The 57,671-nt window shown below is 43.4% G+C and carries 56 protein-coding genes and 2 tRNA genes (2 of these 58 only partly in view); 30 read left to right on the top strand and 28 right to left on the bottom strand.

The genetic code is table 11. From position 1 onward, the window contains the following. The 3 genes in view from ON006_RS26475 to ON006_RS26465 are tightly spaced (at most 7 nt apart) and all read right to left on the bottom strand, a layout consistent with a single transcriptional unit that may run on beyond the window. On the bottom strand, positions 1-109 hold the beginning of the coding sequence (locus ON006_RS26475) for a glycosyltransferase family 4 protein (protein ID WP_244821197.1). 1,127 nt of this gene lie to the left of the window's left edge; only the first 109 of its 1,236 coding nucleotides appear in the window; its start codon is at positions 107-109; its stop codon lies off the left edge, out of view. A 7-nt stretch (positions 110-116) separates the two neighbouring features. Beyond that, positions 117-2,012 carry an alginate lyase family protein gene (locus ON006_RS26470; RefSeq protein ID WP_244821196.1) on the bottom strand — a complete coding sequence of 632 codons (1,896 nt, stop codon included), beginning with the start codon at positions 2,010-2,012 and terminating at the stop codon, positions 117-119. Beyond that, a complete protein-coding gene (locus tag ON006_RS26465; protein WP_244821195.1) occupies positions 2,009-4,120 on the bottom strand; it encodes a bi-domain-containing oxidoreductase in 2,112 nt (703 codons plus the stop codon). The genes ON006_RS26470 and ON006_RS26465 overlap by 4 nt, the downstream gene beginning before the upstream one ends. 131 nt (positions 4,121-4,251) lie before the next feature. Here ON006_RS26465 and ON006_RS26460 point away from each other — a divergent pair, with 131 nt between their 5' ends. Further along, on the top strand, positions 4,252-5,409 hold the full coding sequence (locus ON006_RS26460; RefSeq protein ID WP_244821194.1) for a Gfo/Idh/MocA family protein: 1,158 nt from the start codon (positions 4,252-4,254) through the stop codon (positions 5,407-5,409). Between the two features lie 5 nt (positions 5,410-5,414). Here ON006_RS26460 and ON006_RS26455 read toward each other — a convergent pair whose 3' ends face one another. Beyond that, a complete protein-coding gene (locus ON006_RS26455) occupies positions 5,415-5,825 on the bottom strand; it encodes a response regulator (protein ID WP_244821193.1) in 411 nt (136 codons plus the stop codon). Next, entirely contained in the window at positions 5,812-7,419 is a 1,608-nt protein-coding gene (locus tag ON006_RS26450; protein ID WP_244821192.1) for a sensor histidine kinase, read from the bottom strand. Before ON006_RS26450 ends, ON006_RS26455 begins: the two co-directional genes overlap by 14 nt. A 318-nt stretch (positions 7,420-7,737) precedes the next feature. Here ON006_RS26450 and ON006_RS26445 point away from each other — a divergent pair, with 318 nt between their 5' ends. After that, positions 7,738-8,850: an acyltransferase family protein gene (locus ON006_RS26445; protein WP_310590203.1), complete on the top strand. Its 1,113-nt coding sequence runs from the start codon at positions 7,738-7,740 to the stop codon at positions 8,848-8,850. Positions 8,851-8,863: 13 nt separating this feature from the next. Here ON006_RS26445 and ON006_RS26440 read toward each other — a convergent pair whose 3' ends face one another. From ON006_RS26440 to ubiE, 7 genes are all read right to left on the bottom strand, one after another. Continuing rightward, on the bottom strand, positions 8,864-9,298 hold the full coding sequence (locus ON006_RS26440) for a VOC family protein (protein WP_244821190.1): 435 nt from the start codon (positions 9,296-9,298) through the stop codon (positions 8,864-8,866). Positions 9,299-9,343: 45 nt separating this feature from the next. Then, positions 9,344-9,835, bottom strand: coding sequence for an SRPBCC family protein (locus tag ON006_RS26435; RefSeq protein ID WP_244821189.1), 492 nt, complete (start codon positions 9,833-9,835; stop codon positions 9,344-9,346). A 1,077-nt stretch (positions 9,836-10,912) separates the two neighbouring features. Next, positions 10,913-11,896 (bottom strand): ISAon1 family transposase, encoded by a 984-nt coding sequence (locus ON006_RS26430; protein ID WP_445440921.1) that lies wholly within the window; start codon positions 11,894-11,896, stop codon positions 10,913-10,915. Beyond that, positions 11,892-12,242 carry an ISAon1 family transposase N-terminal region protein gene (locus tag ON006_RS26425; RefSeq protein WP_267609907.1) on the bottom strand — a complete coding sequence of 117 codons (351 nt, stop codon included), beginning with the start codon at positions 12,240-12,242 and terminating at the stop codon, positions 11,892-11,894. Before ON006_RS26425 ends, ON006_RS26430 begins: the two co-directional genes overlap by 5 nt. 133 nt (positions 12,243-12,375) lie before the next feature. Then, positions 12,376-12,450 (bottom strand) — tRNA-Val (locus ON006_RS26420). A 109-nt stretch (positions 12,451-12,559) separates the two neighbouring features. Beyond that, complete coding sequence (gene porT, locus ON006_RS26415) at positions 12,560-13,294, bottom strand: type IX secretion/gliding motility protein PorT/SprT (RefSeq protein ID WP_244824237.1); 735 nt, start codon at positions 13,292-13,294, stop codon at positions 12,560-12,562. Beyond that, complete coding sequence (gene ubiE / locus ON006_RS26410; protein ID WP_244824236.1) at positions 13,243-13,965, bottom strand: bifunctional demethylmenaquinone methyltransferase/2-methoxy-6-polyprenyl-1,4-benzoquinol methylase UbiE; 723 nt, start codon at positions 13,963-13,965, stop codon at positions 13,243-13,245. The genes porT and ubiE overlap by 52 nt, the downstream gene beginning before the upstream one ends. Before the next feature lie 159 nt (positions 13,966-14,124). On the opposite strand from ubiE, the gene ON006_RS26405 reads away from it, so the two are divergent. Both ON006_RS26405 and ON006_RS26400 read left to right on the top strand, forming a co-directional pair. Beyond that, positions 14,125-14,916 carry a hypothetical protein gene (locus ON006_RS26405; protein WP_244824235.1) on the top strand — a complete coding sequence of 264 codons (792 nt, stop codon included), beginning with the start codon at positions 14,125-14,127 and terminating at the stop codon, positions 14,914-14,916. Positions 14,917-14,940: 24 nt separating this feature from the next. Then, the gene (locus ON006_RS26400) at positions 14,941-15,522 is read left to right on the top strand and encodes a hypothetical protein (RefSeq protein WP_244824234.1); all 582 of its coding nucleotides are present in this window, start codon (positions 14,941-14,943) and stop codon (positions 15,520-15,522) included. Positions 15,523-15,524: 2 nt separating this feature from the next. On the opposite strand, the gene ON006_RS26395 is transcribed toward ON006_RS26400, so the two are convergent. Continuing rightward, complete coding sequence (locus tag ON006_RS26395; RefSeq protein ID WP_244824233.1) at positions 15,525-16,514, bottom strand: hypothetical protein; 990 nt, start codon at positions 16,512-16,514, stop codon at positions 15,525-15,527. A gap of 384 nt (positions 16,515-16,898) precedes the next feature. Here ON006_RS26395 and ON006_RS26390 point away from each other — a divergent pair, with 384 nt between their 5' ends. Both ON006_RS26390 and ON006_RS26385 read left to right on the top strand, forming a co-directional pair. Continuing rightward, positions 16,899-17,357: a mobile mystery protein A gene (locus ON006_RS26390; protein ID WP_244824232.1), complete on the top strand. Its 459-nt coding sequence runs from the start codon at positions 16,899-16,901 to the stop codon at positions 17,355-17,357. Then, positions 17,348-17,944, top strand: a complete 597-nt coding sequence (locus ON006_RS26385) for a mobile mystery protein B (protein ID WP_244824231.1) — start codon at positions 17,348-17,350, stop codon at positions 17,942-17,944. Before ON006_RS26390 ends, ON006_RS26385 begins: the two co-directional genes overlap by 10 nt. Positions 17,945-18,086: 142 nt before the next feature. Here ON006_RS26385 and ON006_RS26380 read toward each other — a convergent pair whose 3' ends face one another. Continuing rightward, positions 18,087-18,356 carry a hypothetical protein gene (locus ON006_RS26380; protein WP_244824230.1) on the bottom strand — a complete coding sequence of 90 codons (270 nt, stop codon included), beginning with the start codon at positions 18,354-18,356 and terminating at the stop codon, positions 18,087-18,089. Positions 18,357-18,597: 241 nt separating this feature from the next. Between ON006_RS26380 and ON006_RS26375 the strand changes: the two genes are divergently transcribed. The 10 genes from ON006_RS26375 to ON006_RS26330 all read left to right on the top strand — a co-directional run bounded on the left by ON006_RS26375 (position 18,598) and on the right by ON006_RS26330 (position 28,466). Further along, positions 18,598-18,828, top strand: a complete 231-nt coding sequence (locus tag ON006_RS26375) for a helix-turn-helix transcriptional regulator (RefSeq protein ID WP_244824229.1) — start codon at positions 18,598-18,600, stop codon at positions 18,826-18,828. Between the two features lie 207 nt (positions 18,829-19,035). Further along, positions 19,036-20,166 (top strand): Fic family protein, encoded by a 1,131-nt coding sequence (locus tag ON006_RS26370; protein ID WP_244824228.1) that lies wholly within the window; start codon positions 19,036-19,038, stop codon positions 20,164-20,166. 396 nt (positions 20,167-20,562) lie between these two features. Next, positions 20,563-21,846 (top strand): site-specific integrase, encoded by a 1,284-nt coding sequence (locus tag ON006_RS26365; RefSeq protein ID WP_244824227.1) that lies wholly within the window; start codon positions 20,563-20,565, stop codon positions 21,844-21,846. 35 nt (positions 21,847-21,881) lie between these two features. Then, complete coding sequence (locus tag ON006_RS26360) at positions 21,882-22,649, top strand: hypothetical protein (protein ID WP_244824226.1); 768 nt, start codon at positions 21,882-21,884, stop codon at positions 22,647-22,649. Positions 22,650-22,770: 121 nt separating this feature from the next. Continuing rightward, positions 22,771-23,790, top strand: a complete 1,020-nt coding sequence (locus ON006_RS26355) for a hypothetical protein (RefSeq protein WP_244824225.1) — start codon at positions 22,771-22,773, stop codon at positions 23,788-23,790. A 214-nt stretch (positions 23,791-24,004) separates the two neighbouring features. Continuing rightward, entirely contained in the window at positions 24,005-24,289 is a 285-nt protein-coding gene (locus ON006_RS26350) for a helix-turn-helix domain-containing protein (protein WP_244824224.1), read from the top strand. After that, positions 24,286-25,494 carry a primase-helicase family protein gene (locus tag ON006_RS26345; protein WP_244824223.1) on the top strand — a complete coding sequence of 403 codons (1,209 nt, stop codon included), beginning with the start codon at positions 24,286-24,288 and terminating at the stop codon, positions 25,492-25,494. The genes ON006_RS26350 and ON006_RS26345 overlap by 4 nt, the downstream gene beginning before the upstream one ends. Before the next feature lie 220 nt (positions 25,495-25,714). Further along, positions 25,715-26,641 carry a DUF8464 domain-containing protein gene (locus tag ON006_RS26340; protein ID WP_244824222.1) on the top strand — a complete coding sequence of 309 codons (927 nt, stop codon included), beginning with the start codon at positions 25,715-25,717 and terminating at the stop codon, positions 26,639-26,641. Positions 26,642-26,923: 282 nt separating this feature from the next. Then, a complete protein-coding gene (locus ON006_RS26335) occupies positions 26,924-27,475 on the top strand; it encodes a BfmA/BtgA family mobilization protein (protein ID WP_244824221.1) in 552 nt (183 codons plus the stop codon). Positions 27,476-27,500: 25 nt separating this feature from the next. Further along, on the top strand, positions 27,501-28,466 hold the full coding sequence (locus ON006_RS26330) for a DUF5712 family protein (RefSeq protein ID WP_244824220.1): 966 nt from the start codon (positions 27,501-27,503) through the stop codon (positions 28,464-28,466). Between the two features lie 37 nt (positions 28,467-28,503). On the opposite strand, the gene ON006_RS26325 is transcribed toward ON006_RS26330, so the two are convergent. From ON006_RS26325 to ON006_RS26315, 3 genes are all read right to left on the bottom strand, one after another. After that, complete coding sequence (locus ON006_RS26325) at positions 28,504-29,391, bottom strand: NYN domain-containing protein (protein ID WP_244824219.1); 888 nt, start codon at positions 29,389-29,391, stop codon at positions 28,504-28,506. Positions 29,392-29,508: 117 nt separating this feature from the next. Then, a complete protein-coding gene (locus ON006_RS26320; RefSeq protein WP_244824218.1) occupies positions 29,509-29,868 on the bottom strand; it encodes a type II toxin-antitoxin system PemK/MazF family toxin in 360 nt (119 codons plus the stop codon). A 298-nt stretch (positions 29,869-30,166) separates the two neighbouring features. Beyond that, the gene (locus ON006_RS26315) at positions 30,167-31,594 is read right to left on the bottom strand and encodes a HEPN domain-containing protein (protein WP_244824217.1); all 1,428 of its coding nucleotides are present in this window, start codon (positions 31,592-31,594) and stop codon (positions 30,167-30,169) included. A gap of 140 nt (positions 31,595-31,734) precedes the next feature. On the opposite strand from ON006_RS26315, the gene ON006_RS26310 reads away from it, so the two are divergent. Then, positions 31,735-32,145, top strand: a complete 411-nt coding sequence (locus ON006_RS26310; protein WP_244824216.1) for a helix-turn-helix domain-containing protein — start codon at positions 31,735-31,737, stop codon at positions 32,143-32,145. Positions 32,146-32,422: 277 nt separating this feature from the next. Here the strand turns inward: ON006_RS26310 and ON006_RS26305 are convergent, their stop codons facing one another. Beyond that, positions 32,423-33,418: a hypothetical protein gene (locus tag ON006_RS26305; RefSeq protein ID WP_244824215.1), complete on the bottom strand. Its 996-nt coding sequence runs from the start codon at positions 33,416-33,418 to the stop codon at positions 32,423-32,425. A 138-nt stretch (positions 33,419-33,556) separates the two neighbouring features. Between ON006_RS26305 and ON006_RS26300 the strand changes: the two genes are divergently transcribed. Beyond that, entirely contained in the window at positions 33,557-34,702 is a 1,146-nt protein-coding gene (locus tag ON006_RS26300; RefSeq protein ID WP_244824214.1) for a DNA cytosine methyltransferase, read from the top strand. Positions 34,703-34,849: 147 nt separating this feature from the next. Here ON006_RS26300 and ON006_RS32370 read toward each other — a convergent pair whose 3' ends face one another. After that, positions 34,850-35,257: a very short patch repair endonuclease gene (locus tag ON006_RS32370; protein WP_374760243.1), complete on the bottom strand. Its 408-nt coding sequence runs from the start codon at positions 35,255-35,257 to the stop codon at positions 34,850-34,852. A 343-nt stretch (positions 35,258-35,600) separates the two neighbouring features. Here ON006_RS32370 and ON006_RS26295 point away from each other — a divergent pair, with 343 nt between their 5' ends. Genes ON006_RS26295 through ON006_RS26285 form a run of 3 tightly spaced genes read left to right on the top strand, consistent with a single transcriptional unit; the run spans position 35,601 to position 38,755 of the window. Beyond that, complete coding sequence (locus ON006_RS26295) at positions 35,601-36,311, top strand: hypothetical protein (protein ID WP_244824213.1); 711 nt, start codon at positions 35,601-35,603, stop codon at positions 36,309-36,311. Between the two features lie 27 nt (positions 36,312-36,338). After that, positions 36,339-37,748, top strand: coding sequence for an ATP-binding protein (locus tag ON006_RS26290; protein ID WP_244824212.1), 1,410 nt, complete (start codon positions 36,339-36,341; stop codon positions 37,746-37,748). Beyond that, positions 37,745-38,755: an O-methyltransferase gene (locus tag ON006_RS26285; protein WP_244824211.1), complete on the top strand. Its 1,011-nt coding sequence runs from the start codon at positions 37,745-37,747 to the stop codon at positions 38,753-38,755. Before ON006_RS26290 ends, ON006_RS26285 begins: the two co-directional genes overlap by 4 nt. Here the strand turns inward: ON006_RS26285 and ON006_RS26280 are convergent. Next, positions 38,752-39,876 (bottom strand): DNA cytosine methyltransferase, encoded by a 1,125-nt coding sequence (locus ON006_RS26280; protein WP_244824210.1) that lies wholly within the window; start codon positions 39,874-39,876, stop codon positions 38,752-38,754. The two genes, ON006_RS26285 and ON006_RS26280, sit on opposite strands and share 4 nt — an antisense overlap. A gap of 377 nt (positions 39,877-40,253) precedes the next feature. Next, positions 40,254-40,326 (bottom strand) — tRNA-Phe (locus ON006_RS26275). Between the two features lie 245 nt (positions 40,327-40,571). On the opposite strand from ON006_RS26275, the gene ON006_RS26270 reads away from it, so the two are divergent. The 4 genes from ON006_RS26270 (at position 40,572) to ON006_RS26255 (ending at position 43,881) form a co-directional block, all read left to right on the top strand. Beyond that, complete coding sequence (locus ON006_RS26270; protein ID WP_244824209.1) at positions 40,572-41,915, top strand: 4Fe-4S dicluster domain-containing protein; 1,344 nt, start codon at positions 40,572-40,574, stop codon at positions 41,913-41,915. A gap of 31 nt (positions 41,916-41,946) precedes the next feature. Further along, a complete protein-coding gene (locus tag ON006_RS26265) occupies positions 41,947-42,744 on the top strand; it encodes a (Fe-S)-binding protein (RefSeq protein WP_244824208.1) in 798 nt (265 codons plus the stop codon). 107 nt (positions 42,745-42,851) lie between these two features. Beyond that, positions 42,852-43,352, top strand: coding sequence for a hypothetical protein (locus ON006_RS26260; protein WP_244824207.1), 501 nt, complete (start codon positions 42,852-42,854; stop codon positions 43,350-43,352). A gap of 43 nt (positions 43,353-43,395) precedes the next feature. After that, positions 43,396-43,881 (top strand): gliding motility lipoprotein GldH, encoded by a 486-nt coding sequence (locus ON006_RS26255; protein WP_244824241.1) that lies wholly within the window; start codon positions 43,396-43,398, stop codon positions 43,879-43,881. Here the strand turns inward: ON006_RS26255 and ON006_RS26250 are convergent. Next, positions 43,878-45,095, bottom strand: coding sequence for an AI-2E family transporter (locus ON006_RS26250; RefSeq protein ID WP_244824206.1), 1,218 nt, complete (start codon positions 45,093-45,095; stop codon positions 43,878-43,880). The two genes, ON006_RS26255 and ON006_RS26250, sit on opposite strands and share 4 nt — an antisense overlap. On the opposite strand from ON006_RS26250, the gene ON006_RS26245 reads away from it, so the two are divergent. Further along, positions 45,094-45,933: an SdiA-regulated domain-containing protein gene (locus ON006_RS26245; protein WP_244824205.1), complete on the top strand. Its 840-nt coding sequence runs from the start codon at positions 45,094-45,096 to the stop codon at positions 45,931-45,933. The two genes, ON006_RS26250 and ON006_RS26245, sit on opposite strands and share 2 nt — an antisense overlap. A gap of 87 nt (positions 45,934-46,020) precedes the next feature. Beyond that, a complete protein-coding gene (locus tag ON006_RS26240; RefSeq protein ID WP_244824204.1) occupies positions 46,021-46,731 on the top strand; it encodes a response regulator transcription factor in 711 nt (236 codons plus the stop codon). On the opposite strand, the gene ON006_RS26235 is transcribed toward ON006_RS26240, so the two are convergent. Next, positions 46,732-49,221 carry an AsmA family protein gene (locus ON006_RS26235; protein ID WP_244824203.1) on the bottom strand — a complete coding sequence of 830 codons (2,490 nt, stop codon included), beginning with the start codon at positions 49,219-49,221 and terminating at the stop codon, positions 46,732-46,734. It lies immediately after the preceding gene. 173 nt (positions 49,222-49,394) lie between these two features. On the opposite strand from ON006_RS26235, the gene lysS reads away from it, so the two are divergent. Next, entirely contained in the window at positions 49,395-51,110 is a 1,716-nt protein-coding gene (gene lysS / locus ON006_RS26230; RefSeq protein ID WP_244824202.1) for a lysine--tRNA ligase, read from the top strand. A 64-nt stretch (positions 51,111-51,174) separates the two neighbouring features. Here lysS and ON006_RS26225 read toward each other — a convergent pair whose 3' ends face one another. After that, positions 51,175-51,369 (bottom strand): cold-shock protein, encoded by a 195-nt coding sequence (locus tag ON006_RS26225; protein ID WP_026629450.1) that lies wholly within the window; start codon positions 51,367-51,369, stop codon positions 51,175-51,177. A 352-nt stretch (positions 51,370-51,721) separates the two neighbouring features. Here ON006_RS26225 and ON006_RS26220 point away from each other — a divergent pair, with 352 nt between their 5' ends. After that, entirely contained in the window at positions 51,722-51,943 is a 222-nt protein-coding gene (locus ON006_RS26220) for a PspC domain-containing protein (protein WP_244824201.1), read from the top strand. Here ON006_RS26220 and ON006_RS26215 read toward each other — a convergent pair. The 4 genes from ON006_RS26215 to ON006_RS26200 all read right to left on the bottom strand — a co-directional run bounded on the left by ON006_RS26215 (position 51,924) and on the right by ON006_RS26200 (position 57,413). Continuing rightward, on the bottom strand, positions 51,924-52,952 hold the full coding sequence (locus ON006_RS26215; protein ID WP_244824200.1) for a glycosyltransferase family 2 protein: 1,029 nt from the start codon (positions 52,950-52,952) through the stop codon (positions 51,924-51,926). The genes ON006_RS26220 and ON006_RS26215 overlap by 20 nt on opposite strands. A gap of 11 nt (positions 52,953-52,963) precedes the next feature. After that, positions 52,964-53,311 (bottom strand): YbaB/EbfC family nucleoid-associated protein, encoded by a 348-nt coding sequence (locus ON006_RS26210; protein WP_244824199.1) that lies wholly within the window; start codon positions 53,309-53,311, stop codon positions 52,964-52,966. Between the two features lie 53 nt (positions 53,312-53,364). After that, positions 53,365-55,287 (bottom strand): T9SS type B sorting domain-containing protein, encoded by a 1,923-nt coding sequence (locus ON006_RS26205; RefSeq protein WP_244824198.1) that lies wholly within the window; start codon positions 55,285-55,287, stop codon positions 53,365-53,367. Between the two features lie 185 nt (positions 55,288-55,472). Then, positions 55,473-57,413, bottom strand: a complete 1,941-nt coding sequence (locus ON006_RS26200) for a T9SS type B sorting domain-containing protein (protein WP_244824197.1) — start codon at positions 57,411-57,413, stop codon at positions 55,473-55,475. 183 nt (positions 57,414-57,596) lie between these two features. Between ON006_RS26200 and ON006_RS26195 the strand changes: the two genes are divergently transcribed. Continuing rightward, positions 57,597-57,671: the 5' end (the start) of a bifunctional 3,4-dihydroxy-2-butanone-4-phosphate synthase/GTP cyclohydrolase II gene (locus ON006_RS26195; RefSeq protein ID WP_244824196.1), read on the top strand. It continues 1,173 nt past the right edge of the window; 75 of the gene's 1,248 nt are visible here — the first part of the coding sequence; it begins with the start codon at positions 57,597-57,599; its stop codon lies beyond the right edge, outside the window.

The following is a 57,671-nucleotide window of genomic DNA, read 5'->3' as shown; positions in this document are numbered from 1 at the left end:
CAGTCACATGATGCCCCTCGGCAACCCAAATCCGGCTCATCTCATTCCAGCGCGAACCACCGCCGCCATTATCTTCCAGAAAATACTGGTGAATTAGTAGTATGTGCATAGAATCATCAATTGATTGCCCTCAGGATAGTTTTTATGTACTTCCGGGGTGTAGAAAATATCCATTGCCGGCAACCGGCTTTTTGCCCATATACCTCGGCATACCAGCCGTTACTTATCGTTTTGAATATTTCACTACCATTTTCATCCCACGATTTCATCTCGTAGTATGCAGAAAAGTCTTCACAAGGGTGCCAGATTTGGTTCATTGGCAATTGGGCCGGTACATTTTCCAGCCAGTCTTCGATCTGCCAATGAAGGCTCCCGATCTTTTTCATGACCTTTCGTTTATGAATGATCCCTCTCCCTATATGCTCGAAACCTTCAAATTCGGCTTCGATGATCTGAAAACCATGTTCCTCACGAATAACTCCTCTTGCTTTTCTTACCCAGTGAAACCATATAAATCGGGACTGCTTTGACATTTGATCATAATTCCCTGGCATTGCCGTGTTGTGGGCAATGGTACCAGAGAAGTATTCCGCACATTGCCCGTCGGTATAGTAGGAATAGGTACCCGCGTCGCGAAGGATATTTTTACCGTTAACCCAGATATCCAAATGCAGGTTATCGGCTTGAAATGGCCGGTTTTGATAAGCCCCGCAGCGAAGAAATGTAGTGGAGTACTCGTCACGCAACAGGTAATAACCGCCCTTTGGAAAAGCCCATTTTGTTTCCCGAACCAGTACCATTTTGGGTTTTTTCTCAATTCCCAGCCAGGCAGATTCCTCATTCCACGGCCCGTTACCATAGCCCAAACCCATCTCCAAAAGCCTACTTAACGCTGTTAACTGAGGTCGGAAGTCCCGAAAATGGCAAGAAGTCAGAGGAAAAAATAAAGCCCCGTCATTATGCCCATAGTTTGGAAGCCAACCGCTCTTATCATCCTGACAAGCGTGTAGAAATTTCACAGATTTCCGGGCTCGGTCGTATACATTCTCTCCCCAATGTTCACCATTTAACTCAGCAAGTTTAAAAGCCCAGGCGAGTAGCTGAACGACTATGCGGTGGTAATTCATCGAAAATTGCAGGAACGTCCCTTCCTCGTCAATCTGATATTCAATTTCAGTTTCAAACCATTCTTTTCCTTTTTTCCTCCAATGCCTGCTTTCAGGAAAGAAAGGAAAAAGCAAGCCTATTATGTACAGCGCCAATGTTTCAGTCAATGCATGATTGTTACGGACAACTGTTCGTGAGAAGCTGATATTTTCCGCAACGTGCACCATCTGATCATAAATACTCCCAATAATCTGATCGAAAATTTCCTGGGTCAGGTTGTCGGAAACGCGGTAATAATGTAATGCAAAAACCCAATTCAGCACCCTGAGCGAGATTTCCTGACCGCATTTCCAATTTGGCCCGCAGTTAACCGGGTTTTCGTTAATCCAGTCCAGAATCAATGAAAAAACCAGTTGAGACTGATCCTCTTCAAAATGCAGATCATAGCGGATCAGGTCATAGAGAAATGTAAATCTGGACTTCTCCCAAACATATTTAATGTCGCCAGCTTCCTTCAAAAAGTCCGGAATTTCAGTCCAGTGCTGGGCTCGATCGTAGGTAAAACCATTTCTGGGATTAGTATGCCAATCTTTTACCGCAAACCATTCAGAGCTGAAAAACAAAAACCTATTTTGCCTCATCTCATCCATGAGATGTTTCAATGCATTAAGATCGACATCCTTCTCAATGCTCAAATTCCGATCATGAGAGAAAAACCTAACCGGCAGATTTCGCCAGTCAGTCATTGAAATGAAATACCTGGCCGCGCTTTTTGTCGGAAATCGAAGCTGCAAGACACCGGTTAACCGCTGGATCTCGTACCAGATGCGAAAGAGAATGTATCTCAGCCCCATATTTTTAACCAAATGAAACAAGAGCTGGCCATTGTACCGTAGCTTTTTCATTCGACAGATTCCCAGCAAGTGTTTTTCAAACTTTCCATTGCCGCGAACGTCGCCCGGGTAGTGTTGACGATTTCGCCAAATGGAATAAGAGCTGGTCCGCCATTGCAAACCATTTCTCTCAACTGGCGAAATTGCCGCTCGTGACCTTTATCCTGCCGCGATTTGTACCTGGTAAAATGCTTGAAACCGTAGCCCGTCAATGTGATGAAATTGTCCAGAACCAAAGTTTTGCCCAGAGAATGTACTTCCACGCGTTCCTTGGGAAAGGCTGGGTGGCCATTTGAAAAATAGTTGATCGCGCCGGTTGAACCGTTCTGATATCGGAGCAAAATATTAGCGTTATCCTGCATACCATTTCCGCTGCCGCCCATTGTATTCATACACACCGCGGTAACGGAGCTACCCGTAAGAAAAGATATGAGGTCGATGAAATGGCAACCTTCGCCCACAATCCTGCCACCTCCAATCTGAGGATCGTGAACCCAGGACTCGGCCGGAATGTACCCGGCATTAACCGTCACGACCACATTCATCGCTGCATTGCCTAGCAGTTCCTTTATTTTTAATGTATGGGAAGAAAACCGGCGGTTAAAGCCCACGGTCAATGACACATCGTGTTCTCTGGTTTGCCAAGCCTCTATAATCGCCTCCAACTGTTCCGGAAGTAATGCGAGGGGTTTTTCCACAAAAACATGCTTACCCGCGTTCAGGGCCTGAATGACCATCGCCGCATGTTTATCGTGCCGCGTTGCAACGATGACAAGACTGACTTCTTCGTCACTCAGCATTTCTCCAAAATCGGTGGTAATGTACGGTATGCGGTATTTCGTAGCGAGTTCGGCAGCAGAAAACCCATTTTCGCTGGCAATGTATTTAACCGCGAAATCTTTAAGCAACGGCAACATAGTCATCCGGGTGTAGTTGCCAGCCCCAACAATGCCTATGGTGCCATTTACAGCTTTGATGACCTTGTTTTGAAACCGGATTGTGTTTTTATAACCACTGGTTTGCGGGTAATGAAAAAGATATGCTATGCCCTTCGAGTCAACAATTTGATCGTACACCTTCCAGAAATTAACCAGCGGAATAACTTCTGTGATCAGTGGTTTTACATTCAACAACCCACTGGCCAGCATATCCATTACCGCTTCAAAATTCCGGTTTGCAGTCCATCGAACAAAAGGAATCGGGTAATCAAGTCCCTTTTCCTCATAGTTGGGATCATACCGACCTGGCCCATACGAGCAGGAAACCTGCAATGTCAATTCCCTTTTATAAAAGTCCTCCCTACGCAAATTCAGTCCAACCGCGCCGGTCAAAATGACCTTACTTCTCTTCCTTGCGATTTTTGCGGCAAGCGATATCAGATCATGGGAGGCGGACGACGCTGTAATGATAATGCCGTCGGCACCAGCTCCGTCAGTAAGGTCTGCAACAAGCTTTTCAGGATCAGTATGTCTCGGATTAATGGTAATAATGCCCTTTTCTGAGGCTATTTGGAGTTTTTGCTCGTCAGGTTCCAGCCCAATGACCCGACATCCGTTTGCTTTCAGCATTTCCGCAGTTAGCAAACCAGTTAGTCCCAAGCCGATCACGACCACGGTTTCACCCAAAGCCGGGCCCAGGAGGCGGATTCCCTGCAATGCTACTGCGGCGATCACTGTAAATGCGGCTTCCTCATCGGTAACATCGTCGGGGACTTTCGCAACCAGATTGGCTGGCACGCATACCATTTCAGCGTGCAAGCCATTGCTCACAACCCTGTCACCCCTCCTGAAATGTGCTACATCCTCGCCTACTTCCATCACGTCTCCCACATTACAGTAGCCGAGTGGAATGAGTTGATCAAGCCGCTGCAATACAGACCGGGCGGTAGGTAGCAAACCGTCGCACTTAATTTTATTCAGGATGGGCTTTATTTTATCAGACTGGAGGCGGGCTTTTTCCAGTATACTTGCCTTTCCAAAACCGATCAGCATCTTTTCAGTACCTGTGGAGACAAGGCTTTTGCGTGTTTTGATCAACACGTGTCCCTTTTTAACAAGGGGTGCGGGGACTTCCAGCAACACGGTTTTACCCGTTCGCAGGTTTTGCGCAAGCTGTTTCATCAAAATATAGTGTGTTGTGAGTAAAAATCTTCTTCGGCTGAAATTTACAAGATTATCTCCAATGACAAAGTTTTAATATTTTTGACGATTACTATTTATTCGGAATAAATGCAAAAACCCATCAGATAAGAATGAAAAAACAGCTTAATGTAGGTATCGTTGGTTACAAGTTTATGGGGCGCGCGCACAGCAACGCCTGGAAAAAAGCACCTTTATTTTTCGACACCCCCGCTATTCCCGTTTTGAAAGTTGCTTGCGGACGGCATCAGGAATCTCTCACTGAATTCGCTCAGAACTGGGGCTGGGAAGAAACGGAAACAGACTGGAAAAAACTAATATCCCGTCCCGACATTGACATTATCGACATTGCTTTGCCACAACATCTGCATTATGAAGTAGCGCTGGCTGCGGCGCGTGCCGGCAAACATATTTTTTGCGAAAAACCACTTGCTATGAACAGCAAACAGGCAGAAGAAATGCTGAAAGTATGTGAGGAAAACAAAATCAAGCACTACCTGAACCATAATTACCGCCGCACCCCGGCCGTAGCTTTCGCCAAAAAAATGATCGACGAAGGAAAGATCGGTCGCATTTTTCATTGGCGGTGTGCCTATCAGCAGGATTGGATCGTGGACCCGACATTCCCCTTGACCTGGCAATTGAAAAAAGAAACAGCCCAGGCTGGCCCTCAGTGGGACCTTAATTCACATGCTGTGGATCTGGCCCATTTTCTGATCGGTGATATTACTACCGTTTCTTCACTTACCACAAACTTTATTAAGGAACGTCCGATTGCAGACGAGGCCGCCTCGGGAAGCCTTTCGGCTGTGTCGCTGGGTAGTGAGATGGGTGAAGTTACCGTGGAAGATGCGGCATTAATGCTGGTCAATTTTAAAAACGGCGCGATTGGCTCATTCGAAGCGACACGGTTCGCAAGCGGGCGGAAAAACCGTCTGACATTTGAAATCTATGGCAGCAAAGGAAGCCTCGTTTTCGATCTGGAAAGGATGAATGAGCTGCAATACTTTTCGAGAGACGATCATGACGGCGAACAAGGCTTTCGCACCATTCTCGCTACAGAGGCCGCACATCCTTATGCAAGTCACTGGTGGCCAGCAGGTCACATTATCGGCTACGAGCATGCATTTGTACACGCAGTCGTGGATTTTGTCAAAGCAATTGAAGAAGATACCGCCATTAAACCGGATTTTGCCGACGGCTTAAAAATCATTCAGGTGCTGGAAGCAGGGCTACTTGCCGCGGAAACAAAACGGCAAGTCAGCTTGTAACCTGCTCAATTACAAGACAACACCTTATTAACTATATCTTGTAGTTCCGACGCGTAGATTGGTTTCTGAATGTAATCCGTAATATGGCCTGTGGACATCGCCCGTTCATAATCCTCGGTCTCCGTAGAGGAACTCACCATAAAAATGGAAATACATTTAGATAGTGAAGGTTTGAGTTTGGCATATTCCTCGATAAACTGCCAGCCGTCCAAAATAGGCATGTTAATATCCAGCAATATGAGTTGCGGCAACTTTTCTTGCTGGCTATTACATGCTACCAAATAGTCAATGGCATCCTGGCCGTTTTCGAAAAATAGCGTTTCCTGCGTCACCTGAGCCTTTTCAATCATCTTTTTGAGAAGAAAAGTAAAGACCTGATCGTCGTCTATCACGCAAAGTCGTTCAAGCGTATTCATCAAATGTTATTTTAAAAGTCGTTCCCTGGTTTACTTTGCTAAAAATCTGAATTTTGCCCCCTTGTGTCTCGATTTGATTCTTGATCAAAAAAAGGCCAACGCCGTGCGCATCCTTATGTTTATGGAAAGTTTTATATAATCCAAATACCTTTTCGGCATGTAAATCCAGATTGATCCCTTTGCCCTTATCTATATATTTAAGTTCCTTGACCCCCGAGCCATTGAGGTAAAATTTCAATGTAATATGAGCCGGATCTCCGTCCTTTCTATACTTTATGCCATTGGAAATCAGATTCATCAGAATGCTTTCGAGGTACACCTGCGGGAACATGACCGTTTTCAGATCATATTTTATGTCAATGGTCGTATTGCTTTCTTTGATGCTTTCATCCATCACCGAAAGCACTTTTCTGGTAACCATTTCAATGTCCAGCTCCTCACTTTCAAGCCTGTTTTCCCTGATCTTAATAATCTGAGAAAGGTCATCCAATGTGTTGTTCAAATGACCTGAAACGGTCTTAATCCTTTTGAAAACTTCCAGGTTACCCTCAGTCAGTGCGGGTTCATCAACGAAACTGGTCAGCAGGGAAATGTTACTGGAATGGTTGCGAAGGTTGTGGGAAAGAATATGGGTGAAATTTTTTAGCTGGTTGTTCTGCTGTACCATTTGATTAATGGACCGGATCAAGTTCAGTTCGGATGTTTTGTACCGGCTGATATCCATAATGATACCACGGATTTTGAACACCTCATTTTGTTTGTCAAATATGGGATTCCCGGAGAAGCGCACCCATTTGATATTGCTGTGGGTAGTCATCAGAAATTCATGGTCCCACGACTCTTTCGTCTCTGGCGCGTTAAGCAAAGCAAGTTTAATGATCATTTGGTCATGTTCATTGAAAAACTCAAAAAGGTCCTGCTCATCGATGACCTCTTCACTTTCTGTTTCGAAGATATCGGTGGCCGTCTTCGTCCAGTTAAACTCCCTGGTCGAGAGGTCGTATTCCCATCCTGCCAGCTTACCCACCTCGCCCGCTGCTGTGAGGAGATATTCACTGGCGGCCAATTTTTCTTCTACAATGTTCCGTTCGTCGATCTCCTTCTGCAAATCTTTAACCGACCTGACCAGCAATATGCTTGGGAATATTTTGTACAGATAATAGACTGTCGTGATGGAAACCACGCCGGTGACAAACCGGACGAGGGCACTCAGGCGATACACCGGTATCCAGAATATCAGTGCGTCAATAAAATGCGTGGTTCCACAAAGAAGGATAAATGCAACGAACAACCAAATCGTATGCGGAAACGGAATATCGCGTCGCTGAGTCACCACTTTGATCAGAAACACCGGAATCAGGAAATAGGCGCTCCAAATCAGCAGGTCAGACAGAATGTAAAGCCACCCGTGAAAATCAGTCCATTCGCCACAATACCACCTTGCCGGCCAGTTTTTTGTGCTAAATATCCCTTCAAAAAATCCGGTAATCTGCTGTGAAAGGTCTGCTTTTTGGTACTGGTTTAATGTTATTCCACTTCTGCACATGCGGATGCTATCCGCGCTGGTTACACATAAGGAAATTTCCGGATCCATATTTTTTCATCATATTCAAGGGGAACGGTCACTCATCAGTTTTTTCTGGCCCGACTGTATTCGTCAAAGTCAAAAACCAATCCAATATACATAATTGGATGATGAAGCTTTCAGCCCGTTACAAATAATGATGAGGTAACATTTGAAAATGTGAAGTAATACTATAAGAGAGGCCAATAGATAGAATTAATGCGTTTTACAGAATATAAAAATAGTTGGCAATGTGAGAGTATATTTGAAAATGTTATGTCCCATTGAATGTCATGATCGACAATCAGCTTTTAATCTACTTTTGCCGGTTGAACGACAAAAAAATTTATCGATATAGAAACTCACAGAAGAAACAATTTTGATTTTCTCAGGTTGCTATTTGCAGGCTGTGTTATCATTACACACTCATATCCACTGGCAGGTTCTAAGGAATGCGATTGGTTGTGTCAGTTCACCAATGGACAATATATATTTTCATGGATTGCCGTGAGAGGATTTTTTGTAATCAGCGGTTATCTCATTTTTCAAAGTCTGGAAAGATCAAGAGACCTTGCTGATTTTTATTGGAAAAGGATTTTAAGACTCTTCCCAGCCCTTGCTGTGGTACTTATTCTGACAGTGGTTCTCGGGCCTTTTGTTTACGAGAATGATACAGCGTATTTGCTGAATAAAAGCGTCAGGACATATATTCCCAACAATCTGCGCCTTTACAGAATTCAATACGACATTCCTGGCATATTTGATCGAAATCCACACAAGTCCGCCATCAATGGTTCGCTATGGACAATTCCATTCGAATTCACGATGTATATAGCCGTGTCTCTGCTGTTTTTTATCAAGAGCAAACGTATTCCTGTCATTGTGGTTTTGTTGTTGACTTACTTGTTTCTTGCCAAGCTGGACGTTCTCAATTTTACTGAGATTCAGAAATGGAATTACTTCATACTCGATTGGTATCTGATTGAGCTTGGCGTTTATTTTGCTGCGGGCTCGCTTCTTGCAGCTACTCGAATGGCAGATATCTCACAACGCCATTTACTTATCATATTGATTATTTCGCTGGGCTTGTTTGTATTTTCCACCGGGCAACCCATTTTCTCCTTTGCCAGCGTTACATTACTTCCTATTATCGTGCTGAGCATGGGTCTACTGCCGGTTTATGGCATTAGCAATGTTACAGAGCACATTGGCGACCTGTCTTATGGCATTTACATATACGGATTTCCGGTACAGCAAACTCTGGTGTACTATTTTGGAATGGATCATGTAAGCCTCATTTTTACGAGTCTTATCATTTCTGCAATTCTCGCTTATCTTTCGTGGCGTCTCATCGAAGCACCAGCATTAAAATTAAAAAACCTAAAACCGATCCCCATTCTTATTCAGAAAACGCGGGGTATTGTTAGAGTTAACCTAAAAGGCTTCTATCAAAAACGGTAATCTTCTGGTAAATTTACCCGTTATCATTTGGGTCAAATTCCACGATCCATTCAATACCATATTTGTCCCTAAACATGCCTGCGTACGTACCCCACGGACTGTCGCCAATGGGTCCCTCTACCTCCCCACCTGCTGATAATCCGTTAAATATTTTGTCCGCTTCTTCACGGCTTTCAGTACTAATTGATATTTTAGATCTGTTTTCGTTTTCGTTTACCCGTCCCATAAATTCCGGAACATCATTCGCTATTAATACATTTTGTTTGCCAATAGGCAAAGCAATGTGCATGAGTTTATCTGCTTCATGAGCTGGTATCGGAAATTCATCGCTCGCTAAATCTTTGAAACGAACGATCTTCGTAAACTCACCGCCGAAAATTGATTTGTAAAAAGTGAATGCTTCCTCAGCATTGCCATTGAAGTTGATCCAGGGATTGATTGCTCTCATAATTTCTATTTCTTAAAAGTGATTACAGGTTTTATTTTATGTTTTCTACGATAAGGAGGATAACAGATCTTCCAGATTTTTTAGGGTCATGGTGAAGCCTATTTTGAAGCCCTCCAGCAATTTCTCCAATCGCTCAAACGATTCATTAAAAATGGTAATGCTCACTTTGGTTATGCCATTTTGTTCGCTGAAATTGTAATCCCATTCAGAACCGGGCAGTTCGCGATTTTCGTCTTTATCTGCAAACGCGTTGTACATCTTAAAATTGGTTTTCGGGGTAATGGATGTAAATTCCTGCACCGACCAACGCTCCTGCCCGTCGGGGCTTATCATTGCGTAAAATCGCCGCCCGCCCACTTTGAAATCCATATACTTAGTTTTGGCGCGCATAGGTGCAGGTGCCCCCCATTGGTCCAGTAGCTCTGCTTTGGTAAAAGCATCCCATACCAAAGATTGTCCGGCATTAAACTCCCTGGTTATAAATACCGTTTTCGCTGCTTTGTCAACCTTAAAATCAAATAGCAAATCGTTGTTCATTTTTTCTATTATTTAATTGATATGACCTGGAATATATCTTGCTTCATTCTCGATTATTAATCGCGCAACCCTCAGGTTGCAAATTTATATGCAACTTTTGAGTTGCGCAAACATATCTGCATTTTTTTGTTGAGGTATAATGACGGGATGTTAAGTGGGAGTTGAGGGATTCTAACGGCGCGGCGGACCGTCCCGACACTCTGCTTGTAAGCGGACGCCGCGCGGGCAGATGCGTTCTATTGAGGCTTAAAACAAAAAAAACATCGATTTCTCGATGCTTTTTCTTTCGTGGGAGTTGAGGGATTCGAACGGCAGCGGCCGACCGTCCCCGACACTCTGCTTGTAAGCGGACGCCGCGCGGGCAGATGCGTTCTATTGAGGCTTAAAACAAAAAAAGCACCGATTTCTCGATGCTTTTTTTCTTGTGGGAGTTGAGGGATTCGAACGGCAGCGGCCGACCGTTCCCGACACTCTGCTTGTAAGCGGACGCCGCGCGGGCAGATGCGTTCTATTGAGGCTTAAAACAAAAAAAACATCGATTTCTCGATGCTTTTTCTTTCGTGGGAGTTGAGGGATTCGAACGGCAGCGGCCGACCGTCCCCGATCCTCTGCTTGTAAGCGGACGCCGCGCGGGCAGATGCGTTCTATTGAGGCTTAAAACAAAAAAAGCACTGATTTCTCAGTGCTTTTTCCTCTGTGGGAGTTGAGGGATTCGAACGGCAGCGGCCGACCGTCCCCGACACTCTGCTTGTAAGCGGACGCCGCGCGGGCAGATGCGTTCTATTGAGGCTTAAAACAAAAAAAAGCACCGATTTCTCGATGCTTTTTTCCTTGTGGGAGTTGAGGGATTCGAACGGCAGCGGCCGACCGTCCCCGACACTCTGCTTGTAAGCGGACGCCGCGCGGACAGACGCGTTCTATTGAGGCTTAAAACAAAAAAAGCACTGATTTCTCAGTGCTTTTTCCTCTGTGGGAGTTGAGGGATTCGAACGGCAGCGGCCGACCGTCCCCGACACTCTGCTTGTAAGCGGACGCCGCGCGGGCAGACGCGGGATCAAGCTGAATTCTTGGGGAATATTAAGCATAGAGTTTGGTAAGCCTGAATAGGAAAAATGGAATATCTCTCACTCCTCTGGATGACGACCTAAAAGCCTTGATCTTCGCATTGAAGGACTCAGCCGAAGCATTCGTGCTTCTGTTATTGAAGAAGTTCAGAATGTCCAGATAGTGGGTTTGAATAGATTTGGCAACGGTTTTGAAAGAATCAAGGCCGCAATCTTCCACTTGATTGTACCAGAGCGCAAGCTTTTTGAAGGCATGTTCTTTTGATTTACAAGTCCTAAAAATTGTCCCTAATCCTGTCGCCAGCTTGTAGGCTTGGTTTATGAGCGGATAACGCTCAAAGAGCAATCTGGAACGCTGGATTTGCGAAGCAGTCCATTTGTCGCAGTGCTTAAATAACAAATAACGGCTTCTGACCAATAGCTGCTTGATTGTATCACCGTTTGCAAGAATTTCAGGTTCGTATGGCACACCTGCCTGCTTTGCAGCTTCAATAGCCTGATTCTCTTGATCCAGAGCTTGCCAACGATGTTTGATCCTGATTTCCTGGACAGCATCATAAGCAAGTTTTTGAACGTGAAACCGGTCTATAACCTTTGCTGCTTTGGAGAAACACCGACTGACTATCATTCCCATATTGGCAGCCATATCCAGTGTTACTTCCCGCACTTTGCTGCGAATACGCTTGGGAATTTTTCGCAAAACCTCAATCACTGATGCTGCTTGCGTACCCTTTATCATTGCCAGCAAAGAGCCTTTTCTACCTTTTGCAGCCTTATTAGTTACAATCGTGTAAAGTTCGCCATTGGATAGTGAAGTTTCGTCAATACTTAAATATGGACCGGTGTTTTCTGGATACAAAAGCCATTCAGCAGCATGCTCGCGCTGACCCCAGTCTTTGTAATCACTGATGTGGTCCTTGTATTGCTGTTGAAGCTGTTTGCCGTCGAGATGAAAGTATTTGCCTAGCTGTGAACAACTGACGGGATTATTATCAATACATTGTTTTTAAAAAATCAGCGAACTCCTTGGTCATCCGAGTTCCCTGTTGCACTACATTCCAATCCCTGCTAACAATGTCGCCGGTGTCCTTGACTTCCCACCGGCGGCGCTTGATACAGAGTGTGACACGTTGGTTACGAATCGGAAAATCCTGAATGTATATCTCGGGTAAAAAGCCTTTGGACTCTAATTTTTGATCCTTGTATTCGGCAGGAGGAAGATTCTTTTCTTCCAGATAGATATTCAGGCCAGTGAGGCCTTCAACTATTTTGGAAAGCTCGAAATAATCGAGGATGCCCTCGGGCAACAGGAAACGGACTAGGGCTTGGTAAGACTCTTGCAATGCTCTTTAAATTGATTCATCGCAAAACAAACAATTATTTTCCTTCCCCCCAACTTTTCGGACTGATCCCAGACGCGTTCTATTGAGGCTTAAAACAAAAAAAGCACTGAGAAATCAGTGCTTTTTTCTTTCGTGGGAGTTGAGGGATTCGAACCCCCGACCCTCTGCTTGTAAGGCAGATGCTCTGAACCAACTGAGCTAAACTCCCTTTTCCCCGTCGTTTGGGAGTGCAAATATGTAGGACTAAATTTACGTCTGCAAATATTTTAAGAAAAAAATTTAAAAAAATTTACAACGCCCTGAGAATCAGTATTCACTTATTCGAAATTTAAATACAGCGTTACCGTATGTGTTGACATTCGGCTGATCCCCCTTCCCAAAGAATTTTTAGTCGGCTGAAATACGTTCGCTATGCCGTGTGAAAAGCGCAATTCCGGCGAAAATTTGAAGTACTCAAAGAACTGCTCGTAGCCAACTCCATAGTCGATGGACAAATCATTGGACTTGGTATCCAGCCTTCCCGTACCACCGCCGCGGCTTCGCTTGACATTGGTTTCTATTCCCAAAGTCATCCCCGCAATCATGTACATTCTGGAATTAACCCGTCTTAACGATTTGTATTTTAACAGGATAGGCACTTCGATCCACGTCGATTCGCGCCTTTCCGTTTTCTCCGTCCCGTTCGGATAGCTGAACTTGACATTGCGGTCGTACAATGAAACAGAAGGGGTAGTGCGAATGTCGAAATGTTCGGTTAAATAAGCATTGACAACAAATCCCATGCGGAATGCAGCGTTGGTCGGTGATTGAATGACAAAAGCCGAATCCTTGGCGACAAACTCGTTGCTATGCTTGATATTGAACCTTGTAAACGGAACGGCAAACAGAATTCCGTAATGAATAGGTTTGTCGTCATAATATTCGAGATGCCGCCGCCTGTATCCAATGCCTTGCGACTTTACTTCCTGAACCGTCATAAACAGCGCAAGAATGCCAAATATTATTTTTGACCGATGTAAATTGAACAAATCCCGAAGGTAAGTGGTATGCATTTGGTATTTATGAAACCTGCTTTTTTAAAAATTTCCAGAAAAGCCTCTCCATCCGGAAATGCCTGAACCGACTCTGGCAGATAAGTATAAGCTGCACTATCCTTTGAGACGGTGTTTCCTATTAATGGTAATATGTATTTGAAATAAAAATTATAAAATTGCTTAAACGGAAAGCTGCGAGGCTTGGAAAATTCTACTACCACACAATTTCCGCCTGGCTTCATCACGCGGTTCATCTCAGTCAGACCAGCCAGCAAATTCTGAAAATTACGTACTCCAAACGAAACGATGATCGCATCAAAATAATTGTTTGCAAAAGACAAACTTTCAGAATCACCGCTTTGCAGATTGATAATATCCTGTTTGCCCAATTTAGCCACCTTTTCGCGCCCTACCGCCAGCATTCCCTCAGAAATATCGACACCGATAATTTTCTCGGGTTTCAGCGATAACGCTTCGATCGCAAAGTCACCGGTACCGGTCGCAATATCGAGAATAACCTTTGGCTGCTGCTGACGAAGCAATTTAATGGCCCGTTTTCGCCAGTATATATCGACACCCCCGCTCAAAAGGTGGTTGAGCAGATCATATTTTGGCGAAATATTGTCAAACATTTCTGCTACCTGCTCTCTTTTGCTTCCTTCCTTATCCTTGTAGGGTACTACACTCATTTTTCCTTTTTCTAAATGCTTCTGTAAACAAAACTAACAGATATTTATGGTTATCTCATGGAGCGTACAAATCTAATTGACTACGTACGCTGACCAAAACCAGAAACTTGCGTCTAAATAATTATTATCCCAACATTTAGAACTAACCCGCGGTTTCACATGCGTAAACTTTTACTTTTCACTGCATTCAGCCTCGTATTCGAAGTATCATTTGGTCAGGCGTCTTTTTGGAACAAACCTTTTTCCAATGGTATCAGCAGGAAAAAAAGTTATAACAGAAAACAATCCCTTCCCTTTTCGGTGGATATCCGGGGTGGCCTTACGCAGTTTTTTGGAGAGCTGAACGAACAGGATATGCCGGGAATGGCGGGTGTTAGTCTGGGTCGGGCCATTAACAAACAAGTTGCTGTGCATTTCGACTATACGGCTGGCAAACTGGGTGGCGAACGGGTGACATTTTTCAATTCCTATTTTGTCAATGAATACAATACATTGGAACTGACAGCCAAATGGGATGTTACTGAACAATTCAGCACGCTAGAACCCGGGCCGGCACATCTGTGCGTCTACGGTGGACTAGGGCTGATTTATTTCAGCAGCAATGCTTTTGACATGGATAACGACAAGCTGATCAGATTTACCAACAGCACATTAAGCGCGAGAAATCCATTGTTTTTACGCTGGGGCCCCCCGCACGGGCCGACGGGCATTAAAAAGACCCGAGAAGGAATGCTTCCGCTGGGCACTTCTCTTGACTATGAACTGTTCAGTAAATGGAGAGTGGGTATCGACTATCGTTTTTATTTTGTCCGAACGGATAAAATGGATGCTACCTCGGGACAGAGGCTCATTAATCCCGAAGAGGCCGAATCTTACAGCGATACCCCAAATGATAAATTCAGTTTTCTGACTGTTTCCCTGACGTATCGTTTCAAAGGTTTAGGGAAATAACTTTGGGAATATTTTCTTTACAAAATGGAATTGAACGCTGTTAAGTATAAAATTTACCCCACGCTGCTCAATAGCTACGACCGCTTTGAAAAAGGTTACATTGACGCTAATGAGCTCATTAACAGAATAAACAGGGTTCCTGTGCCGCAAACGGAGGCGCAGCGCAAAGGCTCATCTTTTGAAGAAGCTGTTATTAAAGGAACGGATGAAGAACTTTTTGACGCGGCTATTCTCGCACAGGTACGCGCGCTACTGCCTCGCCCGATGATGAAAACGCAGGTGTACTGCGAATATCAGCTAGGTAATGTGCTGCTTTATGGCTACGTCGATGTGCTGGGGCGGATGCTGGCGGCGGATATTAAAACTACTCAGAAGTACCAGGCAGGCTGTTATGCCAAAAGTCACCAGAACTTTTATCTGCCCGCATTGCGATCCAAAGGCATTAAAAGCCTTCGTTACATTATCACCGATTTTACAGAAGTGTACCACGAGGAATACGATCACACCCTGGATTTTTCACATCAGGAAATGCAGATCAATGCATTCTGTGCTTTTCTTGAAGAACATCGCGGGATCATCACAGACAGGCGGATTTTCGGCAACTAATGTTACAATAGGCCCAATTTGGTCCTCACTTTATTGTATACCTTTCCCAAAAACCGGTTAGCCCTGATTTGCGTCTGCTCCATGCTCACGGACAAAGGTATCCCCCCGGAAATATTGCTGTTTTTCAAGAGATATTCATGCGCTTGCTTTTCCGTTTGTCTGTAAAGATCCAGATCTGAATCCGCTACGTGGCCGCTTCCGTTATTGGAAAAAGGCGCATGGATCATTTTTGGCTCAAAAGGAAAATTGACAAACTTGTATCCCCGGTTGTACATTTCATGAAACCAGATCGTGCCCCAGTCGGTACCGTGCCAGTTACCTCCCAGTGGCAGAATGTCTCCTTTTGGAAATACATTTTGCTGGTAAGCAGCAACATTGATCAGGCAGGCATACTCGTTGAGCCGGCATTCAGGTAGCGGATGAATGTACCCGCTTTCGATTAGTTCGAGGTGGATTTTCTCACGTGGCGGGCCGTATAGCACCGTTAGTTCTTTGAGTTCCGCCGCATTGGGTTTGTAGCTTTCAAATGTGGCACCATCGCATAATTTGGCAGACATCGCCGGGCAGTTCCAGCATTGACCTATCAATCCAATTCCAGCTATTTTTTCCTTCAATGTTACCGGAAGCATTTCCCCGATCAGATCGCTTTTGTAAAGGCAATCGTTGTGCGTCAGAAACAGGTATTCGCTGGTGGAATTTTCAAATGCATACTGGTATTTGAGTCCGTACCTTTTTTCGGGATCAGAGAGCCAGCTTACCGGCGGCGAGCCAGCGTAGTAAAAATGTTTGGGGTAAACATATTCTACAGGGAGGTCCTTCAAAACATGTTTCAGAAGTGGTACACTGCCGTACTCATCGTAAGGCTGTACTTTTTCTATGATTACAAAAATCCTATCAATGTGCCTGGAAGAGTGCTCCCATAAGCTAAGCAAAGTAACCGCAGTTTGATAAGGCTTTCCATAGTAGTTGATACAAACATCTACTTTTTGCATGAAGTAATATTCTTAGGAACGAGGCGAATGAGTCTACAAAAGTAAGCCCTATAATGTTACTTCCACGAATTTTACGATAGCTTATTTTTTAAAGGCAATTTTTTCAACTTCTATTTAAGGAGTAGAGATATCAATAAAAACGGCCATTGAACAACAGGAACGACCCAAGCATAAAACCAATGTTGATATAAGTAATGGGACAAGATGGTGCCGTTTTCCTGCCAGCTGAATTACGACCGGAAATAGTCGACTTAAGCTACATATTGTAAAGTTATAGCCTTACAAAATATGTATTTTCGTAAAGATATAACTTTACTTTTGTGTTTATTAAGTAAAGTTATATCTTTACTTTTTCATGTCCCGAGTCACATCATAACTTTAATTATGGCTAGAAAAACATTGCAAATACAGCAACTCAATGACAAATTAGCTGCATTTAACGCACTGAAAAAGGTCGCAATGCCTCCTACTGGGTGGATAAAGGCCGTTCGGACCGCAGTTGGAATGTCGATGCAACAGCTAGGGCAGAAACTTTCAATTACAAAACAAAGTATAAAGGATATTGAAAGAAGGGAAAAAGAAGGGTCTATAACCCTGAAATCCTTACGAGAGGCAGCAAATGCGATGGACATGGAGCTGGTCTACGGACTGGTTCCAAAAGATGGTTCCTTAGATGCTCTCATTGACAGAAAAGCTACGGAGCTGGCAATGAAAATTGTAATGCGTACCTCCAATACGATGAAACTCGAAGACCAGGAAAATTCGAATATGCGCCTCAAGAAAGCTGTTGAGGAAAGGGCTTTTGTTATTAAAAATGATATGCCTAAAATTCTATGGGATTAGATTTAGAATATATTTCGGGGCAAACATCACTTGATGAGGAAGAAAAAGAAGGATTATTAATACCCACGATTGCTACTCGCGCTGAATTGAACGAGTTTGAACAGCAAAACATAGAAGAAGCAGTTCAATGGTTACTTACTCGTTCGTTTAAACCTGATGTAGTATTTACTGAACGATTTGTAAAGAACCTTCACAAGCGTATGTACGGAAATGTCTGGGCTTGGGCGGGTGAGTTTAGAAAAACAGATAAAAATCTTGGTATCGATAAGTGGCAAATTCCTGCCTCCCTACGCACCCTGCTCGATGATGCTAAGTTTTGGGTGGAAAATAAGACCTTTTCTCCGGAAGAAATAGCTATTAGATTTAAACATCGGATAGTTAGCATTCACTGCTTCCCAAATGGAAACGGAAGGCATAGCCGTCTCATCGCCGACGTTATCATTGAGAAAATTTATAAACAGCCGGTTTTTACTTGGGGCGCAGCTAACTTAGCCCTACCAAACGATACCCGTATCATATACCTGAAAGCCGTAAGGACCGCTGATGCAGGAGATATTACGCAATTGCTTGCTTTTGCCCGGTCGTGAATCTCATTTATTCTGTTGTACCAAATCTCGTTTATTATGCTGTACTAAATCTCGTTTATTCTGTTGTGAATTTAAAAAATTAACCACATTTGATTGATTTACAGACAGATAGCTAAAATAATAATTAAGGATAAAGGTCTATTTAAGTGTGATTTCCATTCATTCTAATCCCTTCCTCTTCCAAACACAGTCTCAAAAAACCCTTCGCCGACGTCTCAGAATAATCTTCCACAAAAAATTGCGCCGACCAGGCGTCAGCGAACCGCACTACTGTCTCCAACATGGGTTCTGTCCCGGCCAAACTGATCACAAGTGCCGTAATGCGTACAATTTCTTCTCCCTCGTCATTGCGATCGCGGTGGAGACATACTTCGGTTCCAGATTCGGGGATGGTAATGATTTTGAAATTCATAGTGTGTGTATTTTAAGATTGTGGTGAAGTTGTTTACAGTAAATTTATCTTTTGAAATGAATTAAAATCCCTTAAACGGCATTCATTCAATTCAAAAGATATTTATTCATTAAAATTAAATTAAACTTAAAAGCTTTAAATCATTCTAAAAAGATATTTTTATCCTCAAAATTTAATTATTTAACTTTAAAAGATATAATTAACTCTAATTCAGTTTGTTAGATTTTTCTAACTTGGCTGAATGGATACGAAAAAGAGGATATATAATCGCGTCAAGGCCCACCTTGCACTAAAACAGATCAAGAATAAGGTTCTTGCTGAGCATTTGGAAGTTAGCCCGCAGACAGTGTCCAAATGGTGTACTAATTATAGTCAGCCGTCCATTCCTGAGCTCTACGAGATCGCTTTCTTCCTGAATATTGACGTAATAGAGTTGTTGGAGCCGATGTCGTCGTTCACTTTACAAAAGTAGATTATACAAATAGGACATTGCACAACGGATTCGTTGTATGTGCCGGAAAGTCCGCTCTTATCTCCAAAAACAGGTACACGTTCTCTAACACGTGGGTCAAAAATTGAAAAAATGACCCACGTTTACCAAGACGTGAGTCAAAAATCGAAAAAATGACCCACGTTAATCGGGAAATAGCCCTAAATTTGAAAAAATGACCCATGAAGTATGAGCGGCGAGATACGACTACCCAAACTGCCTCTTTCGAGTGAAATAGAAACCAGGGCAGTACTTAAAAAGCTAAGTACTGCACGTGCAGCCTTAGCTGGTTTGAATGGTATTGCAGAAAGCATTCCCAATGAGCGCATTATCATTAACACCCTTGCACTGCAGGAAGCTAAGGATAGTTCGGCAATAGAAAACATCGTAACAACGCATGACGAGTTATATAGTAGTGACAGTCAGGCACATCAATTTGTAAGCCTTGCCGCCAAAGAAGTGTATAATTATGCACACGCATTACTTGAAGGATATCAGCAGGTAAAGCAAACAGGCCTTCTTACAAGCAACAATATTATTGCACTGCAGGCATTACTAGAAGAAAATGACGCCGGATTCAGAAAGGTACCTGGCACGGTCCTGAAAAATGAACAAACAGGCGAAGTCGTCTACATGCCTCCACAAAATCATGCAGATATCGTCTCGCTCATGGGAAACTTAGAGCATTTTATAAACGACGACAGTCTTTCAGACATTGATCCGGTGATAAAGATGGCAATCATCCATCATCAATTTGAAAGCATTCACCCTTTTTACGACGGTAATGGACGGACCGGCCGGATTGTGAATATCCTATACCTCGTCAAAGAGGGCCTGCTCAAATTACCTATTCTGTACCTCAGCCGGTTTATTAATCAAAATAAAGCTGCCTATTATAATTTGTTGCAACAAACTCGTCAGACAGAACAATGGGAACCCTGGATTTTATATATTCTGGACGCTGTCGAGCAAACAGCCCTGCAAACATCGGATATGATAAGAGACATTAAGGTTCTGATGACCGGTCACAAACAGAAGATCAGGACAGAGTTGCCAAAGGTATATAGTCAGGATTTGATAAATAGTTTATTTCGGCACCCATATACCAAAATCGAGTTCGTGAAAAAGGATTTGAATGTAGCAAGAAAAACAGCCGCCCGGTATCTGGACTCACTTTGTGAAATAGATCTTCTACACAAGAAAAAGTTAGGCAAGGAAAACTATTATTTCAATGACGATCTGATTTCTCTACTAATAAATGTGGGAAGTTTGAAACGTGACCGAGAGAACGCTGCCATCATTAAAACGACGCACCGCTAGGTTCGGGAATAGTAGCCAAAAAGCTAAATCATCAGTTCAGTTTTCTATGCATTTTCTGAATTAAGGGATTTGTTAGTTAACCTTTAGTGTGAGAGAAAGAATTGGCATCGCTTGAAGACAGTACCTACTGAAAAATTCGCATTCAAGGCCAACAAAAAAGCCGCTACGATTGCTCGTAACGGCTTTTAGTTGTGGTGATGGACGGAATGAAATTTTACCTAGGTATAGGTCAGATTTAGTAAGGTATTTTTCTGATATACAGAGTCTTATAAAAAACAATAGTATAACTTAAGATAGATCAGATTAAGACGGATAAAGCCAAAATTGTAAACTATTTTATAAACCATTGTGCCCACTTTTTGCTAAATTGTCACAAGTATACAATTAGGCACAAAAATGGCAAAGGTCAAATACTACCTGAAAACACCGAATGCATCCGGTGTTTCCCTGATTTCCCTGTACTTGCGTTACGGCGGTACAAGACAGGTCGTTGTTTCCACTAACTGCTATGTTGATCCGAAGCACTGGGATCTCAAGACGCAACGGCTAAAACGCAATGCTCCAAACGCCCTGGAAGTTAATAATAACTTAAAGAAATGGGAAAATGACGCGGACGAACTATATAACCGTCGCCTATATCAGAAACTTCCCCTGGATCCAAAGTACATCAAACCAGACCTCGAAAAGCTGGTTCGACCAGCCGCGCGAACTCCTAAAATACAAGCTTCGGACCTCCTCTCATTTGTCGACTCTTACATTACTTCAGTGAAAGGGTTCAAAAATATCAATACGATCAGGACATACAATACTCACCTTAAACTTCTACGAGATTTTGCTAAGGCCAGCTTCAGAAAATCGATTGCCTTTTCCGACATCACACTGGACTTCTACCTAGAACTCAAGGATTTCATGACCAAAGACCGGAAGTTCAATGATAATACTATGAATAAGCACACCGGAATACTGAAATTCTTCCTTAACGAAGCAACTGAGCGGGGTTTGAATAAGAACTTCGAATATCGAAGCAGGCGATTTACCACCTCAAGAAAAGAGGTTTATTCTGTCTATTTGAATGCTGACGAAATCAATGCCATCAGGGATTTGGACCTTAGCAGCAACCCAAGACTAGATAAAGTCCGCGATTTGTTTATTATTGGCTGTTACTCAGGCCTTAGATTCTCCGATCTTTCATCGATACAGGCTGAAAATATTTCTCCTGACCTTCTATTCTTGCGGGTGAAAACAATAAAGACAGAGGACTATCTCGAAATCCCTATTCACCCATTCTCACAAGGCATCATGCTGAAATACCGCGGCGTCACACCAAACAGTTTACCGCCTTCCATAAGCAACCAACGCATGAACGATTATCTAAAAGAAATCGCGGTCCTCGCCGGCATTTCGGAGGAAATACCCGTCGTCGAAACTAAAGGCGGTGTCAGAAAGCAAAGAAAGGTTCCTAAGCATGACCTTGTTACCTGCCACACTGCCCGCAGATCATTTGCGACAAATGAATACCTCGCCGGAACGCCCACTTACGCGATCATGTCGATAACAGGCCACAAAACCGAAAAAGCATTTTTGATGTATATCAAAGTTTCGAAACGTCAATATGCACAGCAGATTGCTGACCTGTGGAAAAACAGAATTGCAGGCCAGGACACACTTAGCACTAGTTAATCCAATTCATTCGAGCACTTTGCTACACTCCTATTATGAAAAATTCAATCGAGAGAGCGTTAAAGCAATTACTTGACGTCAAAGAGGACCGCACCATATCAATCCGTCCATATGTTTACGACATTGGGCAGCCAAAGCATAATTACAACCTCTGCTTTGACGATGAGCCATCTGCGAACCTTTACTATAATTCCTTCTTTATCAAAATTCTTTCGTACAAAAGCACGAACCAGGCTCTTGATTGCCTTCATTATCATTATGGCCTTTATGCTAGTCCGCATGAATTCGTGAATTTTTTTGAAAATGAGGTACTCGATGTCGCTGATTTGTTAGAAGGTGGTATCCCATTGCCATCCGACAAACGAAAACGTCGAATTCTTTCCGGATGCCTCAAATGGGTTAGGGACGAACGATTAGCCCTAGTGGCTCACGTAGAGGCAACTACGAGAAGTACAATTGAGACAGAAATTGTTGATGTAATAAAGGAAATTAGGAACGCAAGAATTGAAATAAACCCACAGGTAGATCCAAAAAAGCTGATTTTCTTATTCCTAGCACTTCAAAGGTTAGTCGTCGATGAAAAGAACGTTGGAGTCCTAAAATACAAACACACAGTAGAACTCCCCCATCTGCTAAAATATTTTGCCCCGTTTTCCGACAACAAGGTTGATGGGATTCGAAAGCTAACTACTTTGCTGGCATCAGAAAAAAATCTCCAACTCAACATTCCTGACTATTTGGCCGCCGCTCTTACAAAATTTTTCTTCAATGAATCGATCACAATGAACACCATCGACTTTTGACAAAATCTTCGCTGACTATTTGAAAAAAAACGTTAAACTAACAACCGCGCTTGCATTCTGAAGAAAGTATTTCGATAGATTCATTTAACATCGCAAATTCAACTACTGTAATTCCCCTTACATGACAACCGACATCCCTTTCGAAAGCTGGTTTACAAGGAAATATGCATCAACAGATGTATGCTTTCTATGCGGGAGAGATCTTAACGACGACAACTCGACCAGAGAACACATTTTTCCTCAATGGGTTCTTAACAAATTTCAACTATGGGACAAGAAAGTGAAGCTTTTAAACGGCGTAATGTATGAGTACAAACGCAGTGTTATTCCTTGCTGTAATGTCTGTAACAACGAGCATCTCTCTAAACTAGAAGCGATAATTCGTAACGGGGTCGAAGGCGGCTATGAATATTTCAGGGATAACGTATCGTCAATAAGAATATATCAGTGGGCCCAATTAATATTCTACAAATGGCTGTATAAGGAAACCTTTTTTAGAGAGGATATCAAAAACCCTGAGTCGGTCCGAATAGTTAAAGAGAATAACTTCAACTTGATGGCTCTAAATCACCTTCTACTAAGAAGCATTGATAAGGAGATCCATTTCGAGAATTTTTTTCCTGGGTCTGTATTTATCTGCCATTTGAAAACCAGTGACGTGCCATCTAAGAACTTTGACTATTTCGATGCGGTCCCGGAGCAGTGTGTTGCCATCCGACTCGGCGAAATAGGTATTGTTGTTTTACTTGCCGACTCCGATCTACAGAGAAATATCTTTGAAGATCTCACTCATACTGCTACTACGAAACATTTGGCACCAATACAATTCAAAAATTTCTTCATAGAGTGTATGTATCGCCAGCATATTTTTAAAGATCCATACGTCTTTGAACTCGACGAGATTAGCGAAAATTCGTTGAAAATCATCCAAACGACGCAGAGTGATTTTACCGGACATGTGTACGGAGAATGGAATCCGTTAGATTACGCACGCTTATTAAGCCAGGTTTTCGGAGGGACTGTTAATAACTTCCTGATACCTACGGGCATTCCCAGCTTTCTAAAGGGTAAAGACGGAAGTTTTCGGGACCGCCCGTTTGACGATGATGGCACCACAAAGAAGGAAGATGTAGCGAATTGAAATGTGATTCCCTCAGGTTGTATCGATTTCCGCCTTGACCGACGCTTGAAAGTTTAATGAACAACAGTGACAGAATATACCAAGCACCGATTCGCTACAGTGTCCTGTGAGCCTCTCGGCTCAAGATTGTTAAATAAGATAATATAAGATTAATATAAGCTTTTCTCGATACCCTGAGCTAGCCAACTTTGTGCTAAACAAAACAAGTTGAGCCATGCCAAACTACGTTCTAATGGAAGTTGATACCTTCCGCATGCTTATCAGGGAAGAGTTAAGCGCCATCACCGTCGCGATCGACCCGAATCAACAAAAATCATCCATAAATGAACCATTGAAGACAAGAAAGGAAATGGCCAAAGACCTGGACATTTCTCTCGTAACGCTTGGAGAATGGATGAAAAAAGGCCTTCCATATCGACGTCTCAATGGTCGAATCTATTTTCTATTCTCTGAGGTGATGGAGTACATGAAGCATTTCACCGATAAATCAAGTAGATGATGAGCGAGAAAGCAATGTACCTACGCATAGGGACCAGCTACTTCAAGAAGGTGCTGCGCCCTTTGTCTTCCGGCGACACAATATCCTCATTGATCCCCTGGTCAGCGGAGTGCATCCGATTGGATCACAGCCGAGACTATCTGAAAGACCGGGTGGATTGCTACGACGGCTTCTGTTTCGTGCCGAGCCATCTGGACTATCAGCAAAAAGTGGGCGGGTTTTACAACCGCTACCAGCCATTCCAGCACGTCGCCCGCCAAGGGGACGCATCGACGATCTTTCAGTTCCTGACCCATATTTTCGGAGAGCAGATCGAAATGGGCTACGATTACTTCAAAATCCTGCTCGAACGCCCGACACAGATCCTTCCGATCCTGTGCCTGGTTAGTGAAGAGCGCGGAACGGGAAAGACCACATTCCTACATTTTGTCAAGTCTATCTTCGGAGAAAACATGACCATCAACAGCAATGAGGACTTCCGCTCCAACTTCAACATCGAGTGGGCCCAGAAGCTCGTTATCGGCGTGGACGAAACGTTTCTGGACAGAAAGGAGGATTCCGAAAGGATCAAGAACCTGAGCACGGCCCGGTTCTATAAGGTGGAAGCGAAGGGCTTCGACCGGCAGGAGGTCGAGTTCTTTGGCAAGTTCATACTTTGCAGCAACAACGAGGACCACTTCATCATCGCTGAGCCAGGAGAGATCCGGTACTGGGTCAGAAAGGTGCCGCCACTCAAATCGGAGGATCACCATCTGCTTGCCGAGCTGCGAGCGCAGATCCCGTCCTTTCTGCATTTTCTGGTAAGTCGGGACTTTGTTCACCCGAGTAAAACGCGCATGTGGTTTACCGCAGAGCAAATCTCGACGCCGGCATTGAAGAGACTGCTCAATCAGAACCGCAACAAGCTGGAAGTAGAGATCGCCCATATCCTGCTGACGATCGCCGATGAAAAGGACCTGGATGAAATCCGGTTCTGTACCGGGGATGTCCAGGATTGGCTCAACAAAAAGCACATCCGTTTCAAAGACGTCTCTCAGATCAAGCGAATTTTGCAAAGTGCGTGGAAATTGAGCCCTGCAAGTAACTCGCTTGCATACCCGCTATACCGGTTTGTGACCGATGGTACTGTCTTCGAACAGACCGGGAAAGGCAGGTACTACACCCTCTCCCGAGAGCGCATAAATGAGCTCAACGAATTGCCCTGATTTTTGATGATTTGATGCGCATCATATTTAATTAATTGATTAATAAATAATTACAGCGCATCAAAATCCGCATCAACGCGCATCAAACCCAAAATAGCGATGCAAGCCCCGATGCATTTTGATGCTCTTTTGATGCGGGCATAAGCGGCTGAAATACAAAAAGTTAGAAGCCTTCCGTATCAATTCATCAATTTTTTCAACTTTTAACCCCAGTAAAATTATGACTTGCGAGCAAGCCAGAGAGATCCCTATTGTGGAGCTCTTGAAACACTGCCATATCCATCCCAGTTATGTCCGCGGACAAGACCATTGGTATATCTCTCCATTCCGGGAGGAAAAGACCCCTTCCTTCAAGGTCAACGCCAAGCTGAACATGTATTATGATCACGGAAACGGTCAGGGAGGAGATATTATCGACCTTGGCCGGGCGCTTTTCCGTTGCGATACAAAAGCACTCCTCGAAAAACTAGGTTCCGGATTTTTTTCTTTTCAACCGCAACATTTCAAAGAGACCGGTTCGCATATGCGCCGGGACGTTACACAGGCGCCTGATCAGCCTGCTATCCAGATTACCGGCACAAAGGATTTAGGCAACAATCCGGCTATCACCCGATACCTGGAATCACGGCACGTCGATCTGGATATTGCCAAATCGCATTGCCGAGAGGTGTACTATCAGGTGGGCGACAGAAACTATTTCGCGGTGGGCTTTGAAAACCGATCCGGCGGCTATGAGCTCAGAAATGAGTACTTCAAAGGCAGCTCATCACCAAAGGATATAACCCATATCGAACAAGGTCACAAATCAGTCTGCGTGCTTGAAGGCTTCACCGATTTTCTCTCCCTTCTCACCTTGCGAAAACCGGAGCCCGTAAGAAGCGACTTTGTCGTTTTGAACTCGGTGAATTTGGCAGAGCGCAGCATGGATATCCTCAGAAATTACCGCACGGTTTTCGTGTACCCAGACCACGATGCTGCCGGTAATAGGCTGATGGAAAAGTTCGAGCATGCCGGGATCAACTTTGTTGATGCTTCGGGGATTTATCAAAATTACAAGGACTTGAACCAAATGCTGATTGCAGGCAAAGAGTCTGAAAAACAGATCCGGCAACAGGAGCTAAAAAGGTCACGGGGCTTGCGCATGTAAGTTTTACTTTGAGCTGTTCCTCAAACCGCCCACAGATCAGATGGCGGCGATAGCTGCCAACCTTGTCCTTTTCTTGCCAAAGAAAAGGAGCAAGCGGAAGTTGGGCAGAGCCCTACTTTGCTTGCCATTTGCGCTGCAAATGGGGTTTTGCGTATCCTCCGGGGATACGCCACTGTGTTTACGCTGTGAAAGAAAAGAAAACAGGATACCAAAGGGTATCCTTGCTACATAAATTAAGGCATTTGGGCCTATCCGGCCTTTTGCCATCAAACAAAGCCAACAATGGAGGATATCAATGTAAAATCGGTCAGGTACCCCGTCTTCGTCGATGAAAAATTTGAAAAGATCGCCCTTAAACTGGGGCGAACAAAACGGCAGGTCTTCATCCAGATGGTGGACTATTTCTATAAAAGCAAGAAAGATCCCTCAGACCTGAATGATGAACTTTTGAAGAATGCGCTGATGAAAAGCCACAAAGATTACATCGGTTTTATCCGAAAGCAGGAAGAGATGCTGTTAATCCCGATCAAGACCGAAATGGAGCGGGTAGCTGAATCGCAGGATGAGATCGTTCAGCGGTTTAACAGCCAAGTGGCCAAAGCTAATGCAGATCTTCTCAACGGCCAGAACGACCTGGTGCGCCGGTTCAGGGAAACCGACGCGCTGATGGAGGCGATTAGGAAAAACCAGCGGAGCAAGGAGCTCTTGAAAGCGCAGTTCCTCTTTATCCTGGACAGCTATATCAAGTCCAGGGATTCGTTCGGCATGATGACGCCTGGTAGAGAGAAGGAAGAGCTGATCGCTGCCACTAAAATGCAGGTCAATTTATTATAAGTATTGCACAAAACAGTTAACAGCTATGTTTATCAACATCACCGACAGCAAGGAAGCTAACAATAAGGGTAGTAGCAGCGGACTGGTACATTACCTGGAAAAAGAGAACCGACTTGACCAAAAGCAAAAAATAGAACACTGGTTTAACGGACAGCGCGCCGGAATCCGCCCTTATGAGGTCGTTAGCAAGATCGATAACAATATTGCCAAGCTCGGCAAGACCGATGCCAAGTTTTTTCTAGTCAATATAAGCCCGAGCCAGAAGGAGACCGCATTCCTGAAAAAGCAGTACGGTGAAGATGGTGCGAAAGAACAAATGAAAGAATTTGCTGCTACTGTGATGGATGCCTACGCTAAGAACTTTAACCGCGACGGCATTACCAGTCATCAAGACCTGGTTTGGTTTGCCAAACTGGAAAACTACCGTTACTATGGCCACAACGATGCCGAGGTCAAGCAAGGGATCAGAAAACGGGGCGAGCGCAAGGATGGCGAGCAGATGCACGTACAGGTCATTGTCAGCAGGAAAGATGCTACAAACAAAGTCAAGCTCAGCCCAATGAATACCTCGCGGGGAAAAAATGCGGAGCACTCTAAAAAAATGGGCCAGTTCGACCGGATCGCTTTCAAACAAAGCGGCGAAAGCCTTTTTGATAGCATGTTCGGGTTTGACAGGCAGCTTAAAGAGACACTTGCTTACGCCAATATCCAGAAAAACGGCAAGCTGACGCAGCGGGAACAGCTGACGGTACTGACCAAGGCTGCTTCACGAAATCACCAGAGCAGATCAGTGGCCAACGAGCTGGCGCAGGCTGTTTGCCATCGCTTGTTCGCTAACACGGCCGATATGCTGGCCGAAACCGGCAAATCAGCAGCGGATTTCCTAAAAATAATGTTGGAGCCGTCCTATACAGCCGGCGCTGATCATATTCCTGAACATCTGAGGAAAAAAGGAAAGAAAAAATCGCAGAGTCAACAGATTACACACTGAAAATATACTGCTAACACGACCCCTCAACATCGTACATTTACATCACATAGACATTTTTGGCAATGTCCTCCCCATTTTGATTTTTTTCAATAGCAAATCGGACTCTATCACCAACCTTGAGATCATTGAAATCGGCATTAACCACACTTGAGTGGTGAAAGAAAAGGTTGTTAGGCGGATTTTTGATAAAACCGAATCCATTCTTCAACGCGATAATTTCGCTAACGTTTTGATCCGGCACCTTCGCTACATCATCTTTGGCTTTCTTGCTCTCTGTTTGCACAAATAGGCTGTTGACGATAGGATCATTCCGCTTTACGCGATCATCTATTATTGCACTCATCTGAATAGGAAAAGTCGCTTCCTCTAACAAGTCCTGAGAAGTCCTTGTCGTGAAACGTTGCCCCGTGTCGGACGCGTACTCGAAATCCCATCCAAGCAACATTACCCGAATTCCAAGAGTATTCAATTTGCGGACTAATGGGACATAATCACCATCGGCAGCGATCAGCACGAGAACGTTAAATCTCTTATAAAAGGAGAGTTCATATGCCTCCAGTGCCAACCATACGTCGATACCCTTCTCTTGCTTATAGCCTTCGAAGCTTGTCTTCAAGGGTAAATAATGAGTGGTTACGCCTTCGGACATCAAAATATCGTCAAATACACGATCATTGTACAGCGTATCCGCTCTCTGGCTTGCTTCAACTGCGCTAAGCCTTCCCCTAAAATAATGACTATCAACTATATGACATAGCCGCGTGTCAGTTGCCTCTTCTTGAGCAACTTGGTGACGTATAAAGTCGTGCAAACCAGAAATACTAAGACGTCTTTTGCGGGGATGACCGTAAGCGTAGTAATTGCTCACTTGTAGGAAATAATTCCCATCGTAGAAAACTCCTATCCTAACTAATTTATCTTCCATTTTATTTCGTTAGCCTCGTTGAAAGGCCCTAAGACACGGGAGTCAGCTGGAAGAACATAGGTGTAGCTGTAAATTATTTTATATTTATTCTATCTTTTATTATACTATGCGCAGTTATCATGCAGCAGTTCTGAAATTTTCTATCTCCTCCGCTTCTTTCTTTAAATAATTACTTATCGCTTTTAACATACCTTCGTCAGCTCGATTCTGGTCCCTCTTCAAGACAAGTTCCGCACTAACTGGTCTAATCTGATCTAGCTTAATCTTTGAGTCCCAGGCCATCCCGCATCTGCCAGCCTCAACTGGGTACTCACATAACTTTAACTCTTTTCTATTTGATGATATCGGCGCAACGACATAGTTGCTGCCGCTTCGCCCACATATAACGCACTTATGCAACCCATGTAAACAGTACTTACCACATTTTGGTAATTTAACGAGACAAATGTCTCCAATTTTGAATATTTCTATACTCATTGTCTAACGATTGTTAAACCAATGTTTTCTACTAACCCCCGTATTTCAAAGAACCTACGAGATAGCGCACCTATCTCGGTGCAAATGTAACATTTTTTTGAAATTTTCTCGTTGTACAAAAGCTGTAAACCTGGAAGGGAATCTGACCGCAGGTTCCCAACAAGTATGCTGAATAGAGACTGATCCGATAAGACCGCCCTCCCGAGTAAATCGGGATTCCAGGACCAGTCCAGACATAGGTGGCGTTGTCATTCATGATACACGCCTACTCAAAACAGCTGCACACGACACCTCGGCACTAACTCATCGAGATCAATATGACTCGCATTCTCTCCTCAAATGCGAATACTGCTAATTCTTGTAAACGAGACACCCGAAAGAACATCTCTTCGTAGTCCGGAACGCTGATTTCATATTGGAAATTATACCTACCCCCGGAGTACGCATCTTCAATGAGCTGTAAAAGCCTTTCTTCATCCGGCGAACCACCAGGAAAGATGTCATTCAATTGAGGAGCTAACCTATGGTTGAACCTTTTAAGCGACCTTATCGAATGTGTTCGCTTTTCCCTTCCATACAGCGATAGGGCAATGGTGCGGAATGTGGTTTCGCTGGTTTGTTGAAGCATAAACATTGATAGTGCAAGCTCACCTTTTTGCCGATAATACTCTGCCCCCTCAAAGAATTTTCTGGCTTTGTCTTTTCCGGTTGTAAAAGCCTGTCTTGATTGCTTCATCAATTGTCCCAGTGTTTCCGGGAGTACTTTCGGCAAAGGTGAAACGCTTCTTTGGTAGACCAGATTATTATTGGTGCATGCCAACAAGAAATATACTTGCCCACTAATAAGTGCATGATGAATATTCGATAATTTGTGAACTGAACAGCAGAGCTTTTCATCGCCCACGCTGGATAGCTCAACTATTGGCTGATACTCTTTGAAGGGTTTTTGATTATCATCGGCAAACACAATCAGTAATTCCCTATATGGCTTCTGCTCTATTAGTTCCGGCGTCGGATGCTTTACCTCAAATATTAGTAGCGGGTCAAGCGCTGCAATTAGCAGTTCGATGATCGCCTTGCCGCCAGCTACTTTTCCAAGGCGGCGTTTCTGATACGGAATTCCCTGATCGCTTCTTGAAATCAGGTAAATGGCTTCAAGAAGCGATTCCAATAACTCGTACTGGATGATTTCAGCACATTCGCCGGTCGCTTCGCAGATACTCACTTTGCTTAATGCGTATTCTACCCAGTCTTCCAGAATCTCTTGCCACTGGTCATAGCTGTAAATCTCAAAGACTCGCTTAATTGCCAAAAGCGGCTGCTCGGTCTCAGCGAGCGACAACCTGTGGATCATGCCACCATATCGGTCGTTGAGCTCCCGAACATTACCTATATACTTCCTGTCAGCTTCAATTTGCGCATGACTGAAAGGCTGAAAATTGCCGGTGTCAAGGTCGATCCCATCGTCTTCGGCAACATCTAACAGCAGTCTGCATACCTTAATAATCTTTTGCAAATGCCTTTCCAGGCAAAGCACCGTAGACGGATCGCCCAGAAAGTAAAAGGGCTTTTCGGTGGTTACCGCTTTCAGGAATTGCCACAGTTCAACACGTATAAATTCCAGATCGGTCGCGTGAAAAAATTCTGCGATCAATTCTCGGGCATCCGCAAGTTTCTGCTCGTTCGAACTTTGGTTATCGTTTGTTGTCAAATTTACAGTCTCCATTGGCTTGTCTTTTTAGAGCAAAAAAGAGGTCGAGGCGCGGGGTAGCGAACCATCGGTGGTTGTATCCCACCAAAGAAACATTGTAAAACACTTCACACAGCGTATTGAAGTTCGTCTGGATATTTCCTTTATTTGTAACCATGAGCACAGCAACAAAACCTAACCACATTGGTCACAAAATTGGGCGCATCCGTGAACTCCGCGGGTGGAAACAAGAGTCGCTTGCCCACGAACTGAACGTCAGTCAGCAAACGGTATCTAAGATAGAGCAGAGCGAAACAGTTGATGAAGAGTTGCTGGAACAAATCAGTAAGATCCTTGGTGTATCGTCAGAAGGAATTAAGAATTTTAATGAAGATGCTGTGTTCAATTATATTCAGAACAACTATGAAGGGGCAAATGCAAGCTCCGGCACTATTGGCATTTTTCAGCATTGTACTTTTAACCCGATCGATAAACTCATAGAAGTGTTTGAGGAGAATAAGAAGCTCTACGAGCGCTTGCTTGAAAGTGAACGAGAAAAAATAGAACTTTTAAGAAACAGAGACTGAAAGTCAAAACGCTGCTTAATTTCCGTGTTTTGATTTTTGACAGGAATATCTCCTTGAAATTCACTTTATGCAGATGCGGAGTTCGTAGGAGCGCAACATGGCTTAATTGCCACTACTTCAAGAACAGCATTGGCGGAAAAAAATCATTGTCATTCAAAATATCCGCCAAAGTTTACATAAAATAAAGAATGGGATTAACGCTATGAAAAGGCGGTAATAAACAATTGACCGTAATCTCGAAAATTTCGTCCTGGGATGTATACGAGGGTAATGCACCTTACAGAAAAAGTGTGTCTGAGGGCTTCCAAGTTACCGCAAACTCGTCAGCTCGTTTTAGCCACTCCCGAATTCGTTCGCCTGGAGGGACGGATTGTCCCCAATATTCGACAAAAAGGCGATCATCAAGCCGATTTGCAGCGGCTCTCATTTCCTTCTCAATATCTTGAAGCGCACGCTCGAGATAATTTCCGCCACGGCTTCCGTCAGTTCTTAAAGCAACGCTTCCAGCACTAAATAAATCTCGCGCCTGCGAGCAAAGGACTCCATGATATGTTAATAGATATATTGATGCATCGTCGTATTTCCCTTTCGACCTAGAAGGTTTCACTATCTGTGGGCACAATAACGCTGCCTCACCCCTTAGCTTTCGCTTTTCCTCTTGTGACAATCTCATATAGAGCCTGACTTGGAGTGGAAGTGAGTGACTTGTTTCGTCATTATCCTCCAGCCACCAAAGCCGCTCACCTTCCTTTAATCTTGCTCGCGCATATTTACGAACATGAATCATCTTCTCCGAAATAGGCAAATGAAGAAATTGCTCATATGACAACCCCATGATACTAAATAGGGATTTTTTGGGATTTATTTCAACTTCAAATCTCGGCAGGTGAGACGTTCTCACATGAATCACGCAATCATCGTACTTTCCCCAGTCAACAGCGGCAGTTCCGCCCATCTTACCGAATAACAAATAGATGTGTTTTACGGCATTGCTCCTTGTGCTCTCGAAAATGCTGTTCGCGACACTTCGCCATGTGTTATTCGCCGTATATTTAACTTCAACTCCAAATTCACCGAGAACAATATCTGGGAAGATGTATGGGTGCGGGTCAAAATCCACTTTTACATCTGTATTTGCCAGGTATACATTGAATTCCTCTCGAACCCTAAGTTCGAATTCGGAAGATGTCTTGTATATCCCGTTAATTCGCACCTCCTTAGTCAAGTTGGCACAAACTACCCGCAGCATTTCTTCGAACTCGTCAACAGTCATTTATATTTTCATGAAGGGTAAAAATAAGGATGCGAAATTAATGATTTCGCCAGGAGCTATGTTACTTCGGTAAACATTAGTCAAAAAAAATTTACGCAAAATGCGCAAAATATGTAACATACGTTTATTTTTGCCAACATGAAAAACTACAGTAGGAACTCGGGACGGATCGTCCTCGAGGTAGATCCAAACCTGAAACTAAATCTTTACGACACGTTGGCACAATCCGGAGATACGATGAAAGAATGGTTTGTCAGAGAAGCCGCACATTATATCGCTGATTTTAAGCATAGTATGGATTCAACTCCAACATTACCTAGCACTCCCGAACGAATTATCACGACAAAAAAACAATCTAAGTCATCGACCTTCAAGGTTATATCCCTTTTTTCAGGCTGTGGTGGCCTTGATCTAGGCTTTCGTGGAGATTTCGAAATTTTCGGAACAAAGTATCCCAAGAACGATTTTGACATACTTTGGGCTAACGACCTTAATCGTGCAGCTTGTGCCACTTATGTGAAGAACTTTGGGCATGACATCCAATGCGGCAACATTTGGGATATGATGGAAAGAGTACCTAAGTCCGCCGACGTTGTGATTGGCGGTTTTCCATGCCAAGATATTTCAGTTAATGGTAAACGTGCAGGTGCTAACGGAGCTCGAAGCGGCCTATACAAGGCAATGGTCGAAATAATTGATCAGGTAAAGCCAAAGGTGTTTGTAGCTGAGAATGTTAAAGGACTGTTGATGAAATATAACCAACAGTCTTTGGAACAAGTCCTGACAGACTTCGGGAAGTTAGGATATAACATTAACTATCAACTATATAATGCTGCCGACTACGGAGTTCCGCAGACCAGGGAAAGAGTATTTATTGTCGGTACAAGGCATGATGTAAGGGAATTTACACCACCCAAACCAGTAAGAGATGCCGCTACTTGGATGACCGCGAAGGAAGCGATTGGAGATTTGGAAAGTGAACCTAAAAATTTAAACAACAACCATATTTGGAGTTTGGCAAATGTGAGCGGCGAACAAGGTAATAGACGCCTAAAAGCAGATAGGCCCGGTTACACAATGCGAGCAGAATGCCACGGAAATATTCAGTTTCATTATTCTGAACCTAGGCGAATCTCGATGCGAGAAGCTGCAAGATTTCAAAGCTTCCCCGATAAATTCATATTTGAAGGGGGCCTACGTGAGACCGAAAGACAAGTGGGTAATGCGGTGCCACCGATTCTAGGTTGGCATATTTCCAAGGCAGTCAGAGAGTGTCTTAGATAATATCGTAAAAGCTGCCCGCGGAGCATTCTTTGACCAATGTTCCGCGGATAGCGTCACCTTGGTCCGAAAGAATCAGTTCGCAGACCGGACCAAGGCTAAATAAGTTTGGCATACCAATCAACATCGTCGCTCGCTTGTCGGGTTAAATTAAGTATGCGAAGGTTCATTTATAAAGCGTGCGACATTATTTATAAAATTTGGATCTCGAAGCTCACACTCCCAAACTACTAAGATTGACCATCCCAGTGATGTTAATTTTTTAATATTCTCTTCGTCTCTTGAGACGTTTCTGGCAATTTTTTCCTCCCAAAAAGCAACACGGGTTTTAGGAAGACGTCTACATGGATGCCCATGCCAAAAGCAACCGTGAACAAATATCACCTTTTTCCTCCCTTTAAAAACAAGGTCAGGAGTTCCGGGCAACTTTTTTACATGTAGGCGGTATCTGAATCCAGCGCTCCAAAGTTGTTTCCGGACGAAAAGTTCGATCGACGTATGCTTTGACTTAACTTTTGACATTAAAGCACTTCTCTGTTCCCTTGTAAGCCTATCCATATCAATTGTTTGCCATTTCAATTGCTTGCCATTCCCCCGTATAAACATTGTTGGTAAATATTTCGTTGCGCTCAGATCCCTTTCTACTTACCGGAGAAGCAAGACAGATTAAATTTTTGTGGAATTAGTTGGATTTTTAGTATGTTGCATTCAACAACTTAACCCTCAAAGAATGAAGTCGCTTTCCTACTTTTTATTTGTCGGTTCGCCCCGGCACCAATCACAGCGTACGAATGAAAACCTGCGCGACTGCCTCAGCACTATTAGTTTACCGAGTTCTAAGCTAAGTACTTCGTTAGTGAGCAATTGATAAAAGTGACTGCAATATCCATTTGCGTTGGTAATGACAGATATTCAAGACTATTCTGATGAACGCCTTAATGCCGGCTGCATCTATTGTGGCAGCACCATTGAGGATAGTGAATCCAATCATGATCATGTCCCTTCACGGTCCATTTTAGAGCGCCCTCTACCTGCGTACTTGCCGAAGGTACAAGTCTGTATAAAATGTAATTCTGGATTTTCGTTCGATGAGGAGTACTTTATTTCCTTCTTGAGTTGCCTGCTTTCTGGCACAACCGACCCTAGTAAGCAAGAAGTTAAAAGCGTGGGTCGAGCGCTAGTCAGAAATCCTAGTCTCAGGACAAGAATTGAAGATGCCCGCTCTGAAGCAATTCATAATGGAGAAACTCGAATTCTTTGGAATCCCGAGTGGAGACGGATCAATAATGTGATACTTAAAAACGCGCGAGGGCATGCATTTCATGAACTCGGACTAAGTACCGCTAGTGAACCGAACTATGTTAGGGCATGTCCGTTAGAGCTCCTGGACCATTTTCAACGCAGAAATTTCGAGGAAACATCTAGCTTTTTCTGGCCGGAAGTAGGAAGTAGAATCTTGCAAAGATTGGTTGGCCAGCTAGATTTGCAAGAAGGATGGGTCATAGTACAAAAAGGTGTTTATCGCTATAGCGTAGTTCAAGACTTTGGAGTAAGAGTGCGCACAGTGATCCGTGATTATTTGGCAACAGAAGTATATTGGTCAGGTCAGTAAAGAAAAATTAGAACGAACATATTATTTATGGCTGATGAAGTTAAGGATCCAAGCAAGGTGTACGCAAACCCAACTAAAAGGTTTTTTGTCGAGATGCTTACGAGGGATATAGAGGTGCGGGACGCAATTTTAGATCTTCTGGACAATTGCGTCGATGGAATACTGAGAAGTATTGAGGGGCAAGAAGATGCGCCACAGCCATACGCAGGTTTTGAAGCAAGGATTGACTTCAACGAGCACGAGTTTTCAATAAAGGATAACTGTGGCGGAATCTCAAAAGATATCGCACGATACAAAGCCTTCTTAATGGGCAGGATAGATGATAAACGCGATAAAGATCTACGGACAGTTGGGATGTATGGCATTGGGATGAAACGTGCAATATTCAAACTTGGCAGATCATGCGTCGTATCGTCATATACTAAAGATGAGGCTTTTAAAATCGAAATTTCACCTGACTGGATGACAAAAGATGACAGCTGGGAGTTGAAATTGGAAGATATTGAAACCAAAGACAAAACAGGTACCGACATTTATATAACTAATTTCCCACAGCACATCACCGAATTTTTTGCCAACGGAAAAAGTATTTATGTAGAACTTCCGAAAGTGATCGGTCAACATTACAGTTTTATTCTAAATAAAGGGTTTAAAGTCTATGTAAATGGAAAAGATATTGAGCCTGACAACATTTCTATCCTGGTTTCGCCAACGGGTGATCTTGTCGAAAATTCAATCTCACCATATATGTACAGGGGTATTATTGACGAGGTTAATGTTAGGCTCATTGTAGGCTTTTATCGTCCAATGCCTGATGATGACGAAATTGAAGACAATATAGTTGCCAGAAGATCCTCGGAGGATGCCGGCTGGACAATAGTTTGTAATGATCGTGTGGTTCTTTTCAATGATAGAACCATCTTAACAGGATGGGGCGATTCGCCGGTACCTTCTTTTCACAATCAGTTCATCGGAATTAACGGTATTGTATTTTTTGACTCAACCGTTGCGGAAAAGTTACCTCTGACTACTACTAAGAGGGGGGTAGACGGATCGTCTCATTTGTACCTACAAGTAAAAAACTTCATGAAAGAAGGTTTAAAAAAATTCACTGATTTCACAAACTATTGGAAAGCATTTGCTAATGAAGAAAAACAATATTCACAAAACGCAGTTGCGAAAGATGTTTTTGAATTAGCAAAGATTGAGCCTGATAAAAATTGGAAAAAGTTAAAAGATCGAGACGAATGGAAGCTTAACCTCGATTTAAGAAGGCCAATTGTTCAAGATGCAGACCCTTTAAAGCAGATAAAATATTTCAAGAAACAAAGTGAAATTCTCGCAATACAGCAAGTTCACTATGCAGGAGAGGCTGTTAAGCCTTCCGAAATCGGGCAGTTCTGTTTTGAATATGTATTAGACGAGATTAAAAAATGAGCGGAGGATACGTCTTTTATAATCAACGCCCGAATAAAGCGGTGGAGCGTCAGTTGTTTGTTGAGCTACTGGTAAAATTAAATAGACATATACCAGTTTCAAAATACAATTATATAAGTTTTGGAGGTACTTACTTTGAGGATTTTAAACTAGTACATTCTTATTTTGCAAATTCAACTATGGTGTCTATTGAAGAAGATGCCAACATTTTTGCGCGTCAAAGGTTCAATAAGCCCCTCGGATGTATTATTGCAGAAAATTGCACATCTGATGATTTCATAATTAACAAATTTGACAAGTACGAACAAAATATAATCTGGCTCGATTATGCGGACTCAAAACAGCATCAGACACAGCTTGGAGAGTTTAAATCCCTGCTGACCAAGTCCAATGAACTAGACGTGATAAAAATCACATTGAATGCTAACCTCGATACTTTGTTCTCTCAATCTAAGAGAAAGGAAGATGGTAGAGCTTTTAACACAGCGGAACTAAATCAAAGAAGATACGAAAATCTAAAAAGTCGCATTAATAACTTTCTGCCTAATGACATCGGCCCGAGCGACCTCGCGGCCAATCGATACCCTTTGGTATTAAATAGAGCAGTTGGTGTCGCTGCCGCCCAAGCCATGTCCACAATGCGACCAGGCCTTTTATTTCAGCCATTAACCTCATTTTTTTATGAGGATTCCATCAACCAAATGATGACTGTGACGGGAATAATTTTGAAGGAAGGGACAAGCGAGGCTCTCTTTGAGGAGACAGCACTTGGTGATTGGGAGCTGGCAAGCACGGAATGGGGAAAGTGTTTGCAAATTCTTGTTCCACCCCTAACGGTGAAGGAAAAACTAACTCTCGACCAAAATATACCTTGCACTGATATAGCGAGTCTCCAGGAGGTACTGAACTTCAAATTCGATAGTGTCGCCCACAGACACGACTCTATGCTAGATCACTACAATAAATATTACCGATATTATCCGACATTTCATCGCGTCTCTTATTAGAATAACGTACTGATTTTTGAGAGCAGCTGTTCTGCAACGATCGGACTTACACTGTTACCGATTTGTCGAAAACTGTGCCATTTAGTCGGATGGAAAACAAACCAATCCGGGAATCCCTGCAGCCTAGCGGCTTCACGAGGGCAAATAACACGCGGAACTGTGTAGTGCACAGGTCTAACCGCTTGGAAACTGCCTTTGTCCGTCCCCGTCCCTGCAAGGAGAGTTGGACAATACCCTTTGGGGTCAAGTCTAGTGCTCCGGGAGATTCGATCCTGCTGGCCATGTTTTAGCTGGGCAAAACGAAGTTCGACGGATGGGGTATGCGCTGTTCCAAGAAAGCCAGAGACTTTCGACCTCAATAGATTCGAAAGGGCATTCCGGTCACCAATGCCCGCCGGAACCTTATCCACCATTCGCTGCTCAAAGAATCCATTGCCCATCGACGAATAATCAACTACTTGCCAACTTTGAGCCTCTGTTTGCCATTTTGAATCAACAAAAGAGTTTAAGCCTACCAACGCATTCTCTACTATCGTCGATAGCTTTCCGCTGGACATTGATAGGTCATTTGTTTCCAGCTGCATTGGAAGCTGATGAGTGTCAATTCCAACAAAAAACATTCTGGTTCTGCTAGTTGGTGCTCCGTAATCACTTGCTTTGATTTTAAACGGTCCAAATAGCTGGTAGTGATCCTTAACATATCCGAGCGCGATTTGACGAATTGCATCATATTTTGGACTCATTAATCCTGGCACATTTTCTGCAAGGAAAAAGCGAGGTCTCGCCTGAGCTACCAATCTAAAAAATTGTACAAAAAGATCATTACGCAAATCAGAAGGATCATTCTTACCCATTGCACTGAACCCTTGACAGGGGGGACCACCAATAATTCCATCAAGCTCACCGGCGCGGAGCCCCGACAATTCCAAAAGTCTTTTCCCATCCAAAGTGCCAATATCTAGCTGATGATGTTTTGAATTAGGAAAGTTAAGAGCGTGTGACGATATCGCCATCTTGTCGATTTCGAATGCGCTAACAACCTCAAAACCCGCGCGTGCCGCGCCGAGACTTAGCCCACCAACACCAGAATACAAATCGATAACTTTTGGAACGCTTGACATACAAAACTTTTTGCGAAAATAGGGAAATTACGAGCAAAAAATACCGTAGAATCATATTAAAGTGACTACGCTACTGCACTAGACACGGCTTCGAATCGGAACCGTCGGCAATATCCATTTCAACACTTAATGCTTTGTTAAGATGTGGAACGCCAAAATGAAAATATGATAGATACCGATCGGTGCTTTGTATGAAGCGGCGGTATTAGACTTTGACAGGTCGTACTTGCCAATTAGTAACAAATGCATCAACCCCTGCAGGATCTAACATCGTACCGACGAAGTCACGAACTCCGTCTCTGTAAACCATTTCGTAAACCAAAAACAAAAACGCCTTGATAATTCGTTGATTATCAAGGCGTTATGGCATTTCAAAGTGGTGATGGACGGAATCGAACCGCCGACACAAGGATTTTCAGTCCTTTGCTCTACCGACTGAGCTACATCACCAGGCTCAATTGGTTCCTTTCGGGAGTGCAAAAATAGAAACCTGTTTTGGCTTTACAAATTTTTTATAAAAATATTTCTCAATTAGTTTACCAATAAAAGCTATTGCGCTGATAACCTTTGTCTTAACAAATGGACTCCTTCAATTAAATTTCAAAACCATTTGTACCATGGCACATTTTTATCATATTTGTTGGTAGTATGCTTGCATACCAATGCGCTGCCAGTTTCAATTGATGTACACGATCATGGCCATAATTCAGCAAATCATCTTCATAGCTGTCCTTGGAGTAACCGCATGGCTGGTTTTCCAAAGAGTTGGCATTATTAAAAAAACCATCCTGCTGGGAAAAGATGAGGACAGGAAAGATCAACCCGGAAAACGCCTTTCTACCATGCTGCGAATTGCTTTTGGGCAAAAGAAAATGTTTGACCGCCCGCTCATCGGAATACTTCACTTTGCTGTCTACGCGGGTTTTATACTCATCAATATAGAGATACTGGAAATTGTGCTGGATGGCATTCTCGGCACGCATCGCCTGTTTGCCCCACTTTTAGGTTCCTTTTACCCATTTCTGATCGGCTTTTTCGAACTGCTTGCACTCGGCGTAATGTTGGCCTGTGGCATCTTTTTATTGAGGCGTAGTGTCGTGAAAGTAGAAAGGCTGCAACCTTCCCGGCACCGTGAAATGAACGGCTGGCCTCAGCTGGACGGTAAACTGATCCTCGTTTTCGAGATTGTGCTGATGCTTGCAATACTAACCATGAATGCTGCCGACAGCGTTTTGCAGGATCTTGGGAGCTTGCATTATACGAGGTCGGGGCCATTCTTCATTAGCGAAGCCTTGAAACCGATCTTCGCAGGCTGGAATGAAAGTACGCTGATCATTTACGAGCGTGCCGCTTGGTGGTTGCACATTATAGGCATATTTGTATTTGCAGTCTATGTGACTTACTCCAAGCATTTACACATTGTCCTTGCATTTCCAAACACTTATTTTTCCCGCCTCACACCGAAGGGAAAAATGAACAACATGCCTGAAATTACCAGCGAAGTAAAAATCATGCTTGGCCTTGAAAATCAGACCGGTGATGCGCAGGCTGTTCCCGAACGTTTTGGAGCAAAGGATGTACAGGATTTGAGCTGGAAAAACTTAATGGATGCCTACTCCTGCACGGAATGCGGCCGCTGTACTTCTGCCTGCCCGGCTAACCTGACGGGTAAAAAACTATCGCCTCGCAAGATCATGATGGATACCCGCGACCGACTGGAAGATATTGGCAGAAATATGCAGGCTAATAAAGGTGAGTTTAAAAACGATGGAAAAAGCCTGATCGGTGACTACATTCTGGAAGAAGAAATTCTTGCATGTACCAGTTGCAATGCATGCGTACAGGAATGTCCGGTGCTGATTAACCCGCTTGATATCATTTTGCAGCTGCGCAGATACAAAATTATGGACGAGGCCCACGCTCCCGCGTCCTGGAATATGATGTTCCAGAATATGGATACGAACCAGGCTCCGTGGAGATTCTCGCCCGGCGACCGGTTCAATTGGGCTGACGGCTTAAATTCCAAACCTGCCGAATAGGCCGCCTCTGAACACTCAAATGTTTGATGTTATGAATGAAACCACATACAAGGTCCCTACGATGGCTGAAATGGCGGCCAGCAATGAATCTCCGGAAGTATTGTTCTGGGTTGGTTGCGCGGGGTCATTTGATGATCGCTATAAAAAAGTAACCGTCGCTTTTGTCAAAATATTAAATAAAGCAGGGATTAAATTCGCTGTGCTGGGAACGGAAGAAAGTTGTACGGGCGATCCGGCAAGACGGGCCGGGAATGAGTTTACATTTCAAATGCTGGCCATGTCTAACATTCAGGTACTGGACATGTATGGCATCAAAAAAATCGTGACTGCCTGCCCTCATTGCTTCAATACCCTCAAAAATGAATATCCGGAGCTAGGTGGCAATTATGATGTAATGCATCATTCGGAGTATCTGCAGCAACTTATTAATGAAGGCCGGGTACGGCTGGAAGGCGGTCAGGCTTTTAAAGGAAAAAAAATAACATTTCACGATTCCTGCTACTTGGGCAGGGCTAATGATGTTTACGAAGCGCCGCGAAATGTGCTGGAGGCTTTGGATGCTGATCTGGTGGAGATGAAACGTTGCCGTACCAAAGGCCTTTGCTGCGGCGCCGGTGGCGGTCAAATGTTCAAAGAACCCGAACCGGGCAAAAAGGACATCAATGTGGAACGCATTGAGGAGGCCATTGATACCGGCGCAAATACTATTGCTGTCGCCTGCCCGTTTTGTATGGTAATGATGACAGATGGCGTCAAAAACAAAGAAAAAGAGGATTCTGTAAAAGTTTACGACCTTGCAGAGTTAGTGGCGCAGGCTCAGGGATTGTAACCAGACGGTCTTTTTGGAAGAACTTAGTCCCGAGCACAGTTGTTTTAATTTTACGATTACAAAGTCATACCCTGATATGATGATCTTTTAACAAGCCCAATTCAATCATGTATATACCATTTAGTGATATCGATTTTCAGTCCCGTGTTTGGGTTTATCAGGCTAACAGAAAACTGACGAATGAAGAAACCGGGATTATTACGGAGACCCTCAAAGCTTCACTGGATACATGGGAAGCCCACGGCAAGCCGCTGACAGCGTCGGGAAAGGTTTTTGAACATCGTTTTGTAGTAATTGCAGTAGACGAGCGCGATGAATTGCCCAGCGGATGTTCCATCGACAAATCGGTACACTGGTTGCAGGAAATCGGGCAGAGAATGAATATTGATTTCTTCGACCGTTCACTGGCTTATCTGGACGACGAGGATGAAGTTCAGACCATTCCGGTACCAAAGATCAAACAAGCTGTGATAGATGAAACAATCCTGCCCCACACGACGGTTTTTGACAATCAGGTCAGTACCAAGGCACAATGGATGAAAAGATGGAAAATTCCTGCTTCTAATTCCTGGCTGAACCGTTATTTCTCTGAACAGACAAGCTTATAATGCATAAAAAATTAGCTTTGTGATCCATATATCCGAACCTTTCATGAAGTTTATCCGGCTGGCCGTTGTTTCTTTGTTTTGTCTGTTCTTATCTAGCTGCGATGAAAATGTAGTCTACAAAGCGCATGAAGACATTGATGACGGCCTTTGGTACATTAAAAATAAGCCTGTTTTCAAAGTGGAGATTACGGACACGACACAGGTTTACAACATCTACTATTTGCTGCGGAACACATTGCAATATCCGTACTATAATCTGTACCTGACCAGAAACTTTACCGGGCCGGATCAAAAACTGATTTCTAATACACTGGAAGAAGTTTACCTCTCCAATGAAACCACAGGAAAACCGTATGGCCACGGTCTCGGAGACCTTTTTGATCACAAAATTCCTTTCCTTAAAAATTATCGTTTCCAGAGATCCGGTACTTACACTTTTACACTTTCACAGTCCATGCGGCAGAACCCGCTTCCTTTTGTGATGAGTGTGGGAATCAGTGTGGAAAAAGTGGTGCCACCAGGTAACTAAGCCTCAGTTGCCGGCCCGGGCGCACTTCCGTCCGGTTTCTTACGCGACTTGTTCCGGTAGCGACGATATGGTTTCTTCTTGAATTCCTTTTGCGCTACCTGCTCTCGTAGTATTTCCGCTTTTTCTTCCTCCACTTCATGAACCGGCTCTCCCAACAGAAACCCATAAGGTTCCAGGCTGGGCATCGTGTCCAGAATCACTTTCAGTATTGCTGTAACAGGCAATGCGAGAATTAATCCGGATAGTCCCCACAGCTGCCCTCCCAAAAACAATGCGATAATAGCCGCCAGCGGGTTCACGCTCACTTTTGAACCCACAATGTTGGGAGTGATGAAATTACCTTCGAGAAACTGAACAAAGCTCATTATACCAATTACACCGACCGCGTACCAGGGCGAATCCATGGTTACAATGCTAAGTAAAGCCGGCAGAATGGAGCCGATCAGGATACCGATATAGGGAATGAGGATAAGAAACCCGGCCAAAAACCCAAAAAAAATCGCATGCGGAACGCCCAGGATCAACAGACCAATGCTATTTAAAACCCCTACTATTAAAATAACCAGAAACAACCCGGACAAATAGCTCTGGATCACTTCATATATTTTCTTCAAAAGAAGGTTCAAATCTTCATTGGGTACATTCTTAACTGCTTTGTGAACAAATCGTCTGAAAAAATCACGGTATAGCAGAAAAAAGAAAATGTAAAGCGGGATAAGGACAAATGTCGAAATCGCCCCGGTGGTAGTAACCAGTGTATTCAGTAAAACGGCCCTGCCTTCGCTCAGCGCATTGATCAGGTACTTTTTGGCTTCGCTAACCTGCTGCGTACGACTGACATTGAGGTATCTTTCTCCCATTGTCAGGGTTTGATCCAAGATCGTTTCCGCCTTTTCGGTTATCCTGGGAAGCTCTTCCGCGAAGCTCCCGATTTGTAAAGACACGACGTATATCAGCACAATGATCACAAAAAACAATGTCATGATGCTCAGTAAAATCGATCCGATCCGTGGTACCCGGTGGCGTTCGAGCCAGGCACAGACGGGATGCAAAAGAATGGCAAGTAAAATCGAAAAAGCGAGCGGGATAATAGTCTCACGAAGCACAAATAGAATATAGACCGTCGCGATCAGAGCGACCAGGGTACTTGCCAGCTTGATGTAAACGGGTGTTTCTTTATCTTTGTTTGGAAGAGGACGTAACGTTGAATTCATGAATAAGTTGATATATCTGTGGTTTGCTGTCAAAACCGTTTTCTGCACCTGTGAGCCAGATCACCGCATCAACGATTTCAAGAAAGTGCGGTCTCACTACAAAATTAAGAAAATAGGCAAGCTTCCAACTGTCGCCAATGAAAGTTCGGGCCTCGCCAGAGGCAGTAACGAGGATTCTTTCTGGACTCATAATGATAGTGGCGGAAAACCTGAATTGTATGAATTTGACCTGACGGGCAAACTCATTTCTACAAAACCAATACCGGGAGCCAAAAATACAGACTGGGAAGATCTCACCCAGGATCAGGCAGGCAATGTATATATAGGCGACTTTGGCAACAATGCTGCGCCACGAAGCAGTTTTGATATTTATAAATGGAGCATCGATCAGCCGGCAGCAGAGAAAATTACATTCACTTATTCACAACAAAAAAACAAAGCTGGCAGCCCTAAACTGCCTGTATCCGATTGCGAATCATTTTTTTACCATCAAAACAATCTTTTCCTTTTTTCTAAAAACTGGGGAAAGGACAAATCTGTTAAATTGTATCAACTTCCGGTTGAAAGCGGAAACTATGTACTGACCCCGGTAGACAGTATCAACATCAATACGCAGGTCACTTCTGCCGACATCAGCCCGGACGGTAAAACTTTTGCTTTACTTACCTATGGTAAAATCCTTTTATTCGGGGTTGAGAATAATATGATCAATTTTAAAAAACCATTGGGTTGTTTCCGTCTGGTCAAGGCGCAAAATGAGGCTCTTATTTTTTTGAACAATACCGATATGCTGATCACCAATGAGCAAGGCGCAGTGTACCGGATTACTTATCAGTGATATTATGTTTATGTTAACAATAATGTAAAACATGTAATGTGAACGTCACATCTGCTAATTTCGAATCGCGTTTTAATCATAAAAACAATGAGCACCGCTAAATCTGCTGCATCAGCACCGAAAGTATTAGTAGTTGATGACGATTCTGATATTGTTGAACTCCTCGAATATAATTTAACCAAGGAAGGCTACTCAGTACTGACCGCCTCAAACGGAAAAAAAGCAATTGAAATTGCCAAGACGTTTATCCCTGACCTGATACTGCTTGATATCATGATGCCGCAGCTGGACGGTATCGAAACTGGACGCATGCTGCGTCAGAACCCTGAGATCAAGAACACCTATATACTTTTTCTTACTGCCCGTTCCGAAGAATATTCCGAGGTTGCTGCGTTTGATGTTGGCGCTGACGATTACATTACAAAGCCCATTAAGCCCCGCGCTTTGATGAGCCGGATCAATGCATTGTTCAGAAGAGAGGCACAAAAGGCTGAATCCGGAGATACTATTGAGATCCTTGACCTGTCGATCAACCGGAAAAATTATACGGTTACCCAGGCTGGTGAAAAATCGACGGTGTTGCCAAAAAAGGAATTTGAACTGCTTTTCTTTCTTGCCCAAACGCCTAACAAAGTGTTTAGCAGGGACGAGTTGCTTCAAAAAATATGGGGAGCCGACATTTATGTACTCGAAAGAACAGTCGACGTACACATTCGTAAGCTGCGCGAAAAACTGGGCGATACTTACATTAAAACTCTGAAAGGCGTAGGATATATGTTCAGCAACGAGCGGGAGTAATTACTTCTGGATCGTGTCGGGAACAAACTCTTCTTCTTTCCTGGCCTTGTCTTTGTCCTTTTTCTTCCGGAATGCGAGCTTGATGTTTACCTCGCCGTTTTCATCGATGGCCCGCAGATAGATCTTAGAGCCGTCCTTTTTCTGTTCATTATTGGGGTCAAGGACGTAGGTGGAGTCCCGCTTTTTGAGATTGCTGAGCGGAATCTGGATATTAATATCGGTTTTCTTAGCAAAACTGTAAATCCCGTCAATGTACAAGGTCAGCACGTTGGATTCTATTTCCATTGGAGCTATTTCAATTTCTTCCCCGCTGAGCTTGAAATCGTTATGAATAGGTGCAAATTTTACGCGTTCAAAATTTCTCTTTTTGAAAATCAGCCGCTTCATCTTCATAAATGGCTCAAAATTAATGATATAGCCATTCACCAGGTTTATCCTTAATAACCCCTTCATGCTGGATGGTACCAGCTTGACGTTGTTACTCAACCTGGATTCAAAACTAAAATCTGAGGTAAGTATCCCTTTCAGATTTTCATGTGTAATGGTTTTTTGTCCAAAATTGTCGAATGAGTAAAAAACGGAATGCACGTCCGCATCCATGATTTTTCCACGCAAAAAAAGGTGCGGAAGGCCTACACCAGAATTGTCCATTTCACCCGAAATCCGCACATTTCCACGTCCGAAGGCTTTCATTACAAAATACTCAATACTCACCGCGTTATTCTTGATGGTAAACTGTCCTTTGACGTCCTTGGCCGTGAAATGACGGTATTTTAAAGTTTTGGAATCCAGCTTGGCCACGATCTCCATCTTATCGATCGCATCGTCCAGCAATTCAGAAAGTCGCGGCTTTTTCTTGGCTGTATACCTTTGTTTTCCCCTTTGAGCCAGCAAATTTTCCAGCCAGTTGAGTTGCCAGTTTGGAATATTAATGTCAACCTGTGCCCTGAGCGGCTTGGGCGAACCAAACAAGTAAGGTATCAAATCCACTAGTGTCCCTCTGACATAAAGCATATTTTGACCGTCAAAAAAGTGGAGGTCAGGAAGCACTACTACTGACTCGTTAAAAGTAAGATCACCCTTGATCTGTTTCAAATGAACCTTACGAGGAAGATAATCCATTGAAATGTTGTTGAGAGATGCTTTTCCCCAAAGCTTCCCGTTGAACCGGTCTTTGGCAGGATCATAAAAATTCTTGAGATTGCCATTGAAGTGAAAATCGATTGTCGCCGTGCCATTCTTGATCCGGTACTTGCCCGGGTCCAGCAGCTGCCCCAGGTTGGTCGAATCTCCTTCGATCCGACCGTCCAGTTTGGCCTTAGGATGCCGAAAATCGTCTATCACAAGTTTTAAGCTAAATGGTATGGTCTCAAACATTCCCGTCACCTTTGGCGCGGTGAGCCGTGAATTGGGAGGCCCCGGTATCCGCGTCGAATCACCCTGATTGGTAAATACCCCTTCGGCTTTCATCTTCCGCAAGGTCCCGACCTGCAGATTATATTCAAAAGTATCCGTATTAAAATAAACGTCAACCCTCGGCTGCCTTTCCGAAAGTTGGCCCTTCACTTTTACCTGCGTATCCACGTCCGTCTGAATTCCGATCGAGTCAATCTGCTTCCGTACCCTTGCCGTCAAAAGAGGTAATGCGTTCTTAACCGCTATTTTCTTCGCCTCAAAATTTAATGTGAAGTTGCGCAGCGTATCTGAAAAGTCGAATTCACCATTGATCCCGATTTTGTCGTGGGTAGCGCTTTCCAATATCGAAGGATAAATTTTTAAGTTTTTGGCGTCTTCATCATAAGCCAGGGCCAAAGCTACATTCGTTTCCTGATTGACGAGAAAGCCTCCTTTTTTAGGTTTGAATGTCAAACCATGGAAGTAAACTGCACCATTGAAATTGGCATTGGTCGTCGAATCCGTCAGCGTAATAATGTTGGTTGCATCCCGAAAAATCGCTCCATAATATTTTTGTTTAAGAGAATCCGCGTAGGTAACGTCAAAATTCACAAAGCGCAGATTTCCAAGTTTCTTCACAATCCCGTCTTTATCGCGGGGGCTCTTCTCGTCTTTGCTTTCTTTTTGAGATTTAAAAATACTTAGGTTTGAGTATCCATTTCGCTGGACAAACAACCTAAGATTCCCGTTTTGCAGGATCAGATTCTTGATTTTAATGTCACCCTTATAAAGACCTTTCAGGTCAAGCGCCACGTGAATCTGCTCAGCTTCCAGAAAGGGTTTTTGATGAATGTGATAAAGACTATCTGTTAATTTGACGCCAGAAAGTGTGAAATTAAGGCCAAGACCACCATAAAAAGGTCGAAATTTGAAGTCTCCTATTTCCAGTTTTCCATTCAGGCTTTCATTGACTGCTTCCTGCACTTCCCGGAAAATCTTTTCTCTGTTGCGATACACCCAGAACTCCACCGCACCAAACATGAACACGGCACAAAGGGCAACGATACCAAAGATTTTCAAGACTCTTGCAAACATGAATTGAAGGGATTTAATGTAAGTTACATTAATAACGTGCCAGCAAATATTCTCCAGGAACCATGTAAAGCATCTTAATGGTTTCCATCTTCGCTATTCCCGGCAAAAAATACTAATTTTGCGCACTATTTTGGAATGCCGAAAATCTCGTTTTCAAAAATTATTTTGATCAAATGCTACTAAGCGAACAGGAAATATTAAGGCGTCAGAAGCGCGAAGAGTTAATGCGGCTGGGCATAGAGCCCTACCCGACAGAAGAGTTTGTGGTGAATACTTATGCCGCGGACATCGTTAAAAACTACGAGAACAATAAGATCGATTATAAACATGTGACCATGGCCGGCAGGCTTATGGGTTTTCGTATCATGGGAAGCGCCGCTTTTGCCGAGTTCCAGGATAGCACAGGCCGCGTACAATTGTACTTCCGCCGTGACGATCTTTGCCCGGGCGAAGACAAGACTCTTTACAATACCGTTTTCAAGAAGCTGCTCGACATTGGCGATATCATTGGCGTCACGGGATTTGTATTTACTACCCAAACCGGCGAAATTTCCGTACACGTTCAGGAATTTAAAATTTTAAATAAATCCCTTCGGCCTCTGCCTGTCGTTAAACGTGACGAAGATGGTAATGTGCATGACGGTTTTACCGATCCTGAACTGAGGTACCGCCAACGGTATGTGGACCTGATCGTGAATCCCGAAGTGCGTGATATCTTCATCAAACGTGCGAGGATTATCACCACCATGCGCTCTTACTTTGACTCAAAAGGCTGGCTGGAAGTAGAAACACCGGTATTGCAATCCATTCACGGAGGCGCTGCCGCCAGGCCATTCACGACGCATCACAATGCATTGGATGTGGGCTTATACCTGCGGATTGCTACTGAGCTGCACTTGAAAAGACTGATCGTCGGTGGATTTGAGGGGGTTTACGAATTTGGGAAACTGTTCCGTAATGAAGGAATGGACCGCACTCATAACCCTGAGTTCACGACGGTGGAACTGTATGTCGCATACAAAGACTATTTGTGGATGATGGAGATGACGGAGCAAGTTCTGGAACAGGTAGCTCTGGCTGTGAATGGAACTACAAAAGCAACTTTTGGCGATGTCGAACTTGATTTCGCAGGACCATATCCACGTTTGAGTATTACCGACGCCATACATCAATACACAGGGTTGGATGTGGATGCGTCCGACGAGGCTACTATACGTGCCCAGTGCCGTGCATGGGGCATGGAAGTGAATGATAGTATGGGTAAAGGCAAGCTTATCGACGAGATTTTTGGAGAAAAAGTTGAAAGTCACATCATACAGCCGACATTTATCATTGACCACCCTGTGGAAATGTCACCGCTTACGAAAAAGCACCGCACCAAAAAGGGAATGGTAGAACGTTTCGAGCTTTTTGTAAATGGTCGTGAAATCGCCAATGCATATTCCGAGTTGAATGACCCGATTGAGCAGCGTGAGCGATTTGAAGATCAGCTTACATTAAAGGAGCGCGGGGATGACGAGGCTATGGAAATGGATGATGATTTTCTCCGGTCACTGGAATACGGAATGCCGCCAACGTCAGGTATAGGTATCGGAATCGATAGGTTAACTATGCTTCTGACCAATAATTCCAGCATTCAGGAAGTCATTTTCTTCCCGCAAATGCGCCCGGAAAAGAAAGCAGAAATTGCAAAAGAATCAGATTACGTCGATGCAGGCGTACCAGCTGTTTGGGTGCCTGCTTTACAGAAAATGAATATATTAACGATAGAACAATTGAAGACAGCCAGCCCCAACAAGATTTTCAATGATCTGGGAGGGATGCGTAAAAAGCTGAAAATTGAAGAAAAAATGCCGCAGCTGGACGATGTTAAAGTCTGGGTAGGCTGATATGAACATTAAAAATGCCGCTTCCGAGGGGCGGCATTTTTAATGTTCTGCAAAAAAAATATAACTATATCTTTTTTACCTGCACAGCGTTTAGTCCTTTTTTACCCTCAACGACTTCGTATTCAACTTGGTCATTTTCACGGATAGTAAGTCCTCCCAATCCTGTCACATGGACAAAAATGTCTCTGTTTGTGTCGTCTTCAACGATGAAGCCGTATCCCTTAGCTTCATTGAAAAATTTTACAGTACCTGTTGGCATAATAGTTGAAATAAAAAAATTGAAATAAGGTGAAAATACAAGAAGATTGTAAGCGTTTCAGTGATAAGTCTAAATGGCGTTACCAAATAATTGAGGGAGGCTCAATGCATTAGCAGAAGAAATTTTGGCAATTTTCAACAAGGCATCTTGATTATAATGAACTACTTACAAAATCTTTAATCACAAAGAAACAAAAATTGTTTGTAAAACAATTTATTTGATTAAAGAATTTGAAAATTTACGAGTTAGCGGTATTTTGCTATTTGGTCGTCCATTGAGTAAAAAAATTTTTGCCGAATTGTATATCCCGGCGAAAATTGCTAATTATGAGGTAATTATTAAAAAATAAGGTATGAACAGACTTCGGTATTATGTTGAAGACCAAATATTTGGAGTGTGCGCGAACTTGGGTGAGAAGCTTAATTTCCCTGCCAGCAGCATCAGGAGATACTTTATATATGCTACTTTCATGACTTTTGGCTCTCCGATCATCCTGTATCTGATCCTCGCATTCTGGATGGAGCTTCACCAGCATTGGAGAAGGCACAACAGCCCTACGATTTGGGAGTTGTAGCCGATTTGATACCCGTCAGCTGATTGAATCGGTGCTTCCCCAATACAAAATATTCCCATACTACACTTCGGTAATATAAGGGCGCTCTGTACGTCGTTCGCCGGGTATTCTTTGTCAAGGAGGGAATCATCGCATAAAAGGCGAAATGCGCTTTAATAATGGCAATTACGTCCGGCCAGGCACCGGTTGCCATAAAACGAACACTCGATATTCCATCCAAAACAAGCCTTATCAAAACGGTCTTCCATCTCCTTCCCTTGGGCAGGTTTTTGAAAAGCATAATAAGATTATTCCGATAATTCAGAAATGTTTTTCTGGGGTTAGATTTGTGCAAAGTACCTCCCCCAACATGATAAACTACCGATTTGCCACAATACGTGATCCGGTATTTCATATTAAGTAACCGCCAGCACAGATCGATTTCTTCCATATGAGCGAAGAACGATTCATCAAAACCTTTCGCTTGGTGAAAAGCAGATGCTCTTACAAAAAGACATGCTCCCGTTGCCCAGAAAACGTCTTTTTCATCATCGTACTGCCCCAAATCTTCCTCCCGTGTATCGAAGATCCTGCCCCGGCAAAACGGGTAACCGAGATAGTCCATATACCCTCCGGCTGCACCGGCATACTCGAAGTGGGTAGGAAGGTCGAATGCGCGTATCTTGGGTTGGCAGGCAGCAATTTTAGTATCCGAATCCATAAACGAAATGACCGGTTCTATCCAGTTCTCGGTTACTTCAATGTCGGAATTAAGAAGGATGTAATAATCTGAACTGATGCGCTTTAAAGCCTCGTTATAGCCTCCTGCATAGCCTTTGTTCTCGGAAATAAGCAGGGTTTTCAATTCAGGATAATGCTCGTTGAGCCACTCAATGGATTGATCCGTTGAAGCATTATCTGCCACCCAGATATCGTAGCCCTGGGAGTACCGGATTATATTCGGGAGAAATTTTTCAAGATAATGCCGACCGTTATAATTCAATATTACAATCGCAACAGAGGAAGCCATTAATCAATCAGTTATTTGATGAAACTTCCTAAGTCCAGACCTGGAATATTGGGAAGAACACCATCTGTTGCTTTTTGTAAATGCTCTTTGATTTTCGGTTCAATGTTATCAAGTGCCTTATTGACTGCGGCTACGATAAGGTCCTGCAACATTTCCTTATCATCCGGATTAACCAAATCCTTATCAATATCGAGACCAATCACCACTTTCTGGCCATTGACAGTGGCTTTCACCATTCCGCCACCTGATTCCGCTGTTTGTGTGATTGTGACCAGCTGATCCTGAGCTTCTTTCATGCGAGACTGAAGGTCTTTCATTTTGCCCATGAGCCCCATCATGTCTGCCATATTTCCAAACATATCAGTACTTATTAAGTTTATGCCTTATAAAATTAATTTTACGGAAATGATTACTACCGTAAAAGCATAAAAGTACCACTTTTTTCAACAGTTTGATTGATATCGTCGACGAATGTCATTTTGTAAACGTAGGATCCTACCGGCGCATTAGTGCCATTTATAGTGCCATCCCAGTTTTTTGCTAAGTCATCAGAATGAAACACAACTTGTCCCCAGCGATTCAGAACCGAGAAATTGAATGATTGTAACTGCGTGGATTTTGTTTCCAAAACGTCGTTATAGCCATCACCGTTTGGTGAGAACGCTTGTGGGACAAAAACCCCTGCGCTTCTTTTGTAGTTGAGGATATTGGAAAAGCTTTCAAACTCGCCATTTGTAGAATTTGCCCGAATCTGGAAATTGTATTCGAGGTCGCTTTGGGCATTTAACTGGACTGTGTAATTGGTATTCAACTGAACCGGAATCTCATCGTCTGTACCACTTGACCCTCTTTGCATTACAGTATATCCTGTAGTTCCTCCAAGGATTGGCAGTTCGGGCGTCCAGCTAAGCGTGTTCAGGTTCTTTGTCAAAAGTATAGTGCAGATCGGCGCCGATACTGGCAACTTCTGGCCACAGGAGTTTTGATAACTCATTCTGTAACAGTATGACATTTCGTTAGTTTTGACTGAAATATCCGAGTACTCGTTCTGATTATACAGTGTAATAATCTTTTTAAAAGTAGTGCTCCCGGCGTCGGCTTTTTCAATAGTTAGATCATAAGTACTATTAGACCCTGAGCCCGGAACTTTTGCTTTGATCAACACCAAATTATCTCCCAGAACAGAAACCGACGCTTCTTCTATTGGCCTAGGTGACGAGATCTCAGTCTTCACGCCTACAGGAGAGGAGGTAGAAGTCACATCCTTGATTTTAGCCACAATCTGATATTCAGCATAACTTCCGCATTGTACATCTTCATCAGTATAAGTGACATCCGTGATAGATGTAAAAGTTTTGATGACAGTTCCGTCCTTGACGAGATCATACCCAGCAAAATCCGCAGGATCAGGATACTGATTCCAAGTCAAGACATTTTTACCTTCATCGGATTTTCCAGATAATGTCATGCTACTATAAACCCGGCTATCGCTTTGTCCCTGGCATAAATCTTCGGAAGAAAGTTTTAATTGGTACACCTGACCTATATTAAGGCCTTTGATATCATAGGGTTGAACGCCCCCTGATGAACGGCTGCCCGCAGTTGTATAAGTAGCGCCATTCGCAGCATATTTGATCTCGGTTGGTATAGCAGTAACACCCTGATAAGTCAACCTTAACGTGCCGTCTCCCCGCATTTCAACGGCTTTGATCTGAATTTCACTTAACTGAGCCTGCTGAAACGTCACCGCAAGATTGTAAGTCCTACCTTGGCTACACTCCTTTCCGCCTGTATATCTGCCAGTCAATTTCACCACTGGACTGCTAGAAACATTGGCGTAGTTATGATCCATCGTAAGAGGGCTACCTTTTTGCCAAACAAAAGACTCTCCATCGCCCCAGTCTATTAAGATCTCATCGTACTCCTTGAAAATAGCATCTTCTGATAAAGCCAGTGTAATTTTACCACTGCCGCATGAGGTATACTGGGCGACAATCGTTCTGGTTTCATAGACTCTGACATCCTTACAAGCGTAAAAGGCACCACTGGAAGTAGCTCCGATTTGAAGAAAAACAAATTTACCGGGTATAGTGTAAGTGTATTGGGTAATGTCGGCGTTGGCCGGATTTGTGGACCTTCCATCGTAAAAAGCCTGATAACCGACAATAATTGGATTTGGTACCGTATTTGTGATTTTGACCGTCAAAGGTGCGCACCCCTCATATTTATCCAATGTAAATGATCCCCCACCTCTGTCGCACAAGCCCTGGGCATATATCCTGCCCGCGGAAAAAATTATTATAGCTATAAAAAAAGATAGTATTCGTAATCTCATAAGTGTGCAATATTAAGCTATGACTCTTTTACAAAGACTTTAAATTAACACTGAACGAAAATGGAAAAGAATGTCGGGGCGATGAGCGTTCAAAAATAGGTTATTTCGGGTTACGAGCTTGGCCTAACTATTAAACGGGAAATGCGACGAAAGTATTATCCTGACTATTAAGCCATTAGAAAAATCTATCTTATCAGTAAAAAACTTCCATTCTTCTGCACATTCCCGCCCGAGGAAGCCGTTGCTTCGATCTTGTACAGGTAGTAACCCCCCGGCGCTTTTTCCCCCTTAATATTGCCATTCCAGCCCTCTGCAATGTTTTCTGACCTAAAAACGACTTCTCCCCAACGATTAAAAACCGACATTTTAAAGTCTGAAACAAAGTAGGCTTTCACTTCAAACCGCTCATTATAAGCATCTCCATTAGGTGTAAATGCGTCCGGGACTAAAATAATAGCCTCGCTTCTGAAATTCAAAATGTTGGAGTAACTCGTGAAGTTTCCATTGCCTGAATTTACTTTTACGCGAAATGAAAATGCGGACTGCGACCCAAGGTCTAATGTATGACTGGTACCCAACTGCTTCGGAATGGCATCCTGGATATTTCCTTTATCATCCATCTGCAATAGGTCGTAAGAACCCACCGCATCTGTAAATGGCGCATTACCATTCCATACAATTTCAGGTGTATTGGTTTTTAAAAGTACGGAGCATACCGGCGCGTTGTAATCAGGTGATTTCAATTTACACGCATTCTCATATGCGAACCGGTAGCAGTACGAATTCTCGGAAGTGTTGACATTAGTATCCTGGAACAGTAAAGTCTGATTATCGGCTGGTGAAACCTGCTGAAAGTCTGCACTTCCGAGCAATGACCTCTCTACGATCAGGTTATAGGTGCTGGTTAGCCCCTCACCTGAAACCTCTACCTGGGTCACAATGGTATTGTCCTCCTCTACTGTAACGCTGGCGGTATTAATGACGCCTGGTGCCGACGATTTTGGTTCAAGATTAATGAAACTGGAATACGAGCGTACGTCATTTTCAATGATCGCTACAATTTCATATTTGTAAATATTCCCACATTTAACGTCTTTGTCAAGATAGGATAGTTGGTCGGTAGATGTGAAAACTACTGCACCATCTCGTTTCAGCTGATACTCTATCAATTGATCCGTATTAGGGTAATGCTCCCAGGCTACTGAAATAATTTCGTCCAATGAAAACGATCCTTCTTTGATGATCAGACTGCTCACAACAGGGCTTTCGATTATGTCGTCGCAAATGTCTTTGGAAGATAATTTGAACCTGTAAATCTGCTGAGGGTTAAGGCCGCTGATCGTGATGGCCTGTGCTCCCGCTGACTGTCCTTTTTTCCCTGTGGATACAAATTGTCCGTCGCCTTTGTCAATGAGTACTTCTGTCGGTATGCCTTCGATACCATCATAAACGATCTTCGCATCACCAGAGGAAAGCATCTCTACATTCCGGATACGGACACTTGCAAGCGACTGCGATGAGCTGCCCGAGATTGTTGATGTATTAGTGCTTTGAGCGCATTGTCCATTCGTATATTTCCCTGTCAGCTTAACAGGAGGCCATGGACCTGCGCCTGTATAGTTATGAAAAACACTGCCTTTTCCCTTTTCCCAGTTCCAAACCTGCGTACCGTCGCCCCAGTTTATTTCAATGAAATCATATGCTTCTGAAATACTATCCAGAACCATGTCCAACTGAACCTTTCCGCTTTTGCAAACCGTCACATTGGCTGTCGGAGCCCTGGTTTCTCTTACCGTAACATCTTTACATTGACTGAAACCCGTACCACCCGCACTACCGAATTGCAGGATCGTATAGATGCCCGGCAGCTTGTATGTATAAGAAGAATCCTGGGTGGTTTCTTTAATGTCGGGTACAGTGGTCTGAGCGCGGTTGAAATTATACGCATAACTGACATTCTCCGCTTTGACAACCTGGTTTTTAATAGTAACAGTTAACGGAGCGCATCCCTGAGAAGGAGTGACGGTAAATCCGCCAGTGTTTCCGCAAAAGCCCTGACCTGAAACATCTTCCGTAAAAAGCAAAAACGTGCCTAACAAAAATGCGATCAGTAGCTTAATGTTCATAAATGTGTAGAAATAGTCTCCGAATAGTGCCTCTGCTTAATGCGATAACCCTTTGAAACGCTTAAAGGAAAACCTTTGTTAAGATGCATAGAGGTTCAAAAATAGAACTTTCAATATTAACAATGTACCTTTGCAAGGTAAAAACGAGTTTTAGTTCAAAACTATTTTTCATCAATCTGATTAATGAGTAATAATAACAATCCGATCGTACTGGATTCCATAGAAGATGCCATTGAGGCCATAAAAAAAGGTGAACTG

It is taken from the genome of Dyadobacter pollutisoli (assembly GCF_026625565.1).
Classification (GTDB): Bacteria; Bacteroidota; Bacteroidia; order Cytophagales; family Spirosomataceae; genus Dyadobacter; species Dyadobacter pollutisoli.
This window is presented reverse-complemented; position numbering and strand designations above follow the sequence as displayed.

Excerpts from the sequence above, each read along its gene's own strand:
- ON006_RS26370 (WP_244824228.1), top strand. The coding sequence starts at position 19,036 with ATGAGCGGCGAGATACGACTACCCAAACTGCCTCTTTCGAGTGAAATA.
- ON006_RS26210 (WP_244824199.1), bottom strand. The coding sequence starts at position 53,311 with ATGTTTGGAAATATGGCAGACATGATGGGGCTCATGGGCAAAATGAAA.
- ON006_RS26335 (WP_244824221.1), top strand. The coding sequence starts at position 26,924 with ATGGAGGATATCAATGTAAAATCGGTCAGGTACCCCGTCTTCGTCGAT.
- ON006_RS26315 (WP_244824217.1), bottom strand. The coding sequence starts at position 31,594 with ATGGAGACTGTAAATTTGACAACAAACGATAACCAAAGTTCGAACGAG.
- ON006_RS26260 (WP_244824207.1), top strand. The coding sequence starts at position 42,852 with ATGTATATACCATTTAGTGATATCGATTTTCAGTCCCGTGTTTGGGTT.
- ON006_RS26450 (WP_244821192.1), bottom strand. The coding sequence starts at position 7,419 with ATGGATCCGGAAATTTCCTTATGTGTAACCAGCGCGGATAGCATCCGC.
- ON006_RS26465 (WP_244821195.1), bottom strand. The coding sequence starts at position 4,120 with ATGAAACAGCTTGCGCAAAACCTGCGAACGGGTAAAACCGTGTTGCTG.
- ON006_RS26265 (WP_244824208.1), top strand. The coding sequence starts at position 41,947 with ATGAATGAAACCACATACAAGGTCCCTACGATGGCTGAAATGGCGGCC.
- ON006_RS26390 (WP_244824232.1), top strand. The coding sequence starts at position 16,899 with ATGGCTAGAAAAACATTGCAAATACAGCAACTCAATGACAAATTAGCT.
- ubiE (WP_244824236.1), bottom strand. The coding sequence starts at position 13,965 with ATGAGTGTAGTACCCTACAAGGATAAGGAAGGAAGCAAAAGAGAGCAG.
- ON006_RS32370 (WP_374760243.1), bottom strand. The coding sequence starts at position 35,257 with ATGGATAGGCTTACAAGGGAACAGAGAAGTGCTTTAATGTCAAAAGTT.
- ON006_RS26255 (WP_244824241.1), top strand. The coding sequence starts at position 43,396 with ATGAAGTTTATCCGGCTGGCCGTTGTTTCTTTGTTTTGTCTGTTCTTA.
- ON006_RS26300 (WP_244824214.1), top strand. The coding sequence starts at position 33,557 with ATGAAAAACTACAGTAGGAACTCGGGACGGATCGTCCTCGAGGTAGAT.
- ON006_RS26240 (WP_244824204.1), top strand. The coding sequence starts at position 46,021 with ATGAGCACCGCTAAATCTGCTGCATCAGCACCGAAAGTATTAGTAGTT.
- ON006_RS26245 (WP_244824205.1), top strand. The coding sequence starts at position 45,094 with ATGAATAAGTTGATATATCTGTGGTTTGCTGTCAAAACCGTTTTCTGC.
- ON006_RS26310 (WP_244824216.1), top strand. The coding sequence starts at position 31,735 with ATGAGCACAGCAACAAAACCTAACCACATTGGTCACAAAATTGGGCGC.
- ON006_RS26400 (WP_244824234.1), top strand. The coding sequence starts at position 14,941 with ATGGAATTGAACGCTGTTAAGTATAAAATTTACCCCACGCTGCTCAAT.
- ON006_RS26285 (WP_244824211.1), top strand. The coding sequence starts at position 37,745 with ATGAGCGGAGGATACGTCTTTTATAATCAACGCCCGAATAAAGCGGTG.
- ON006_RS26460 (WP_244821194.1), top strand. The coding sequence starts at position 4,252 with ATGAAAAAACAGCTTAATGTAGGTATCGTTGGTTACAAGTTTATGGGG.
- ON006_RS26405 (WP_244824235.1), top strand. The coding sequence starts at position 14,125 with ATGCGTAAACTTTTACTTTTCACTGCATTCAGCCTCGTATTCGAAGTA.
- ON006_RS26280 (WP_244824210.1), bottom strand. The coding sequence starts at position 39,876 with ATGTCAAGCGTTCCAAAAGTTATCGATTTGTATTCTGGTGTTGGTGGG.
- ON006_RS26380 (WP_244824230.1), bottom strand. The coding sequence starts at position 18,356 with ATGAATTTCAAAATCATTACCATCCCCGAATCTGGAACCGAAGTATGT.
- ON006_RS26340 (WP_244824222.1), top strand. The coding sequence starts at position 25,715 with ATGACTTGCGAGCAAGCCAGAGAGATCCCTATTGTGGAGCTCTTGAAA.
- ON006_RS26385 (WP_244824231.1), top strand. The coding sequence starts at position 17,348 with ATGGGATTAGATTTAGAATATATTTCGGGGCAAACATCACTTGATGAG.
- ON006_RS26295 (WP_244824213.1), top strand. The coding sequence starts at position 35,601 with ATGACAGATATTCAAGACTATTCTGATGAACGCCTTAATGCCGGCTGC.
- ON006_RS26375 (WP_244824229.1), top strand. The coding sequence starts at position 18,598 with ATGGATACGAAAAAGAGGATATATAATCGCGTCAAGGCCCACCTTGCA.
- ON006_RS26305 (WP_244824215.1), bottom strand. The coding sequence starts at position 33,418 with ATGACTGTTGACGAGTTCGAAGAAATGCTGCGGGTAGTTTGTGCCAAC.
- ON006_RS26360 (WP_244824226.1), top strand. The coding sequence starts at position 21,882 with ATGAAAAATTCAATCGAGAGAGCGTTAAAGCAATTACTTGACGTCAAA.
- ON006_RS26225 (WP_026629450.1), bottom strand. The coding sequence starts at position 51,369 with ATGCCAACAGGTACTGTAAAATTTTTCAATGAAGCTAAGGGATACGGC.
- ON006_RS26365 (WP_244824227.1), top strand. The coding sequence starts at position 20,563 with ATGGCAAAGGTCAAATACTACCTGAAAACACCGAATGCATCCGGTGTT.
- ON006_RS26250 (WP_244824206.1), bottom strand. The coding sequence starts at position 45,095 with ATGAATTCAACGTTACGTCCTCTTCCAAACAAAGATAAAGAAACACCC.
- ON006_RS26440 (WP_244821190.1), bottom strand. The coding sequence starts at position 9,298 with ATGAGAGCAATCAATCCCTGGATCAACTTCAATGGCAATGCTGAGGAA.
- ON006_RS26395 (WP_244824233.1), bottom strand. The coding sequence starts at position 16,514 with ATGCAAAAAGTAGATGTTTGTATCAACTACTATGGAAAGCCTTATCAA.
- ON006_RS26235 (WP_244824203.1), bottom strand. The coding sequence starts at position 49,221 with ATGTTTGCAAGAGTCTTGAAAATCTTTGGTATCGTTGCCCTTTGTGCC.
- ON006_RS26205 (WP_244824198.1), bottom strand. The coding sequence starts at position 55,287 with ATGAGATTACGAATACTATCTTTTTTTATAGCTATAATAATTTTTTCC.
- lysS (WP_244824202.1), top strand. The coding sequence starts at position 49,395 with ATGCTACTAAGCGAACAGGAAATATTAAGGCGTCAGAAGCGCGAAGAG.
- ON006_RS26355 (WP_244824225.1), top strand. The coding sequence starts at position 22,771 with ATGACAACCGACATCCCTTTCGAAAGCTGGTTTACAAGGAAATATGCA.
- ON006_RS26350 (WP_244824224.1), top strand. The coding sequence starts at position 24,005 with ATGCCAAACTACGTTCTAATGGAAGTTGATACCTTCCGCATGCTTATC.
- ON006_RS26200 (WP_244824197.1), bottom strand. The coding sequence starts at position 57,413 with ATGAACATTAAGCTACTGATCGCATTTTTGTTAGGCACGTTTTTGCTT.
- ON006_RS26290 (WP_244824212.1), top strand. The coding sequence starts at position 36,339 with ATGGCTGATGAAGTTAAGGATCCAAGCAAGGTGTACGCAAACCCAACT.
- ON006_RS26470 (WP_244821196.1), bottom strand. The coding sequence starts at position 2,012 with ATGAAAAAGCTACGGTACAATGGCCAGCTCTTGTTTCATTTGGTTAAA.
- ON006_RS26325 (WP_244824219.1), bottom strand. The coding sequence starts at position 29,391 with ATGGAAGATAAATTAGTTAGGATAGGAGTTTTCTACGATGGGAATTAT.
- ON006_RS26270 (WP_244824209.1), top strand. The coding sequence starts at position 40,572 with ATGGCCATAATTCAGCAAATCATCTTCATAGCTGTCCTTGGAGTAACC.
- ON006_RS26435 (WP_244821189.1), bottom strand. The coding sequence starts at position 9,835 with ATGAACAACGATTTGCTATTTGATTTTAAGGTTGACAAAGCAGCGAAA.
- porT (WP_244824237.1), bottom strand. The coding sequence starts at position 13,294 with ATGCATACCACTTACCTTCGGGATTTGTTCAATTTACATCGGTCAAAA.
- ON006_RS26220 (WP_244824201.1), top strand. The coding sequence starts at position 51,722 with ATGAACAGACTTCGGTATTATGTTGAAGACCAAATATTTGGAGTGTGC.
- ON006_RS26215 (WP_244824200.1), bottom strand. The coding sequence starts at position 52,952 with ATGGCTTCCTCTGTTGCGATTGTAATATTGAATTATAACGGTCGGCAT.
- ON006_RS26320 (WP_244824218.1), bottom strand. The coding sequence starts at position 29,868 with ATGAGTATAGAAATATTCAAAATTGGAGACATTTGTCTCGTTAAATTA.
- ON006_RS26330 (WP_244824220.1), top strand. The coding sequence starts at position 27,501 with ATGTTTATCAACATCACCGACAGCAAGGAAGCTAACAATAAGGGTAGT.
- ON006_RS26455 (WP_244821193.1), bottom strand. The coding sequence starts at position 5,825 with ATGAATACGCTTGAACGACTTTGCGTGATAGACGACGATCAGGTCTTT.
- ON006_RS26345 (WP_244824223.1), top strand. The coding sequence starts at position 24,286 with ATGATGAGCGAGAAAGCAATGTACCTACGCATAGGGACCAGCTACTTC.